48 protein-coding genes, 2 tRNA genes and 1 pseudogene (1 of these 51 cut by a window edge) are annotated in these 48,440 nt (G+C 63.8%); 31 read left to right on the top strand and 20 right to left on the bottom strand.

From position 1 onward, the window contains the following. Nucleotides 1-140: pseudogene (locus JKG68_RS33240) on the bottom strand (GTP 3',8-cyclase MoaA); the annotation flags it as partial. Nucleotides 141-234: 94 nt separating this feature from the next. Between JKG68_RS33240 and JKG68_RS02830 the strand changes: the two are divergent. Further along, nucleotides 235-603 (top strand): gamma-butyrobetaine hydroxylase family protein, encoded by a 369-nt coding sequence (locus JKG68_RS02830; RefSeq protein WP_202055647.1) that lies wholly within the window; start codon nt 235-237, stop codon nt 601-603. 225 nt (nt 604-828) lie between these two features. Here the strand turns inward: JKG68_RS02830 and JKG68_RS02825 are convergent, their stop codons facing one another. Continuing rightward, nucleotides 829-1,413 (bottom strand): L,D-transpeptidase, encoded by a 585-nt coding sequence (locus JKG68_RS02825; RefSeq protein WP_202055645.1) that lies wholly within the window; start codon nt 1,411-1,413, stop codon nt 829-831. Nucleotides 1,414-1,659: 246 nt separating this feature from the next. Here JKG68_RS02825 and JKG68_RS02820 point away from each other — a divergent pair. Next, nucleotides 1,660-1,734, top strand: a tRNA-Val gene (locus JKG68_RS02820). A gap of 81 nt (nt 1,735-1,815) precedes the next feature. Here JKG68_RS02820 and JKG68_RS02815 read toward each other — a convergent pair. Next, entirely contained in the window at nt 1,816-2,517 is a 702-nt protein-coding gene (locus JKG68_RS02815; protein WP_202055643.1) for an HAD family hydrolase, read from the bottom strand. A 91-nt stretch (nt 2,518-2,608) separates the two neighbouring features. On the opposite strand from JKG68_RS02815, the gene JKG68_RS02810 reads away from it, so the two are divergent. The 5 genes from JKG68_RS02810 (at nt 2,609) to JKG68_RS02790 (ending at nt 7,128) form a co-directional block, all read left to right on the top strand. Continuing rightward, the gene (locus JKG68_RS02810) at nt 2,609-3,064 is read left to right on the top strand and encodes a hypothetical protein (RefSeq protein ID WP_202055641.1); all 456 of its coding nucleotides are present in this window, start codon (nt 2,609-2,611) and stop codon (nt 3,062-3,064) included. A gap of 142 nt (nt 3,065-3,206) precedes the next feature. After that, nucleotides 3,207-3,902 (top strand): ribose-5-phosphate isomerase RpiA, encoded by a 696-nt coding sequence (gene rpiA, locus JKG68_RS02805; RefSeq protein WP_202055639.1) that lies wholly within the window; start codon nt 3,207-3,209, stop codon nt 3,900-3,902. Between the two features lie 29 nt (nt 3,903-3,931). Next, nucleotides 3,932-4,432, top strand: coding sequence for a DUF2059 domain-containing protein (locus tag JKG68_RS02800; RefSeq protein WP_202055638.1), 501 nt, complete (start codon nt 3,932-3,934; stop codon nt 4,430-4,432). A gap of 209 nt (nt 4,433-4,641) precedes the next feature. Then, complete coding sequence (locus tag JKG68_RS02795; protein ID WP_202055637.1) at nt 4,642-5,448, top strand: GAF domain-containing protein; 807 nt, start codon at nt 4,642-4,644, stop codon at nt 5,446-5,448. Between the two features lie 198 nt (nt 5,449-5,646). Beyond that, nucleotides 5,647-7,128: a methyl-accepting chemotaxis protein gene (locus tag JKG68_RS02790; RefSeq protein ID WP_246515025.1), complete on the top strand. Its 1,482-nt coding sequence runs from the start codon at nt 5,647-5,649 to the stop codon at nt 7,126-7,128. 98 nt (nt 7,129-7,226) lie between these two features. Here JKG68_RS02790 and JKG68_RS02785 read toward each other — a convergent pair whose 3' ends face one another. From JKG68_RS02785 to JKG68_RS02775, 3 genes are all read right to left on the bottom strand, one after another. Next, nucleotides 7,227-8,726 carry a tripartite tricarboxylate transporter permease gene (locus tag JKG68_RS02785; protein WP_202055629.1) on the bottom strand — a complete coding sequence of 500 codons (1,500 nt, stop codon included), beginning with the start codon at nt 8,724-8,726 and terminating at the stop codon, nt 7,227-7,229. Nucleotides 8,727-8,734: 8 nt separating this feature from the next. After that, nucleotides 8,735-9,208, bottom strand: a complete 474-nt coding sequence (locus JKG68_RS02780) for a tripartite tricarboxylate transporter TctB family protein (protein WP_202055627.1) — start codon at nt 9,206-9,208, stop codon at nt 8,735-8,737. A gap of 67 nt (nt 9,209-9,275) precedes the next feature. Further along, a complete protein-coding gene (locus tag JKG68_RS02775; protein WP_202055625.1) occupies nt 9,276-10,247 on the bottom strand; it encodes a Bug family tripartite tricarboxylate transporter substrate binding protein in 972 nt (323 codons plus the stop codon). 224 nt (nt 10,248-10,471) lie between these two features. On the opposite strand from JKG68_RS02775, the gene gor reads away from it, so the two are divergent. The 5 genes from gor to gltX all read left to right on the top strand — a co-directional run bounded on the left by gor (nt 10,472) and on the right by gltX (nt 18,325). Further along, nucleotides 10,472-11,857 carry a glutathione-disulfide reductase gene (gene gor, locus JKG68_RS02770; RefSeq protein ID WP_202055623.1) on the top strand — a complete coding sequence of 462 codons (1,386 nt, stop codon included), beginning with the start codon at nt 10,472-10,474 and terminating at the stop codon, nt 11,855-11,857. Between the two features lie 150 nt (nt 11,858-12,007). Next, nucleotides 12,008-13,030 (top strand): GSU2403 family nucleotidyltransferase fold protein, encoded by a 1,023-nt coding sequence (locus JKG68_RS02765; protein ID WP_202055622.1) that lies wholly within the window; start codon nt 12,008-12,010, stop codon nt 13,028-13,030. A gap of 207 nt (nt 13,031-13,237) precedes the next feature. Next, the gene (locus JKG68_RS02760) at nt 13,238-14,623 is read left to right on the top strand and encodes a class II 3-deoxy-7-phosphoheptulonate synthase (RefSeq protein ID WP_202055615.1); all 1,386 of its coding nucleotides are present in this window, start codon (nt 13,238-13,240) and stop codon (nt 14,621-14,623) included. Nucleotides 14,624-14,990: 367 nt separating this feature from the next. Then, nucleotides 14,991-16,724, top strand: coding sequence for an NAD+ synthase (locus JKG68_RS02755; protein WP_202055613.1), 1,734 nt, complete (start codon nt 14,991-14,993; stop codon nt 16,722-16,724). 245 nt (nt 16,725-16,969) lie between these two features. Then, nucleotides 16,970-18,325 (top strand): glutamate--tRNA ligase, encoded by a 1,356-nt coding sequence (gltX, locus tag JKG68_RS02750; RefSeq protein ID WP_210346195.1) that lies wholly within the window; start codon nt 16,970-16,972, stop codon nt 18,323-18,325. A 65-nt stretch (nt 18,326-18,390) separates the two neighbouring features. Here the strand turns inward: gltX and JKG68_RS02745 are convergent, their stop codons facing one another. The 3 genes from JKG68_RS02745 to JKG68_RS02735 form a co-directional block, all read right to left on the bottom strand. Continuing rightward, nucleotides 18,391-19,152 carry an ABC transporter permease gene (locus tag JKG68_RS02745; RefSeq protein WP_202055612.1) on the bottom strand — a complete coding sequence of 254 codons (762 nt, stop codon included), beginning with the start codon at nt 19,150-19,152 and terminating at the stop codon, nt 18,391-18,393. After that, nucleotides 19,149-20,120, bottom strand: coding sequence for an ABC transporter ATP-binding protein (locus JKG68_RS02740; RefSeq protein WP_202055611.1), 972 nt, complete (start codon nt 20,118-20,120; stop codon nt 19,149-19,151). The genes JKG68_RS02745 and JKG68_RS02740 overlap by 4 nt, the downstream gene beginning before the upstream one ends. Before the next feature lie 605 nt (nt 20,121-20,725). Beyond that, entirely contained in the window at nt 20,726-21,856 is a 1,131-nt protein-coding gene (locus JKG68_RS02735) for a DUF2865 domain-containing protein (RefSeq protein WP_202055610.1), read from the bottom strand. 155 nt (nt 21,857-22,011) lie between these two features. On the opposite strand from JKG68_RS02735, the gene JKG68_RS02730 reads away from it, so the two are divergent. Next, on the top strand, nt 22,012-22,395 hold the full coding sequence (locus JKG68_RS02730) for a VOC family protein (RefSeq protein ID WP_202055609.1): 384 nt from the start codon (nt 22,012-22,014) through the stop codon (nt 22,393-22,395). 63 nt (nt 22,396-22,458) lie between these two features. After that, the gene (locus JKG68_RS02725) at nt 22,459-22,965 is read left to right on the top strand and encodes a CreA family protein (protein ID WP_202055608.1); all 507 of its coding nucleotides are present in this window, start codon (nt 22,459-22,461) and stop codon (nt 22,963-22,965) included. A 174-nt stretch (nt 22,966-23,139) separates the two neighbouring features. Here the strand turns inward: JKG68_RS02725 and JKG68_RS02720 are convergent, their stop codons facing one another. After that, on the bottom strand, nt 23,140-23,754 hold the full coding sequence (locus JKG68_RS02720) for a LysE/ArgO family amino acid transporter (protein WP_202055606.1): 615 nt from the start codon (nt 23,752-23,754) through the stop codon (nt 23,140-23,142). Nucleotides 23,755-23,851: 97 nt separating this feature from the next. On the opposite strand from JKG68_RS02720, the gene JKG68_RS02715 reads away from it, so the two are divergent. Then, nucleotides 23,852-24,733: a LysR family transcriptional regulator ArgP gene (locus tag JKG68_RS02715; RefSeq protein WP_202055604.1), complete on the top strand. Its 882-nt coding sequence runs from the start codon at nt 23,852-23,854 to the stop codon at nt 24,731-24,733. A gap of 12 nt (nt 24,734-24,745) precedes the next feature. Here JKG68_RS02715 and JKG68_RS02710 read toward each other — a convergent pair whose 3' ends face one another. After that, nucleotides 24,746-25,069 (bottom strand): hypothetical protein, encoded by a 324-nt coding sequence (locus JKG68_RS02710; RefSeq protein WP_202055602.1) that lies wholly within the window; start codon nt 25,067-25,069, stop codon nt 24,746-24,748. 293 nt (nt 25,070-25,362) lie between these two features. Here JKG68_RS02710 and cysS point away from each other — a divergent pair, with 293 nt between their 5' ends. The 6 genes from cysS to JKG68_RS02680 all read left to right on the top strand — a co-directional run bounded on the left by cysS (nt 25,363) and on the right by JKG68_RS02680 (nt 29,889). Further along, a complete protein-coding gene (gene cysS / locus JKG68_RS02705) occupies nt 25,363-26,832 on the top strand; it encodes a cysteine--tRNA ligase (RefSeq protein WP_202055600.1) in 1,470 nt (489 codons plus the stop codon). Next, nucleotides 26,829-26,984 carry a hypothetical protein gene (locus tag JKG68_RS02700; RefSeq protein ID WP_202055598.1) on the top strand — a complete coding sequence of 52 codons (156 nt, stop codon included), beginning with the start codon at nt 26,829-26,831 and terminating at the stop codon, nt 26,982-26,984. The genes cysS and JKG68_RS02700 overlap by 4 nt, the downstream gene beginning before the upstream one ends. Continuing rightward, nucleotides 26,984-27,493 (top strand): GNAT family N-acetyltransferase, encoded by a 510-nt coding sequence (locus tag JKG68_RS02695; RefSeq protein WP_202055596.1) that lies wholly within the window; start codon nt 26,984-26,986, stop codon nt 27,491-27,493. Before JKG68_RS02700 ends, JKG68_RS02695 begins: the two co-directional genes overlap by 1 nt. Beyond that, the gene (gene cimA, locus JKG68_RS02690) at nt 27,490-29,085 is read left to right on the top strand and encodes a citramalate synthase (protein ID WP_202055594.1); all 1,596 of its coding nucleotides are present in this window, start codon (nt 27,490-27,492) and stop codon (nt 29,083-29,085) included. Before JKG68_RS02695 ends, cimA begins: the two co-directional genes overlap by 4 nt. A gap of 37 nt (nt 29,086-29,122) precedes the next feature. Then, nucleotides 29,123-29,572, top strand: a complete 450-nt coding sequence (locus JKG68_RS02685) for a DMT family transporter (protein WP_202055592.1) — start codon at nt 29,123-29,125, stop codon at nt 29,570-29,572. A gap of 77 nt (nt 29,573-29,649) precedes the next feature. Further along, on the top strand, nt 29,650-29,889 hold the full coding sequence (locus JKG68_RS02680) for a hypothetical protein (protein ID WP_202055590.1): 240 nt from the start codon (nt 29,650-29,652) through the stop codon (nt 29,887-29,889). A gap of 22 nt (nt 29,890-29,911) precedes the next feature. On the opposite strand, the gene JKG68_RS02675 is transcribed toward JKG68_RS02680, so the two are convergent. Then, nucleotides 29,912-30,520: an LOG family protein gene (locus tag JKG68_RS02675; protein ID WP_210346199.1), complete on the bottom strand. Its 609-nt coding sequence runs from the start codon at nt 30,518-30,520 to the stop codon at nt 29,912-29,914. 127 nt (nt 30,521-30,647) lie between these two features. Here JKG68_RS02675 and JKG68_RS02670 point away from each other — a divergent pair, with 127 nt between their 5' ends. From JKG68_RS02670 to JKG68_RS02640, 7 genes are all read left to right on the top strand, one after another. Next, complete coding sequence (locus tag JKG68_RS02670) at nt 30,648-31,955, top strand: LysM peptidoglycan-binding domain-containing protein (protein WP_202055588.1); 1,308 nt, start codon at nt 30,648-30,650, stop codon at nt 31,953-31,955. 105 nt (nt 31,956-32,060) lie between these two features. Further along, a complete protein-coding gene (locus JKG68_RS02665) occupies nt 32,061-33,980 on the top strand; it encodes an ABCB family ABC transporter ATP-binding protein/permease (protein ID WP_202055583.1) in 1,920 nt (639 codons plus the stop codon). 167 nt (nt 33,981-34,147) lie between these two features. Next, entirely contained in the window at nt 34,148-34,849 is a 702-nt protein-coding gene (locus tag JKG68_RS02660; RefSeq protein WP_202055581.1) for a phosphatidylserine decarboxylase, read from the top strand. Between the two features lie 135 nt (nt 34,850-34,984). After that, nucleotides 34,985-35,833 carry a CDP-diacylglycerol--serine O-phosphatidyltransferase gene (gene pssA, locus JKG68_RS02655; RefSeq protein WP_202055579.1) on the top strand — a complete coding sequence of 283 codons (849 nt, stop codon included), beginning with the start codon at nt 34,985-34,987 and terminating at the stop codon, nt 35,831-35,833. A gap of 99 nt (nt 35,834-35,932) precedes the next feature. Further along, complete coding sequence (locus JKG68_RS02650; RefSeq protein WP_202055578.1) at nt 35,933-36,583, top strand: Maf-like protein; 651 nt, start codon at nt 35,933-35,935, stop codon at nt 36,581-36,583. A gap of 97 nt (nt 36,584-36,680) precedes the next feature. Next, a complete protein-coding gene (yacG, locus tag JKG68_RS02645; protein WP_202055577.1) occupies nt 36,681-36,881 on the top strand; it encodes a DNA gyrase inhibitor YacG in 201 nt (66 codons plus the stop codon). A gap of 102 nt (nt 36,882-36,983) precedes the next feature. Continuing rightward, nucleotides 36,984-37,059: transfer RNA gene (locus JKG68_RS02640), tRNA-Phe, on the top strand. Between the two features lie 784 nt (nt 37,060-37,843). On the opposite strand, the gene JKG68_RS02635 is transcribed toward JKG68_RS02640, so the two are convergent. Continuing rightward, nucleotides 37,844-39,148: a polysaccharide lyase family 7 protein gene (locus JKG68_RS02635; RefSeq protein ID WP_202055576.1), complete on the bottom strand. Its 1,305-nt coding sequence runs from the start codon at nt 39,146-39,148 to the stop codon at nt 37,844-37,846. 1,293 nt (nt 39,149-40,441) lie between these two features. Here JKG68_RS02635 and JKG68_RS34180 point away from each other — a divergent pair. Beyond that, nucleotides 40,442-41,254, top strand: a complete 813-nt coding sequence (locus JKG68_RS34180) for a calcium-binding protein (protein WP_202055575.1) — start codon at nt 40,442-40,444, stop codon at nt 41,252-41,254. A gap of 570 nt (nt 41,255-41,824) precedes the next feature. Here JKG68_RS34180 and JKG68_RS02625 read toward each other — a convergent pair. Further along, the gene (locus JKG68_RS02625; RefSeq protein ID WP_202055574.1) at nt 41,825-42,091 is read right to left on the bottom strand and encodes a DUF7696 family protein; all 267 of its coding nucleotides are present in this window, start codon (nt 42,089-42,091) and stop codon (nt 41,825-41,827) included. Nucleotides 42,092-42,693: 602 nt separating this feature from the next. Between JKG68_RS02625 and JKG68_RS02620 the strand changes: the two genes are divergently transcribed. Further along, complete coding sequence (locus JKG68_RS02620) at nt 42,694-43,059, top strand: cupin domain-containing protein (RefSeq protein ID WP_202055573.1); 366 nt, start codon at nt 42,694-42,696, stop codon at nt 43,057-43,059. A gap of 196 nt (nt 43,060-43,255) precedes the next feature. Here the strand turns inward: JKG68_RS02620 and JKG68_RS33225 are convergent, their stop codons facing one another. Beyond that, nucleotides 43,256-43,747, bottom strand: coding sequence for a cupin domain-containing protein (locus JKG68_RS33225; RefSeq protein ID WP_210346194.1), 492 nt, complete (start codon nt 43,745-43,747; stop codon nt 43,256-43,258). A gap of 466 nt (nt 43,748-44,213) precedes the next feature. On the opposite strand from JKG68_RS33225, the gene JKG68_RS02610 reads away from it, so the two are divergent. Beyond that, the gene (locus JKG68_RS02610) at nt 44,214-44,519 is read left to right on the top strand and encodes a hypothetical protein (RefSeq protein WP_202055567.1); all 306 of its coding nucleotides are present in this window, start codon (nt 44,214-44,216) and stop codon (nt 44,517-44,519) included. Nucleotides 44,520-44,843: 324 nt separating this feature from the next. On the opposite strand, the gene JKG68_RS02605 is transcribed toward JKG68_RS02610, so the two are convergent. The 5 genes from JKG68_RS02605 to JKG68_RS02585 all read right to left on the bottom strand — a co-directional run. Next, nucleotides 44,844-45,128, bottom strand: a complete 285-nt coding sequence (locus JKG68_RS02605) for a hypothetical protein (protein WP_202055566.1) — start codon at nt 45,126-45,128, stop codon at nt 44,844-44,846. 300 nt (nt 45,129-45,428) lie between these two features. Continuing rightward, nucleotides 45,429-46,538 (bottom strand): collagen-like domain-containing protein, encoded by a 1,110-nt coding sequence (locus JKG68_RS34175; protein ID WP_202055565.1) that lies wholly within the window; start codon nt 46,536-46,538, stop codon nt 45,429-45,431. A 111-nt stretch (nt 46,539-46,649) separates the two neighbouring features. Continuing rightward, on the bottom strand, nt 46,650-47,441 hold the full coding sequence (locus tag JKG68_RS02595) for an ABC transporter ATP-binding protein (RefSeq protein WP_202055564.1): 792 nt from the start codon (nt 47,439-47,441) through the stop codon (nt 46,650-46,652). Continuing rightward, on the bottom strand, nt 47,438-48,214 hold the full coding sequence (locus JKG68_RS02590) for an ABC transporter permease (RefSeq protein ID WP_202055562.1): 777 nt from the start codon (nt 48,212-48,214) through the stop codon (nt 47,438-47,440). Before JKG68_RS02590 ends, JKG68_RS02595 begins: the two co-directional genes overlap by 4 nt. Nucleotides 48,215-48,320: 106 nt before the next feature. Further along, nucleotides 48,321-48,440 carry the 3' end of an ABC transporter substrate-binding protein gene (locus JKG68_RS02585; protein ID WP_202055560.1) on the bottom strand. The gene runs 822 nt beyond the window's last position, so the window shows 120 of its 942 coding nt (coding positions 823-942); the start codon falls outside the window, past its right edge — the gene reads right to left on this strand; its stop codon occupies nt 48,321-48,323.

Below are 48,440 nucleotides of genomic sequence, written 5' to 3'. Positions count from 1 at the left end.
TCCTCGGACATGCAATAGACGCAGCGGAAGTCGCAGCGGTCCGTCACCGAGACGCGCAGATAGGTGATCGCCCGGCCGAAGGGGTCCAGGAGGGACCGGCCGGAGCTGGAATTCTCGAGATGAGCCGGGAAGGCTCCCATGGCGGAGAAATCCTCAATATGCGTGAACGCTTGCCTTCAACCTGACGATCAAGCAGTTAGCGTGAAATCGAAGAGCAGGGAAGGGGTGAGGCCTATGACATCAGAGCGCTGGCCGACGGAGCTTCGCCTGGCCAAGGACAGGCGCAGCCTGCGGGTTGCCTTCGACGACGGAACGGCCTTCGATCTTCCGGCCGAGTACTTGCGCGTGACGAGCCCCTCGGCCGAGGTTCAGGGGCACAGCCCCGCAGAGCGCAAGACGGTGCCGGGCAAGCGGGATGTTGCCATCATCGCCGTGGAGCCCGTGGGCAACTATGCGGTGAAGCTCGTCTTCGACGACCTGCACGATACCGGGATCTATGGGTGGGACTACCTTTACCGCCTCGGAGCCGAGCAGGCGGAGAAGTGGCAGGCCTATCTCGATGAGCTTGCGGCCAAGGGGTTGTCGCGGGATCGGACGCGCTGAGCGGGCGCTACTGGCATTCCGGGGCGAGCGTTAACGAGAGCCCGGAGGCCGTCACCGCTCACGGTACAGGATAGGATGCAACGGCTTGCGAAGCATCGCATCCGATAAAAGTCGTGTTCATGGATTCCGGGCTCGGCCCCTCCGGACCGACAGTGGGCGGTGGTGCTGCCAATGGAAAAGGCCGGCATGAAGCCGGCCTTTCCAGACGACCCATCCCGGCCGCCATCACCGCTGGACGATGACCCGGGCGCCGACCTTGGCGCGGCTGTAGAGGTCCGTCACATCCTCGTTGGTCATGCGGATGCAGCCCGACGACACCGCCTCGCCGATGGTCTCCGGCTCGTTGGAGCCGTGGATGCGGTAGATCGTGCTGCCGATGTACAGAGCGCGGGCGCCGAGGGGGTTGTCCGGGCCGCCCTTCATGTAGCGCGGCAGATCGGGGCGGCGCTTCAGCATGGCTGCCGGGGGACGCCAATCCGGCCACTCGCGCTTCATGGTAACGGAGTGGGTGCCGGCCCAGGTGAAGCCGGGACGGCCCACGCCGACGCCGTATCGGATGGCCTGGCCGTTGCCGAGAACGAAGTAAAGGCGACGCTCGCTCGTCGAGACGACGATGGTGCCGGGAGCATAGCGGCCGCCGAAGGAGACGATCTCGCGCTGGGTGGGCGCAGCCTGGGCCTTGAAGGCTTCCTCCGCAGGGTAGAGCGGCTGGCGGGTGAGCGGATCGATGGCCGTAAATGCCGCAGTCGGCGTCGCAAGGGCGACGAAAGAGCAGGCGAGCCCTAAGAGAGCAGCGCGAGTGCGTCCCATAATTGCCTCAGAATGAACATGTTTATGGCGGGTTCTACCATTGCTCAACGCGAACGGCCCCGCTTGGGATCCCATGCTTATCAGGATTCCGATATAAAATCCTAGACAAGATCCGCCACATTTCGGCCACGTCGTAAGCAAGCCGTTAAAGCCAAGGCGCCACAATTGGTGGGTCAAAATAGTCGCCGTCCCGGCGCTTCTTTGGCTTGACGCCGGGGGTTCGGCGCCAGTAGAAGGCCCTTGTCAGGGCGCGTAGCTCAGCGGGAGAGCATTCGCTTCACACGCGAAGGGTCACAGGTTCAATCCCTGTCGCGCCCACCATTTCCTTCCTGACAGACAAGCTTCACACTTTCGTGTTCGCCGGACGCTCGTCCTCTGGGCGAGCGCGGCCGTTGCCGCGCGTCAGGCCGCCATCGGTCGCAGGACGGCCTGGACGGCGGCGAACAGCTCGTCGAAATGATCGATGACCGCATCCGGGTTCAGGCTCTGGACCGGCACGTCCGTGTAGCCGAAGGGCACGGCCACGACCGGAATGCCCGCGTTCTGGGCCGTCACGATATCGGTGCGCGAATCCCCGATCATCACCGCCCGTGCCGGGCTGCCGCCCGCCCGCTCGATCGTCAGGGTCAGGTGGCGCGGGTCCGGCTTGAAGTAGGCGAAGGTGTCGCGGCCGCAATTGGCCGCGAAGCGGTGGCCGACGCCGAGCTCGTCCAGCAGCTTCACCGAGTGCTCCTCGACCTTGTTCGTGCAAACGGCCAGGATGAAGCCCGCCTGCTCCAGCCGGTCGAGGGCTTGCGCCACGCCCGGGTAGAGCCGTGTCCGAACACAGATATTCTGTCCGTAATGGACCATGAACTGGCGGAAGAGCTCGTCCAGATGATCCGGCGTCAGTTCCTTGCCGGCGGCCTCGAAGCCCCGTTCGATCAGGGCCCTGGCGCCCGCGCCGATCATGTCGCGCGCTTTCTCCACCGGCAGGGGGGAGAGTCCCTCCCGCTCGAGGATCACGTTCAAGGTCCCGACGAGATCGCCGGCCGTGTCTGCGAGGGTCCCGTCCAGGTCGAAGACGGCGATGGGCGGGACGATGTGCGCGGTATCAATGGCCATGAAGGTCGGCTACCTGCTGGAGGCAAGGGAATCAAGCATCGGGATGATATGGTGCCTATGGTTGATTCGTTCTTACCGGATGGAGTGTTGAATGCGGCCCTTTGGTCCCGCGGCGTTTATTTCTGCAGCTTTGGCGCTGGGAGGCCTCTCGGGTCCCGTCCTGGCTGCGTCTTATGACTTCGTGCCCGCGCCACAAACCGATCTGAACCGGATCTACCGGATCGACCGGATCACGGGCGAGGTGAGTTCCTGCCAGTATGGACTACAAGAAGGCACGATTGGGGTCACCCTCTGCTTCAGCGCTGGCGAGGGGGCTGGAGCCCAGACGCCTGGCGAATACGGCCTCGTTGCGTCCCGCCACGAGCGGGAAGGGGGCGTTTTCCGGGTGAATTTCCGCACCGGCCAGATGAGCATATGCTACGTGTTCGACGAGCGCGTGGTGTGCACGCCCCAGACCACCCCGTCGCCTGCGGCCTCGAGCGCGGCGCCGCCGGCAGCCACCCCCAGCGTCAGCCCTGGCACGGGAGCCTCGCCGCAGCGTCCTTGAGGCACGTTCTCGGCGAGCCCCTCGCAAGGCATCCTGGGCGCGGTCCAATCATGAAACCTTCTTTCTTCCAGGCGGCCCGCCATGCTAGAGGCAGGCCGAAGAGCCCTCCTCAGCCGGGACGGCGATCATTTAGAGGTCCCTATTGAGCGACAATCTCAAGCGCGCTGCAGCCGAACGGGCTGCCGAGCTGGTAACGGACGGCATGAGGCTCGGGCTCGGCACCGGCTCGACGGCGGCGCATTTCGTGGCCGCCATCGGCGAGCGCGTTCGCGGCGGCCTCAAGGTGGTGGGCGTTCCCACCTCCGAGGCAACCCGCGACCAGGCGCAGCGCGAGGGCATTCCCCTGTCGACCCTGGATGAAACGCCTGACCTCGACCTCACCGTGGATGGGGCCGACGAGCTCGACGACGACCTGCGCCTCATCAAGGGCGGCGGCGGCGCGCTCCTGCGCGAAAAGATCGTGGCCTCCGCCAGCCGGCGCATGATCGTGATTGCCGACAGCTCCAAGCACGTGGCGAAGCTCGGCCGCTTTCCGCTGCCGATCGAGGTGGTGCCCTTCGGGCTCACCGCGGTCGAGAGCGGCATCGTGAGGCTGCTGGACAGCCTGGGAGCCGCCGGCGAGCTGCGCCTCCGGCGAGCCGCCGACGGTGCGCCCTACGTCACGGATGGCGGACATTTCATTTTCGATGCGCATCTCGGGCGCATCGACAAGCCGAACGTGCTTGCCTCGACGCTGAACAACATTCCCGGCGTCGTCGAGCACGGTCTTTTCCTGGGCCTCGCCACCGGCGCGATCCTCGCGAGCGGCGACGGACTTGTCGAACTCGGTCAGCTCTGACCCCCTACCTTCATGATTGGAGCCCTTCTATGATCCGCACCGCTTCCCGTCTGGCTGTGACCTCCGTCGCGCTGTTCATGCTGGCCAGCCCGGTTTTCGCGCAGGCTCAGCCCAGCGCCGGCCACCTTGCCCTTGCCCGCGAGGTCGCCATCACCTCCGGCATGACGCGCTCGTTCGACGCCATGGTCGAGCCGTTCCTGGACCAGCTGGAGCAGATGAACGTGACCCGTCCTGAGATCAAGCAGGACCTGCAGCAGGTGGTCGCGCAGCTTCGGCCCGAGCTCGAGCAGCAGAAGCAGAAGATGGTCGACAACGCGGCGCGCGCCTTCGCGAGCCGCTTGTCCGAAGCCGAGCTGAAGGAGATTTCCGCCTTCTACAAGTCGGCGGCCGGCGTGAAATACGTGCAGATCCAGCCCGGCGTTCTCGACGACGTGGTGAGGGACCTCGCGGTGTGGACGCAGCAGACCGGACAGTTCGTCATGACCCGCGCCCGCGAAGAGATGGGCAAGCGCGGTCACCAGCTGCAGTAAGGCGGCCGTAGAACCGCATTCGCGACCAGAAGGGACCCGGGACGCCGGGTCCTTCTTTCGGCATTTCACCTCGAGCCCGGAACTTGCCCTCTTGCTGGCGAGCGGCCCGCGTGCAAAACGGCGAATAACATATGTTATTTGCTTGAATCTGAAGGTGCGGGACTCCTGCGCCATTTTGCTGCCACAGGGCACGATCAGAGGCCGTTTTCATGTTGACCCTGACCCCTCCGAACGAATTCGAGCGCCTCGCCGCACTCCAACGGCTCTCCATTCTCGATGCGCCGGTTTCGCCTTTCCTCGACCGGATCTGCCGTGTCGCCCAGCAGATTTTCAAAGTGCCGATCAGCGCCGTCACCTTCCTGGACGCCACGCAGCAGTTCTTCAAAGCACATGTCGGCCTCGACGGCATCGCCGGCACGGCCCGAAGCGACTCGTTCTGCCAGTACACGATCATGCACGATGAGGTGTTCGTGATCTCGGATGCCAGGGCCGATCGAGCCTTTGCGGCCAATCCCTATGTGACCGGAGACCCGCATATCCGCTTCTATGCGGGTGTGCCGTTGACGACGGAACCGGGGATCCGTCTCGGGTCCCTGTGCGTCATCGATACCCGGCCGCGTGAGTTCAGTCTGGAGGAAACCGCCATCCTGGCCGGGCTCGGTCGTCTGGTCGTCGACGAACTCTGGCTGCACCATCTTGAGCAGGCGGGCCGGGCCCAGACAGCCCTTGATCCTGCTCCCAAGCTTCGCGCTCCCCTCGCGTTCAACCTTGCTGCGCCCCTCACGAGTTCTCAGGTCCGCGCCGGCCGGGCGCTACTCAACTGGTCGGTTCGGGAGCTGTCGGAAGCCTCCGGCGTTTCCGCCACGACGATCAAACGCATCGAGGCCAACGGAAGCGGTTCCGTTCGCCGCTCGAATGTCGATGCCATCAGGCGCGCCCTGGAAGAGCAGGGGATCGACTTCACCGCCTCGGCCCCTGGAAGGGTCGGGGCGAGCATCGGCCCTGAACTGCAGTGAGCCGTTCACATTTCCGGCAGGAATGCCCGTGTGACCAAGGCTTGCAACCGAGGGCATTAAGCCTCCGTTAGGGAATGTAGACCAAATTGGCGCCAGTCGGGCCAGAGCGTCGCCTCTCGCCTGCAACAAAGCGCCTTCGGGTTTCTTCGGAAAGTGTCCCAGGGCCGCAGCAAAAGCAGCCTGGGGGGCTTTCCTAAGATGTTCATGTTTCGACGGGGCGGAGAGAAATCGGAGAAGCTCGACGCCCTGAACCGGTCCCAGGCCATAATCGAGTTCAAACTCGACGGCACCATCATCTCGGCCAACAGGCTCTTTCTCGACACGATGGGGTATGGGCTGGAGGAAATCCAGGGCCGGCATCACAGCATGTTCATCGATCCCGCGGATCGGAACAGCGCGGTCTATCGGGATTTCTGGGCTTCGCTCAACCGCGGCGAATTCCAGAGCGCCGAGTACCGGCGCGTCGGCAAGAACGGAAGAGAGATCTGGATTCAGGCGAGTTACAATCCTGTCCTCGGCCGCACGGGAAGACCGTACAAGATCGTCAAGTTCGCCACCGACATCACGCGGCAGAAGCTGCAGGCCGCCGAGTACGAAGGTCAGATCAAGGCCATCAACAGGTCCCAGGCCATCATCGAGTTCGCGCTGGATGGCACCATCGTGACGGCCAACGAGAACTTTCTCGCTACCCTGGGATACAGCCTGGAGGAGATCCGGGGCAAGCACCACAGCATGTTCGTCGAGCCGGCCGAACGGGGCACCCATGAGTACCGCGCATTTTGGCATGCTCTCGCGCAGGGCGAGTACCAGACGGCGGAATACAAGCGCATCGGCAAGAGCGGTCGGGAGGTCTGGATCCAGGCTTCCTACAACCCGATCCTGGATATGGCCGGGCGCCCGTACAAGGTAGTCAAGTTCGCAACCGACATCACCGCGCAGGTGCATGAACGCCAGCGGCGCGCGGAAATCCAGCGATCGATCGCAGCCGATCTCGGCGAGATCATGAAGGCTGTTGCGGGCGTGACGGACCAGGCGGAAGGGGCCGCCAGCGCCTCGAGCGAGACATCGGGCAATGTTCAGGCCGTTGCCACCGGGGCTGAGGAGTTGGCCACGTCGGTCAACGAGATCAGCCAGCAGGTGAACTATGCTCTAGCGATCTCCACCGAGGCCGTCGAGCAGGGCAGGCAGACGAACGCCATCGTGTCCAGCCTTTCCACATCGGCCCAGAAGATCGGGGAGATCGTCACGCTCATCGACAAGATCGCGTCGCAGACGAATCTTCTGGCCCTGAACGCCACCATCGAAGCGGCCCGGGCCGGCGAGGCCGGACGGGGCTTTGCGGTCGTTGCTTCGGAGGTCAAGGATCTGGCGACGCAAACAGCCAGGGCGACCGAGGAGATCGGCGAACAGATCGCCCAGACGCAGGCTTCCACCCAGCAGGTCGTGGCCGCTATCGAGACGATTACCGCCACGGTCTCGAAGATCAACGAAATCGCCGTTGGGATTTCAGCCGCGGTCGAGGAGCAGTCGGCCGTCACGCGAGAAATGTCGTCCAACATGCAGGGCGCCTCGCGGAGCGTGTCGTCCATCAGCGGCAGCATGAACGAAATCGCCCGCTCGGCCGAACGGGTCAGCACGGCAACCTTGAAGGTACGCGAAGCATCCTCTGCAATGGGTTGACCGGACCGCTCCCCACCCCTGTCCAGTCGCTCCAAATGCAGCAAAGGCGCCTCGTGCTGCGAGGCGCCTTTGCCATGTTCATGCTCGTGTAAGGAGACTTAGTCCTCGACCGCCTTGAAGCGTCCCATGCCTTTGAGGACGAAGGGGGCAACGAGGGCAAACAGCGCGATGACCAGGAGCGTCGCCGAGATCGGGCTCTGCAGCAGGACCATCGGGTCGCCGAGGCTGATCGAAAGAGCCCGCCGCAGCTGGCTTTCGGCGATGGGGCCAAGGATCAGGCCGACCACCACCGGGGCGATGGGGAAGTCGAAGCGGCGCATCAGGAAGCCGAGCACGCCGAAGACCCCCAGCATGACGAGCTCCACCGGGGACGGGTTGGCCGCGATCGTGCCCATGGTGGCGAAGACCAGGATGCCCGCATAGAGCCACGGCTGAGGGATCGCCAGAAGGCGGACCCACAGGCCCACCAGCGGCAGGTTCAGCACCAGCAGCATGCCGTTGGCGATGAACAGGCTTGCGATCAGGCCCCAGACGAGATCCGGTCTCTCCGCAAACAGCAGGGGACCGGGGTTCAGGCCATATTGCTGGAACCCCGCCAGAAGCATGGCCGCCGTAGCGGAGGTGGGAAGGCCCAGCGTCAGCAGGGGCACGAGGGTGCCGGCGGCGGCCGCGTTGTTGGCGGCCTCGGGCCCGGCTACGCCCTCGATGGCGCCCCGGCCGAACTCCTCGGGATGCTTCGTGAGGCGCTTCTCCGTGGAATAGGACAGAAAGGTTGGAATCTCCGCGCCGCCTGCCGGGAGGGCTCCGATGGGGAAGCCGAAGGCCGTTCCGCGCAGCCAGGGCTTCCAGGAGCGCTTCCAGTCGTCCTTGGTCATCCAGAGCGACCCGCGCACGGCCTCGAGCTTTTCCTCGTGAACGTGGCGGCGGGAGGCGACATAAAGCGCCTCGCCGACCGCGAAAAGTCCGACCGCCAGGGTCGTGACCTCGATGTTGTCGTAGAGCTCCGGAATGCCGAAGCTCAGGCGGGATTGGCCGGACAGGATGTCGATGCCCACGAGGCCGAGGGTCAGGCCGATGAACAGGCTTGTCAGGCCCCGGACCGGTGAGTCGCCGAAGGTGGCCGAGACGGTGACGAACGCCACGACCATGAGGGCGAAGTAATCCTCGGGCCCGAAGCTCACCGCGATGTCGACGAGATAGGGCGAGAGAAGGGTGAGGCCGAGGGTGGCGATGGTTCCCGCCACGAAGGAGCCGATGGCCGAGGTGGCGAGCGCAGGGCCGCCGCGGCCGGATTTCGCCATCAGGTTGCCCTCGAGCGCCGTGGCCATGGAGGCGCTCTCGCCCGGCGTGTTGATCAGGATCGCGGTGGTCGAGCCGCCATACATGCCGCCGTAGTAGATGCCGGCGAACATGATGATCGATCCCGCGGGATCGAGCTTGAAGGTGATCGGCAGCAGCAGCGCCACGGTGAGCGCCGGGCCGATGCCCGGCAGCACGCCGACTGCGGTGCCGAGCAGGACGCCGATGAGCGCGAACAGCATGTTCATCGGCTGGATGGCGACGGCGAGGCCGCTGGCGAGAGACGTGAAGGCTTCCATGGCGGGCCTCAGAACAGGCGTTCAAGCGGCCCTGCCGGAAGGGACAGGGTCAGGAGCTTGGCAAAGAGCACATAGACGAACACGGCGATGACCGCGCCGATGATGAAGTCGGTCACGAAGGCCCGGCGTCCGAACGCCGTGGACGTGGCCGCGAACAGCAGGGCCGTGCCGATCATGAACCCGCCGCCGAAGGCGATGAGGGCGATGAGGCAGGCAAGTCCGCCGAGGATCAGGACGATGGGCTTCCAGTCGAGGCTGTCGCGGGCCGGGAGGTCGCCGCGAAAGGCGCCGATGCCGTTGCCGATGGCCAGGAGCGTCAGGCACCCTGAGACGACGATCGGCATGACCTTCGGCCCCAGGTCGTAGGGGGACAGGATCTGGAGCTTGGTCATGTCCCACCAGACCACGCCGGCCAGGACAAGAAGAAGGAGAGCGATGACGAGGCCTGCCACGTCGACGCGCCGCTGCGGGGATGGGGTCATGGGGCGCTCCAAAAAGAGAGCGCCGCGCTCGAAGACGCGGCGCTCCCTACGGCATTTAGCTTGAGAATCAGGACTTCACCAGTCCCACGGCGGTGAGCACGTCCTTGGTGCGGGCCTGCTCTTCCGCCAGGATCTTGGCGAAGGCGTCGCCCGACACGTAGGCGTTCTCCCAGCCCTTGGTCTTGAGGATCTCCTGCCACTCCTTGGACTGGGCCAGCTTGTCCATGGCGTCCGTCAGGGCCTTCTTCTGGTCGGCGGAGATGCCGGGAGGAGCCACGACCGCGCGCCAGTTGGCGATCTCCAGGTCCACGCCCTGCTCCTTGATGGAGGGCACGTCAACGTTTGGCGTCTTCGTTGCCGAGGTCAGGCCGATGAGGCGCAGCTTGCCCGCCTTCACCTGGCTTTCGAACTCGCCGTAGCCGGAGATGCCGGCCGTGACCTTGCCGCCGAGGATGGCCGCCAGGGCCTCGCCGCCGCCCGAGAAGGGGATGTAGTTGATCTTGGTCGGATCGGCGCCCGCAGCCTTGGCGAAGAGGGCCGCCGCGATGTGATCGACGCCGCCCGCCGAGCCGCCGGCCCAGGTGACCTTGGCCGGATCGGCCTTGATGGCCTCGGCCAGTTCCTTGGCGTTCTTGATCGGCGAGTTGGCCGGCACCACGATCGCCTCGTATTCCGTCGTCAGGCGGGCGATGGGCGTGGTCTGCTCGAGGGTGATGGGCGACTTGTTGGTGAGCAGGGCGCCGACCATCACATAGCCCATGACCATGAGCTGGTTGCCGTCGCCCTTGGAGTTGTTCACGAGCTGCGCGATGCCGATGGAGCCGCCGGCGCCCGGAACGTTGGTGACCTGCGCGCTCTTGGCGATGCCGGACTGGGTCAGGGCCTGCTGCATGGAGCGGGCCGTCTGGTCCCAGCCGCCGCCCGGCGCCGCCGGGGCCATGATCTTGAGTTCCATCTGGGCCGCAGCCGATGTGACGAATCCCGCAACAGCGGCCGCAGCCAGAGCGCTGCGCCAAAGCCCCTTACGATATTGGCTCATAGTATCCTCCTTGACGCTTCCCTGACGTCAGAGCGTCCTGCGGCAGACCCTAAAGAGGGATTTGAGGAGCGGCAAGCGCTTGCTTCTTTATCGCTGTTGAACCTTGGCGTAAGAGCGTCGCCATGCGGCGGTCAGCCATGAGCCCGGAGCAGGGCTGACGGAAGACTTCGCCTGACGCTGCCCCTATATGAATGCATAAGCAGAGTTTGACCGGAGACCAGACCATGAGCCAGTTCGATGTTGACCTCTTCGTCATCGGAGGCGGGTCCGGTGGCGTCCGCGCCGCGCGCATCGCTGCGGGCTACGGCGCAAGGGTCATGCTGGCCGAGGAGTACCGGGTCGGGGGAACCTGCGTCATCCGCGGCTGCGTGCCCAAGAAGCTCATGGTCTATGCAAGCCGCTTCGGCGACGAGTTCCACGAGGCGGCGGGCTTCGGCTGGAACGTCGGCAGCCCGAGCTTCGACTGGGCGACCCTGATCCGCAACAAGGACAAGGAGATCGACCGGCTCGAGGGCATCTACCGGACGAACCTGGAAAAGGCCGGGGTGGAGATCATCGACAGCCGCGCGGTGCTCGAGGACGCCCATACCGTTCACGTGCTCAAGACCGGCGCCCGCATCCGCGCCCGCACCATCCTGGTGGCGGTGGGAGCCCATCCGACCCTGGAACCCGTGATTCCCGGCGGCGAGCTCGGCATCACGTCGAACGAGGTGTTCCACCTGGAAACCCTGCCGAAGCGCATCCTGATCATCGGCGGCGGCTATATTGCGGTTGAATTCGCAGGCGTTTTCGCCGGCCTCGGCAGCGAGGTCACGCTCCTGCATCGCGGCGACAAGCTCCTGCGCGGCTTCGACGACGACATCCGCGACGCCCTCGCGCAGGCCTATGCCCAGCGCGGCGTCAACCTTGCCCTGGGCAAGACCGTGACGCGCCTGGACAAGACGGCCGACGGCATCGCCGCGACCCTGTCGGACGGCTCGGTGCTCCCTGTCGATCAGGTTCTCGTCGCCACGGGGCGGCGGCCGAACACGGCAGGGCTCGGGCTGGAACAGGCCGGGATCACCGTCGACGAGGTGGGGGCGATCCCGGTGGATTCGTACTCCCAGACGCTCATTCCCTCGGTCTATGCGGTGGGCGACGTCACCAACCGGGCCAATCTGACCCCCATCGCCATCCGCGAGGGCCATGCCTTCGCCGACACGGTGTTCGGCAACAAGCCCACCATCGTTGACCACGACCTGATCCCCACGGCGGTCTTCTCGACGCCGGAGATCGGCGTGATCGGCTGCGGCGAGGCGGCGGCGCGGGCGATCTACGGCGACATCGACGTCTACAAGACCGCCTTCCGGCCCATGAAGGCGACCCTTTCGGGCGGGACCGACCGGGTGCTCATGAAGCTCATCATCGACAAGGCCACCGACAAGGTGGTGGGCGTGCACATCATGGGGCACGATGCGGGAGAGATGATCCAGCTTGCAGGCATCGCCGTCACCATGGGGGCCACCAAGGCCGATTTCGACCGCACCGTCGCGGTGCACCCGACGGCCGCCGAAGAACTGGTGACCATGCGCACGCCGGTCGTGGTCAAGCATCCGGTGGCGGTGGGGTGAATCTGTGGAAGCGCTCATGTCGATGCGGCTCCTGTCCAGGTCGTTTCAACACTAAAAGGCGCTTTCAAGCATAAGTGTTGAAACCTCAGCTTTGCCGGCCTATGGTCTGTCTCAGCAGTAGCTAGCGAGCATCTCGATCTTGCTGAAGTCATGATATTTCAAGAGCTTAACAACGATCAGAGGCGGGAGAAAGTCAACTCGGACCAGCGTTACGCCGCCTGGCGCGAGGCTAAGTTACGGGCAGAAGGCTATCGCGGCTCGCTTGTTTGGCAGGAGGCCAAGGGGGAGAAGTATCTGGCCCGCAGCTATTACGATGCCGCGGGAGTTCGGCGCCAGAAGTCGGAAGGCAGGCGCACCCCCGAGACGGAGAAAAAGAAGGCCGACTGGGAGCGGGCCCGCGAAGAGGCTGCGGATCGCCTCAAGTCGATGCGTGAGGTGATGGTCCGGCAGGCTGCCATAAACCGGGCCGTCAAGCTTGGCCGCGTGCCGCTCGTCGGGGCCAAGATCATTCGGGTCCTCGACGATGCCGGGCTGCTGGGGAACGGCATCCGCATCGTCGGCACGAACGCAGTCTATGCTTATGAGGCCGCTGCCGGGGTCATGGTCGATCCCGACATCACGGCGACGCTCGATATCGACCTGCTGCTCGACGCCAGGATGTCACTCAGGATCGTCACGAACGACGATGCCACGGAACCTGCGCTGATCGAACTGCTGCGAAAGGCGGACAAGTCCTTTCAAAGGACAAGCCAGACGTTCCGCGCCGTCAACAGAGAGGGATACATCGTCGACCTGATCACGCCTCAGCGAAACCCGCCTTGGCTGAACGAGCGCGTGCAGATTGGAGTGGCGGCGGACGAGCTTGCGGCAGTTCCAATCGGCGGCCTGGCATGGCACGAGAGCGCCCCTTCCTTCGAGGCGGTTGCCATCGATGAAAAAGGCGGGCCTGTCCGGATCGTCGCCAGCGATCCGAGGGTCTTTGCCGCTCACAAGCTTTGGATGTCGCGGCAACCGGACCGGGAGCCGATCAAGCGACGGCGCGACGCCGCGCAGGCGATGGCTGTTGCCCAGCTCGTTTCGCGTTACCTGCTGCACCTGCCCTTCGACAGCAACGAGATGCGCATGCTCCCACGGGAATTGTTCGAGCAGGCAAAGCCGTTGTTCGAGGTATAGGACGCTCGGACCACTTGAACTCCCTCGACAAGATCGCTTCGCATCCGAAGCGGGCGGCGGCCGTAACGGCATGGATTGCAGCCCGGGCGCGTCCAGGTCGCAGGCTTTGGCACTCGCCTTTTTGTTTATGTCGTGTATAGGTGCCCTTTCGTGCCGCTTATTGCGGTGTGAGACTAGATTTTGGGAAAGGACACGGGGGTAAGTGTCATGACTGAGCGTTGGACGCCCGACAGCTGGAGAAACAAGCCGATCCAGCAGGTTCCGGCCTATCCGGACCTTGAGGCGCTTGAAGGGGTCGAGCAGCAGCTCGCCGGCTTTCCTCCGCTCGTTTTTGCAGGCGAGGCCCGCAAGCTGAAGAAGACCTTGGCCAAGGTCGCCAAGGGCGAGGCCTTCCTGCTCCAGGGCGGCGACTGCGCCGAGAGCTTCGCCGAGCATTCGGCCGACAACATCCGCGATTTCTTCCGCCTGTTCCTCCAGATGGCCGTGGTGCTCACCTATGCGGGCGGCTCGCCCGTGGTGAAGGTGGGCCGCGTGGCCGGCCAGTTCGCCAAGCCGCGTTCGGCTTCGACCGAGACCATCGACGGCGTCGAGCTGCCGAGCTACCGGGGCGACATCATCAGCGACATCGCCTTCACGCCGGAGGCTCGCACCCCCGATCCGCGCCGCCAGCTCATGGCCTACCGCCAGTCCGCCGCGACCCTCAACCTGATCCGCGCCTTCGCCACCGGCGGCTATGCGAATCTCGAGAACGCCCATCGCTGGATGCTGGGCTTCGTGAAGGATTCGCCTCAGTCCTCGCGCTACAGCGAGCTCGCCGAGCGCATCACCGAGAGCATCAACTTCATGCGGGCCATCGGGATCGATCCCGAGACCCATCCCGAGATGCGCTCGACGGATTTCTACACCAGCCACGAGGCGCTGCTGCTCGGATACGAGGAGGCCATGACCCGGGTCGATTCCACGACCGGCGACTGGTACGCCACCTCCGGCCACATGCTCTGGATCGGCGACCGCACCCGTCAGCTCGACCATGCCCATGTGGAATACATGCGCGGCGTCCAGAACCCGATCGGCCTCAAATGCGGCCCGTCGCTCTCGCCGGATGGGCTGCTCAAGCTCATCGACACCCTCAACCCCAAGGACGAGGCCGGCCGCCTCACCCTGATCTGCCGCTTCGGCGCCGACAAGGTGGGCGATCACCTGCCGGGCCTGATCCGGGCGGTCGAGCGGGAAGGGCGCACGGTGGTGTGGTCCTGCGACCCGATGCACGGCAACACCATCAAGGCGGGCTCCGGCTACAAGACCCGGCCGTTCGAGCGGGTCATGGGCGAGGTGCAGGACTTCTTCGCCATCCATCAGGCGGAAGGGACGCACGCGGGCGGCATCCACCTGGAGATGACCGGCAAGAACGTGACGGAATGCACGGGCGGCGCCCGCGCGCTCACCGACGCGGACCTGCGCGACCGCTACCACACCTATTGCGACCCGCGCCTCAATGCGGAGCAGGCGCTCGAAATCGCCTTCCTGACCTCGGAGCTGATCAAGCGCGAGCGTCAGTCGCGGGAGCAGCCGGCAGCGCTTGCGGCCGAGTAAGCCAAAAGAAAACATGCCAAGAAAAAGGGGCGCCGCAAGCGCCCCTTTTTCTTTACGCAAACGCTACTCTACCGGTATTCGGGCTCAGCTGAGCCAGCCCATGAAGAAGAGGATAAGAATGATCGGCAGCGGAATGCCGATGAGCCAAAGAAGGCCACCTTTCAACATGTCAGTCTCCCATTGTTTCGTATGAAAACAACGAACTGGGCTGTTTTGGGTTCCAGTAAAGCTTGGGCTGTGCAGCGGGGTCGATCATCCAGGAGGCAGAGCACGGATCGGCTTGGTCCCGTCGGCGTTGAAGACTCACGGGAAAGCTTTACCCTTTGCATTGCTGCGCACCCGGCAGCGCGCTAAATCCGTTCTTGCCATGGCTCAGAACACGCTCAAGATCGCTCTCGCGCAGCTCAACCCCATCGTCGGCGACGTGGCCGGAAACGAGCAGAAGGCTCGTGACGCCCGCGCGGAGGCCGCCCGCCTCGGCGCCGACATTGTCATGTTCGCCGAGCAGTTCCTGGCGGGCTATCCTGCCGAGGACCTGGTGCTGAAGCCTGCTTTCCAGGATGCCTGCCGCGAGGCGCTCGAGCGCCTTGCCCGCGAGACGACGGACGGAGGTCCGGGCATGCTGATCGGCCTGCCCTGGCGGGAGGACGACGCCCTCTACAACGCCTATGCGCTCCTCGACAACGGCGCCATCGCCCTGCGCTACAAGGTCGATTTGCCCAATTACGGCGTCTTCGACGAGAAGCGCAATTTCGATCCCGGCCCTCTTCCGGGGCCGGTCAACTTTCGCGGCATCCGCTTGGGCCTTCCGATCTGCGAGGACATCTGGAGCGGGGATGTGGTCGAATGCCTTGCCGAGACCGGAGCCGAGATGCTTCTGGTCCCGAACGGCTCGCCCTATTGGCGCGGCAAGACGGATGAGCGATTCAACATTGCAAGTTCGCGGGTGACGGAGAGCGGCCTGCCGCTGGTTTATCTCAATCAGGTGGGCGGGCAGGATGAGCTGGTGTTCGACGGCGCGTCCTTCGTGCTGAATGCCGATTGCTCGCTCGCCTGCCAGCTGCCCGCCTATGAGGAGCTAGTTGCCCTCACCACTTGGGAAAAGGGCGAGGACGGCTGGATCTGCCGCGACGCCCCCGTCGCAACGGTGGAGGAGGGCGAGGAGGCCGATTACGCGGCCTGCGTCCTGGGCCTGCGCGACTATGTGGAGAAGAACCGCTTTCCCGGCGTCGTGCTCGGCCTGTCCGGCGGCATCGACTCGGCCATCTGCGCCGCCATGGCGGTCGATGCGCTCGGCCCAAGCCGGGTGCATTGCGTGATGCTGCCCTACCGCTACACGTCCGGCGAATCCCTCAAGGATGCGGAGGATTGCGCCAAGGCCCTTGGCGTTCGTTACGACATTCTGCCCATCGCAGAACCGGTGGAGGGCTTCGAGGCGGCGCTGCAGCCCCTGTTCAAGGACAGGGGGCGGGACATCACCGAGGAGAACCTCCAGAGCCGTGCCCGCGGCACGATCCTCATGGCGATCTCGAACAAGTTCGGCTCCATGGTGGTGACCACCGGCAACAAGTCCGAGATGTCCGTGGGCTACGCCACGATCTACGGCGACATGAACGGCGGCTACAATCCGATCAAGGATCTCTACAAGATGGAGGTCTACAGCCTGTCCGCCCTGCGCAACCGCTGGAAGCCGACCGGCGCACTCGGGCCCGACGGCATCGTGATCCCTGAAAACATCCTCACCAAGGCGCCCACTGCCGAGTTGCGCGAGGGCCAGAAGGATCAGGATTCGCTGCCTCCTTACGAGGATCTCGACGAGATCCTGCGCGGCCTCGTGGAGCAGGAGCTTCGCGTGTCGGAGATCGTCGCCAAGGGACAGGACTTCGAGACGGTCAGGAAGGTGGAGCGCCTGCTGCACATCGCCGAATACAAGCGGCGCCAGGCGGCGCCCGGCGTGAAGGTGACGCGCAAGAACTTCGGCCGCGACCGCCGCTATCCCATCGTCAACCGCTTCCGCGATCAGGGGATGGCGGTGCAAGGAAAAGACGAGGCCCTGGAGCGCGCCATCGGCAAGCCACGGGTAGGGCCGACGGACGTATAGGCTTTTGCCTCCTCCTCGCGGGGAGGGACCGGTGCGGGGTCGCAAGGTCAGAACTCCACACGCCAATCAGAAAGCACACCGCGGATGCTGTGCATCCCCTCTCCCAAACGGGAGAGGGAGAAATGCTCGCGGGCTTCAGGTCTCCCTCAGCCGCACCACCCAACCCGGCGCTCCCCCGCAAGGGGGAGGGGGAAATAGCCTCCACCCCTTGCGCGCCTTCGCGGCCTTCGCCATAGGTTTGGCCCATGTCCAAGCCCATCGTTTCCAAGCCCATCGTTCGCTTCGCCCCGTCCCCGACCGGGCATATCCATATCGGCAACACCCGCGTCGCCCTCCTCAACGCGCTCTATGCGCGACGGGAAGGCGGCACCTTCATCCTGCGCTTCGACGATACGGATCTGGCGCGGTCGAAGCAGGAATATGCGGATTCCATTGAAACCGATCTGCGGTGGCTCGGGATTGCGCCCGATGTGATCGTGCGTCAGTCGGAGCGGTTCGGCCTCTATGACGCTGCGGCCGAGCGGCTGAAGGCCGTGGGCCGGCTCTATCCCTGCTACGAGACGCAGGAGGAGCTGGAGTTCCGCCGCAAGCGCCAGCTCGCCCGCGGCCTGCCGCCGATCTACGACCGGGCCGCCCTGAAACTCACCGACGAGGATCGGGCCAAGTTGGAGAACGAAGGACGCAAGCCCCATTGGCGCTTCCGCCTCGAGCCCATTCAAGTGGCCTGGAACGATCTCGTGCGCGGCGACTGCCATGTGGATTGCAGCTCGCTGTCCGATCCGGTGCTGGTGCGCGAGGACGGCACCTATCTGTATACCTTGCCGTCCGTGGTGGACGACATCGACCTTAAGATCACCCATGTGATCCGGGGCGAGGACCACGTCACCAACACGGCGGTGCAGATCCAGATCTTCGAGGCGCTCGGGGCGGCGATCCCGGCCTTCGCCCACCACAGCCTACTGATCACCGCAAGCGGGGAGGGGCTGTCCAAGCGCCTCGGCCACCTGTCGGTGAAGGGTTTGCGCGACGGTGGGCTGGAGCCGCAGGCGGTGGCGTCGCTCGCCGTGCTCGTGGGCTCGGCGGAGGCCGTGCGGCCCATCGCGAGCCTGAACGAGCTCGCCCGCCTCATCGATTTCTCCCACATCTCCCGCGCCCCCGCCAAGTTCGACGAGAGCGAGCTGGAGCACCTCAACGCCCGCCTCATCCACGAAATGCCGTATGAGGTGGCGCGCGAGCGCCTTGCGGCGATGGACGCGGATGCCGGTGAGGCGTTCTGGAACGCGGTGCGCAGCAACCTGACCAAGGTTCAGGATGCGGCCGAGTGGGCCAGGGTGGTGCGCGGTCCGGTGACGCCGGTCATCGAGGACAGGGCCTTCATCGAGGCCGCCACCGGGGTTCTGCCGGAGGCGCCGTGGGATGCCGCCACCTGGAAGGCGTGGACCGAAGCCGTGAAGGCCGCCACCGGCCTGAAAGGCAAGGCGCTCTTCATGCCCCTGCGCCTCGCGCTCACCGGGCTCGATCACGGGCCGGAACTGGCGGCGCTTCTTCCGCTGATCGGGCCTGAGCGGGCGAGGGCGCGCCTGTCCGGGCAGGCGGCTTAAACTGGGAGCGCCCCATTCTTCATGGTCATGGCCGGAACGAGCCCGGCCATGGCGGATGCGCGGGTTTACGCCTTGATCTTGTAGCCCGTCCTGAAGATCCACCAGACGCCAGCGAGACACATCAGCATGAACACGAGGGTCATGCCGAGGCTGATCCCCACGCCCACATCGGCGACGCCGTAGAAGCTCCAGCGGAAGCCGCTCACCAGGTAGACCACCGGGTTGAACAGGGCGACCGTCTGCCAGAACGGCGGCAGCATGTTGATGGAGTAGAAGCTGCCGCCCAGAAACGCCAGCGGCGTCACGATCATCAGGGGCACGATCTGAAGCTTCTGGAAGCTGTCCGCCCAGATGCCGATGATGAAGCCGAAGAGGCTGAAGGTGATGGATGTCAGCACCAGGAAGGCGATCATCCACAACGGGTGCTCGATGGAGAAGTCCACGAAGAGCCGGGCGGTGATCAGGATGATGGTGCCGATGATCACCGACTTGGTGGCCGCCGCCCCCACATAGCCGATCAGGGTCTCGATGGCCGAGATCGGAGCGGACAGAAGCTCGTAGATGGTGCCGGCGAATTTCGGCATGTAGATGCCGAAGGAGGCGTTCGAGATGCTTTCCGTCAGGATCGACAGCATGATCAGCCCCGGCACGATGAAGGCGCCGTAGCTCACCCCCTCGATATTGGCCATGCGCGAGCCGATGGCCGAGCCGAACACGATGAAATAAAGCGATGTCGACAGCACGGGCGAGGCGATGCTCTGCATGATCGTGCGCCAGGTGCGCGCCATCTCGAAGAGATAGATGGCCTTGATGGCATAGACGTTCATGCGCGCCCCCTGACGAGACTGACGAAGATTTCCTCGAGCGAAGACTCGGAGGTCTGCAGATCCTTGAAGTCGATGCCGTGCTCGCTGAGGCGGCGCAGGAGGCCCGCGATGCCCGTCTCCTCGGTCTGCGTGTCGAAGGTGTAGACGAGCTCGGTGCCGTCCGACGAGAGCTGCAGGTTCTCGGATTGCAGGTCGGCCGGGAGGGCGGCGAGCGGGTTCTGCAGGTGCAGGGTCAGCTGCTTCTTGCCGAGCTTCTGCATCAGGACGGTCTTGTCCTCCACCAGGATGATCTCGCCCTTGCGGATCACCCCGATCCGGTCGGCCATCTCCTCGGCCTCCTCGATATAGTGGGTGGTCAGGATGATCGTGACGCCGCTCTCGCGCAGCTTCCTGACCATTTCCCACATGTCCCGCCGCAGCTCCACGTCGACGCCGGCGGTGGGCTCGTCGAGGAACAGGATCTTGGGCTCGTGCGACAGGGCCTTGGCGATCATCACCCGGCGCTTCATGCCGCCGGAAAGCGTCATGATCTTGCTGTCGCGTTTCTCCCACAGGGAGAGGTCCTTCAGGATCTTTTCGAGATAGGCCGGATTGGGCGGCTTGCCGAAGAGCCCGCGGCTGAACTTCACCGTCGCCCACACGCTCTCGAAGGCATCCGTGGTCAGCTCCTGCGGGACGAGGCCGATCTTCGCGCGGGCGGCCCGGTAATCACGGACGATGTCGTGGCCGTCGGCCGTGACGGTGCCGGTGCTCGGGTTGACGATCCCGCAGATGATGCTGATGAGCGTCGTCTTGCCGGCCCCGTTGGGGCCAAGCAGCGCGAAGATCTCGCCCCGGCGGATCTCCAGGTCGACCGTCTTCAGGGCCTGGAAGCCGGACGCATAGGTCTTGCTTAAGTCCGAGACGGCGATGATCGGTTCCCGGGAGCCGACGGGCCCGGGCATCTGAAGGGAATCGAGCGGTTTCATGCCCGCCTGATAGCATGACGGGAAGCGGTGCGGAATGCGCACGTGCTCTCCGGCCCAACAGGATTCGGGAAAGCCCCGAGAGCTGCTTTCCGCCGGGACTGTTAAGGCACTGAAGCCCTCCTTCCCCTTGTGGGGAGGAGTTGGAGGTGGGGGTGTGGGCGATCGCCTATCCACGTGTGGCGCTGGCACCCCCACCCTGGCCCTCCCCGTCGCATGTCGGGTGTTCCCGACATGCGCCTGCAAAGAGCAGGTCTCGGGCAAGCCCGAGGCCTGCGGGGGAGGGAAACACGCGCTCTACTCGTTCAACGATCCCGGATCGGCTCCGCCGTCCGGGATGACACTGAGGCTGTCATCCCCGGCGAACGAAGTGAGGGAGGGGGATCCACTCACATCCTTAGCATGTGGATTCCCTTCCCCTCCGCTTCGCTCCGGCCGGGAATGACACTGAGGTTAGCGCTCCGCTGTCATCCCCGGCGAGCCGCAGGCGAGGGAAGGGGATCCACGATCAGGCGCGCCGATGGATCCCCTTCCCGGTCCTGACGGACCGCAGGGGACGACAAGGGCGAGCGCCGAATCCGCGTCCCGGACGACCCCGATTATGTCGGTCAGTTCTGCGCGTGCGGAACCGGGATCAGATCCGGTGCGATCACGCGCACGGTTTTCTTCTGGCCGGCCGTGACCACCTCGCGGGTCGCGCCCTCGCCCTGGCCCACGACGGTGTTGTTCTCGATGGACTGCGGGCCGATGCCGGAGGATTCCTTGCTGGCGGTCGGCGCGGCTTCGGCGGCCTCGGCCGCTTCCTTCTCCTCGTCGTCGGCCTTCTTCTCCGCCGCCTTGCGGGCCTGCACGGCCTTCGGGCGGGACAATTCCTCCGCCTTCTCGGCGGTAACGATCATGTCGCCCTTGCGCTGCGAGAGCATGCTCTCGGCCTTACGCAGAACCACGGCCCAGCTCTCGCCCTGCTTCTTGCAGGCGCAGGCCTCGTCGAAGGTCTTGCGGAACTTGAAGGCGTTTGCCAGCGACGTGTAGGGCTGGTTGCCCGACAGGGAGGCCGCCCGGTTGAGTCCGTTGTCGCCGCCCGGATAGGCGAAGGCGAGGGTTTCCGTGCCGGGGCAGAGGGCCTGGCACATTTCGTTGGCGCTCTGCCCGCCGCCCGGCGGGGTGGTGAGCGGGAAGTAGGAGCCGTCGCAGGTTCTCACGCAGATGAGGCGTCCCCCGCCGAGGGAGGGCGGTCCGTCGTCGGCGATGATGGGCTGCCCCTCGGGCATGATTTCCTGCCGCTGCTGCTGCTGCGGCTGGCGCGGTGCGCCGAAGATGGATTCGAAGAAGCCGCGGGGCTCGGCGGAGCAAGTCTGCTGGACCGCAGCCTGGAGCTGCCGGCGCCGGGCGTCGATCTCGCCCGGATCGACTGCCTGCGAGGCGAGGCGGGCGTAGCCTGCCTCGAGCTGGCGGATCTGCTGGGCGATGGAGCCGCACTCGGCGGGCGCAGGTCCTGCCAGGAAGCCGAGGGGTCCGCGCTCGCAGCCGATGTTGCGGTAATAGCCGACGAGGCGGTTGATCTCCGCGCGCTGGGCCCGCATCTGGCCCGTCGGCGCTCCGCCGCCGCCCCCGCGGTCGAGATTGGCCAGCTCCGCCCGGAAGCGCTGGCATTCCGGCGATTGGGCAAGGGCGGCCTGGCCTGCGGCCAGGAAGGCCGCCGCGGCGAGAAGGGAGCGGAAGAAGGATGTCTTTGTCATGAAGCTGATCGCAGAACTCAGGTCCGTTGCGGCGCTGTCGGCCCAGGGAGGCCCATCATGTGACGCCGGAATTTGACCCTATTGTGATTAACGCCTTGCCCGCTTCGTGGAAAGCCACCTAGCTTCCCAAAACCGCGACCGCTGGAGAAGCCTGCATGTACTCCCATACGACCATCGGGGCAAATGACTTGGGCCGCGCAAGAGAGTTCTATGACGCCGTGCTCGCTCCCCTTGGGCTCGAGGTGCGCTTCTCGGGCGGCGGCATCGTCGGCTGGGGCCTGCCCGGAGGGCGGCCGCAGTTTCTGGTCGTGCGGCCCTTCGACGGCGGGGAGCCCAGCGCCGGCAACGGCTCCATGATCGCCTTGCTGGCCCATGAGCGCCGCCTCGTGGATGCCTGCCACGCCGCCGCCCTGGAGCGGGGCGGGGCCGACGAGGGTGCGCCGGGCCTGCGCCCTCAGTACCATCGGAACTACTATGGCGCTTATTTTCGTGACCTCGACGGCAACAAGGTCTGCATCGTCAGCCATCACGCTGAGTAGGCTCTCGTCAAAGCCCTCCACCATCCCCACATGACAGCAAGACGGTGGAGATGGATGAAAGAGATGCTCGCTCGAATCGCTTTGGCCCTGGCCCTGACGGCAGGCGCGGCAACCGGTGCCGCTGCCCAGGAGCCCGACCTGATCTTCAAGAAGTCGACCGTGTGGCGGGCGCTGACCCCGGACGACAAGCTCGCGGTCTACGGCCTCGACGATCCGGTGGTGGAAGGGGTGGCCTGCCACTACACGACCCCTGAGCGGGGCGGCATTTCCGGCACCCTCGGCATGGCCGAGGAGGTGTCCGACATCTCGCTCGCCTGCCGGCAGGTCGGCCCGGTGAAGTTCAAGCAGAAATTCGGCCAGGGCGACGTGGTGTTCAGCGAGCGCCGGTCCCTGATCTTCAAGAAGATGCAGATCGTCCGCGGCTGCGACGTGAAGCGCAACACCCTGGTCTACATGGTCTACTCGGACAGGGTCATCGAGGGCTCGCCCAAGAACTCCACCTCGAGTGTTCCCCTGATGCCCTGGGGCACGGAAGTCCCGCCGAAATGCGCCGAGTGGATGAATTCGTAAAGGTCGGCTTCTCCATAGCGGGCAGGCGCGGGATCGTTCGACGGGGTGAGCCCTGAAACCGGCAGGACGCTCCTCCCTCTCCCACACGGGAGAGGGGCGCTGTAGCGGCCTCGTGCTCTTGCGGTGAATTCCCGTGCTCCGGCTTTGCAGCCCTCACAAGGTTGAAAACCGCCCCTAAACAGTGCTGTCGTGGATCAGAAGCCTCGCGGCGGTCGCCCACATGACGAGGCCGATGGCGATGTCGAGGATGCGCCAGGTGACCGGGCGGGCGAAGAGCGGCTTCAGCAGCCTGGCTCCGAAGCCGAGGGAAAAGAAGAACGTGAAGGAGGCCAGCATGGCCCCGGCGGCAAACCACCTCTTGCCTTCGTCGAACTGCGTCGAGATCGAGCCGATCAGGACCACGGTGTCCAGGTAGACGTGCGGATTGAGCCAGGTGAGGGCAAGGGACGTGAGGACCACGCGGCCGAGCGCTGCCGGCGCCGAGTCCGACGGCCGCAGGGAGTCACTTGGCCGGAGCGCCGCCATGAAGCTCCGCGCTCCGTAGACGACCAGAAAGGCTACCCCGGCATAGCGCATGGCCATCTCGGCCCAGGGCAGCCGCGCCGCGATCTGGGCGAAGCCCGACACACCCGCCAGGATCAGCACCGCATCCGAAAGCGCGCAGGCGAGGCAGACGGCGAACACGTGCTCGCCGCGCAATCCGATTCTCAGCACGAAGGCATTCTGGGCGCCGATGGGCAGGATCAGGCTGAGGCCGAGCAGGAAGCCGGCAAGGAGAGGGGCGGTCACGTCGGTGCTCCAGAAACGGGTCGACGCGTGGTAGGCGAGCGCCTAGGATTAGAAAAGTTAAACCCCATAAGGCAGATTTAGAATTTCTAATCCGAAGTTGGATTATGCCCTTTTGTCGGCCCTTGCGGCCGTGGTCCGAACCGGCAGCTTCGAGCGTGCCGCCCATCGGCTGAACGTCACCCCGCCGGCCGTCTCCCAGCGGGTGAAGCTCCTGGAGGAGCGGATCGGCACGGTTCTGGTCCTGCGGGGGCAGCCCTGCCTGGCAACCGAGGCCGGGCAGCGCCTGTGCCAGCATGTGGAGCAGGTGGCCCTGCTCGAAAGCTCGCTGCGAGGGGGTCTTCCGGGCCTGGAGCCCGAAGCCGGGCCCGTGACCCTGCGCATCGCCGTGAATGCGGACAGCCTCGCCACCTGGTTCATTCCCGCCATGGCGGGCACGGAAGGTTTCCTGTTCGACCTCGTTCTGGACGATCAGGACTACAGCACCGACTGGCTCAGGCGCGGGGAGGTCGTGGCGGCCGTCACCTCGTATGGGAAGCCGATTCAGGGCTGCAACTGCTATTCCCTGGGATCCTTAAGGTATGTGGCGACGGCGAGCCCCGCATTCATGGAGCGGTGGTTTGCCGAAGGGTTGGATGCGCCCTCGGTTGCCCGCGCGCCCTGCCTGATCTTCAACCAGAAGGATCGGCTGCAGGCGCTCTGGGTGCAACAGGCCCTGGGCCTCGATGTCAGACCGCCGGTCCATTGGCTGCCCTCGTCGCAAGCCTTCGTGGATGGGGCTCTTGCGGGCTTGGGTTGGGGGATGAACCCGGAAGCGCTGGTTCAGGAGCATCTCCGGGCTGGAAGGCTGGTGGCCCTGAAGCCGTCCGAACCCCTGGAGGTGCCGCTGTTTTGGCAGCAGAGCCGGATCGTCGGTCCTCTGCTGGGGGATGTGACCCGGGCCGTGCGGGAGACGGCCCGTAGCCTCTTGGCGCAGGCTTGAACGCCTGGACGCTCAGTTCGAGCAGGTGATCGAGACCGGGCGCTCCTGAATGTTCAGGGATGCCTTCTGGATCGTTCCCGTGATCTCGTCGGGGGAGATCTGCCGGAAGGAAGTAGCCTTGGAATAACCGTGAGCCTCGCACCAGCTGTCCGCCACAACTTGGCCACAACTCTGGTTTCCAATAAGACACTCCGCGACGCCATAGCCGTCCGCGGCAGGCACCATGAAGCTGGCTTCGGTCGAAGAGGCCTGGGTGCCATTGGGGAGCAGCGTCAGGGACGCGGCAGCAAAGAACACAGCAGTACCCATTCCGAGCATGGCGAATGCGCGGCGCATCGTAGACCTCTTTGTTTGAACTCGGGCTATTATGCCACGAGCGTGCGTGAACAAAGCTCTAACGCGCTTGGGCAGAACGCGTTTCATGCAGCTGTGCAAATTAAACATGCTTACCGAATCGGAAACCTTGACGCCGTTGGGCCGAAAAGGCATTGATGGCTGTATGAACACGGCAACGATCCTCATTTCCGGGATTATTTGCGGCTAGCGCACTTCGCTGGCTGGAGCCGTCTCGTTCTCATTCCAAGATCGAAACCGCCTTCCGGCCTGCGGCCTGACAGGGACTTGGTTTCATGGCGACCAGCTTGAGGCTCTACAACACGCTGACCCGGTCGAAGGACGCTTTCGTCCCGATCGACCCCCTAAACGTGCGCCTCTACGTCTGCGGACCCACCGTTTACGACTACGCCCACATCGGCAACGCCCGCCCGATCATCGTCTTCGACCTTCTCTTCCGTCTGCTGAGACATGTGTACGGCACGAAAGCCGTGACGTATGTGCGCAACATCACGGATGTGGACGACAAGATTAACGCCCGCGCCGCCCGGGATTACCCGGAGCTGCCGCACAACGAGGCGATCCGCGTCGTGACGGCTAAGACCGAGGAGCAGTTCCACGCCGACATCAGGGCGCTGGGGGTGCTCATGCCGGAGGACGTGAACGAGGAAGGCCAGCCCCCGCGCTTCGTCGAGCCGCGCGCCACCGAGCATATCGACGAGATGCGCATGATCATCGAGCGGCTGATCGCGCGGGGCGCGGCCTATGTGGCCGAGGACCACGTGCTCTTCTCGGTCTCGGCCATGGGGAGGCTGCCCAACGTTCCCCAATACGGCGCCTTCTCGAAGCGCTCCCTCGACGAGCTGCTCTCCGGCGCCCGGGTGGACGTGGCGCCCTACAAGCGCGACCCCATGGATTTCGTGCTCTGGAAACCGTCCGGCCCGCAGGATCCCGCCTGGGCCTCGCCTGCGGGCATCGCGACGCCGGGCCGCCCGGGCTGGCACATCGAGTGCTCCGCCATGGCGTGGCGGCACCTGGTGCAGGCCTTCGAGACGCGGCTCACCTGCGCCGATCCGGCGGAGCGTGAGGTGTTCGACATCCACGGCGGCGGCATCGACCTCGTCTTCCCGCACCACGAGAACGAGATCGCCCAGAGCTGCTGCGCCTTCGACACCACGCGCATGGCCAATGTGTGGATGCACAACGGCTTCCTGCAGGTGGAAGGCGAGAAGATGTCGAAGTCGCTGGGCAACTTCTTCACCATCCATGACCTGTTGCAGGATTGGCCCGGCGAGGTGCTGCGCTTCAACATGCTGCGCACCCATTACCGCCAGCCCATCGACTGGACGGTGAAGGGGCTCGAGGAAAGCGAGAGGACCCTCGACCGCTGGTACGAGCTGGTCGGAAGGGCTGAGGCCGCCTTCCTCTCGGATCTGGTCGTCGAGGCGCTTGCGGACGACCTCAACACGCCGAAGATGCTGGCGGAGCTTCATGCTCTCGACGGGCGGGGCGCGCACGAGGAACTCGGCGCGAATCTTCGCGCGCTGGGCTTCCTGCTCGAAGGAGCGGACGCCTGGAAGGCGCGCAGGCAGGCCGCCCTCAGCGTCGACCCTGCCCAGGTCGAAGCCCTGATCGTCGCCCGCAAGGAGGCGCGTGCGTCCAAGAACTGGCCCGAGTCCGACCGCATTCGCGACCAGCTCGCCGCGATGAACGTCGTGGTGAAGGACAACAAGGACGGCACCACAACCTGGGAGGTGGCGCGATGAACGCCCGCACATCCTCCACCGTCATCGCCGGCCTCGCGGCGGTGAACCCGATCCCGAAGGCGTGGCGTTCCTCAAACAGAGATGGCCGGGACAAGTCCGGCCAAGACATGCGGCATATGGGCCGCACAGGCAGCGATGGGAGAGCACGCTGATGGGACAGGCAATGCCGCAACCGGGGTTGCGCCCCTTTCTGCCGGCCGATCTGCCGGTGCTCGTCGAGATCTACGAGGAGAGCATCGCGGAGCTGACGGGCGAGGATTACAGCGAGAGCCAGCAGGAAGCCTGGATGGCCCTCTCCGGGGACGAATCCTTCGCCCAGAAGCTCACCCAGGGCCTGACCCTGATCGCCTCCGTCGAAGGCTCGCCCGTGGGCTTCATTTGCCTCAAGGACAACGAGCTGATCGAGCTGTTCCACGTGCATCCGGCCGTGGCCGGACAGGGGATCGGCACGATGCTCTACGCCGCTGTCGAGAAGCTGGCCGGCGCCCGCGGGGCGACCCGGCTCGTGGCGGAGGTGAGCGACAACGCCCAGCCATTTTTCCAGAAACACGGCTTCCAGCCCCAGCGCCGCACCACGCTCTCCCTAGGCGATGAATGGCTGGCCAACACCACCATGGAAAAGCGCCTCGCGCCGCAAGAAGACCGGAAACTGTCCTCATGAGCCGCGAGCGGATCTATCTCTTCGACACCACCCTGCGCGACGGGGCGCAGACCACGGGGGTCGACTTCTCGCTGGACGACAAGCGGGCGGTCGCCACGCTTCTCGATAGGCTCGGCATCGATTACGTGGAAGGCGGCTATCCGGGCGCGAATCCGCTCGACACCGCCTTCTTCTCCGAGAAGCGCACGAAGAACGCCAAATTCACGGCTTTCGGCATGACCAAGCGGGCAGGGCGCTCCGTGTCGAACGATCCTGGCGTCGCGGCGCTCCTCGAAGCGCAGGCCGATGCGATCTGCTTCGTCGCCAAGGCCTGGGACTATCATGTCCATGTGGCTCTCGAGACGACGCTCGAGGACAACCTCGCCGGCATCCAGGACAGCGTCGAGGCCGCCGTTGCCCGAGGCCGCGAGGTGATCGTCGACTGCGAGCACTTCTTCGACGGCTACAAGGCCAATCCGGATTTCGCGCTCTCCTGCGTCAGGGCCGCCTATGAGGCCGGCGCGCGCTGGGTCGTGCTCTGCGACACCAATGGCGGCACGCTGCCCCATGAGGTGTCAGAGATTGTGACAACTGTTACCAGAGATGTACCAGGCGCGCATATCGGCATCCACGCCCATGACGATTGCGGCTGCGCGGTCGCCAACTCGCTTGCTGCCGTTGAGGCAGGCGCCCGGCACATCCAGGGCACGCTCAACGGCCTCGGCGAACGCTGCGGCAACGCCAACCTGATCACGCTGATCGGCGCCCTGAAGCTCAAGGACGGTTATGCCGCCCGCTTCGATCTCGGCGTCACCGACGAGAGCTTAAGCCAGCTCACCCATGTGTCCCGGCAGGTGGACGAGATCCTCAACCGCCAGCCGAACCGCCACGCGCCCTTCGTGGGCTCCAGCGCCTTTGCCACCAAGGCCGGCATCCATGCCTCGGCCGTGCTGAAGGACCCGCGCACCTACGAGCATGTGGAGCCGGAAATCGTCGGCAACGCGCGCAAGGTCCTGGTGTCCGACCAAGGCGGGCAATCCAACATTCTGGCCGAGCTGAAGCGCTGCGGCTTCGCGCTCGAAAAGGGCGACCCGCGCATCGGTCGCGTGCTCGACGAGGTGAAGCGCAAGGAAGCCGAGGGTTTTGCGTTCGAAGGCGCGGACGCCTCCTTCTACGTGCTTGTCAAGCGCATGCTGGGGGAGGTGCCGGCTTTCTTCGACGTGGAGCGCTTCTCGGTCAACGTGGAGCGCCGCTTCAACGCGGTCGGCGAACTCGTCACCGCCTCGGAAGCCATCGTGAAGGTGCGCGTAGGCGACGAGGTGCTGATCTCGGCGGCCGAAGGCAACGGCCCGGTAAACGCGCTGGACGTGGCCCTGCGCAAGGATCTCGGCAAGTATCAGAACCTGATCCAGGATCTGGAGCTGGTGGACTACAAGGTGCGCATCTACCAGGGCGGCTCGGACGCCGTGACGCGCGTCCTGATCGAGTTCACCGATGGATCGGGAGAGCGCTGGACCACCATCGGCGTTTCGCCCAACATCATCGACGCCTCGTTCCAGGCGCTCACCGACTCCATGATCTACAAGCTTTTGAAGGGCGGAGCGGCGCTCTAGATCAGGCGCCACCACGATCTCCGGCGCAGGCCAACCCATGACCCTTTCGATTCTGCTGCCTCTCCTGGGCATCGTGCTCGGCGGCATCTTTCTCGCTGCCCAAGCGCCCATCAATGCGGCGCTGGCACGGACGCTTGGCGACCCGGTGCTGGCGGCCTGCATCTCGTTCGGGATCGGCTTTGTCGTTCTGGGGGTGATCAGCGCCTTCAGGGGCGCTTGGCCATCGGGCGGCGCAATGGCCTCGGCCCCCTGGTGGTCCTGGCTCGGTGGCTTTCTGGGAGCGTTCTATGTCGCGGTCGTGATCTGGGGCGTTCCGCAGCTCGGCGTGGTCAGCACCGTGGCGGCCCTGATCTTTGGGCAGGTGGCGGCGGCGCTGGTCCTGGACGCGGTGGGAGCCTTCGGGATCCCCGTCCAAGCGATCACGTGGCAGCGGCTTGTCGCGGCAGGCATGATCCTGGGCGGCCTCGTCCTGTCCCGGGCAGGGTAGAACCACATCGCGCACCGGCGCCGGGGCGAGGCAACAATCGGCTACCTTTACGTTATAATAGAAACGTAAAGGAGGTCATGATGCATCTTCTCAATTCCCCTGTAGCAAAGGCCAGATTGATTTTGCTGCTTGTCGGTCTGGCGCTGCCTTCAGTCGTCGTGGGGGCGGAGTTCGCTGGCCTTCTCGATATGGACTGGGGATTTGAGATCACTTTCGCAGTCTGCCTAGCCGTTATCTTGCTGGCCTTTAGGGTGCTGGACCGTATCCTCGATAAAGGCCGAGACGGAGCTGCCTGCAAAGAACAGCTCCGCCGGTAAGGCATCAAGATCGCCTTTGCGCTTAAAACTGGCTCTCAATAGCCTCTTCGTTGCTCACGATGCCCACCCGTCGGGCGGCGGCTTCCATCATCGGGATCACCTCTTCGACCCGTTCCGCCACGAGATAGTTCAGCTCCAGGCCGGGCCGGATGAAGCCCTGCTCGCGCATATGGGCGATCAGGGTGAGAAGCGGCTTCCAGAAACCTTTGGTGCTGAGCATCAGGATCGGCTTGGTGTGCCGGCCGAGCTGCGACCAGGTCATCTGCTCGACGAGTTCTTCCAGGGTGCCGATCCCGCCCGGCAGGGCCACGAAGGCGTCGGCCTTCTCGAACATCAGGCGCTTGCGGGTGTGCATGTCGGGAACCACGATGGTTTCCTGCACATCGTCCAAAAGCTTCTCGCGTGACTTCAGGAAATCCGGGATGATTCCTGTGACATAACCGCCGTGGTCGAGGACCGATTGAGCGACGGTGCCCATGAGGCCGACATTGCCGCCTCCATAGACAAGGTTGATCCCCTGCTCGGCCATGGAACGGCCCAGTGCCGCCGCATTTTCGGTGAAAATGGGATCGCCGCCGAAGCCGGAGCCGCAATAGACGCAGATGGATTTGATGGGTTTGATGGCTGCCATGGAAATTTCGGGGGAGCGGGGAGCTTCCCGCGCTGAGTCGTAGAGCATATTTTGTCCTTTATGGCCGTAGCCTTTTGAAAGATAAACGGTTTAAATGGCGGAAAGTGCCCGGTTGAGAAAAAGCGTCATGGCGCACCCAAAAGAGATCAAAGGAACGATCGCGCTTCTCGGGGCTGCCGCCGCAGCCGTCGTGGCGGTTCTCCTTGGCGTATTCTACTGGTCCTGGTCGGATCAGCCGGCATCTTCCCAGGCCTCGGCTCCGGTTCAGCCGGCCCAGCCATCAGCCCCAGTGTCCAGTGCGCCGGGTCAGCAGGCGGCCCTGCCGGCGCCTCCCGCGCCGAATGCACCGCCGGCTCCACCGCGCGACGCTCCCATCATCCCCACCTTCGACCTGGTGCGCGTCGAGCCGGACGGCGAGAGCGTGATCGCCGGCCGTGCGGCGCCGGGGGCAACCATCGAGCTTCTCAGGGGCGATCAGGTTCACGCCCGTGCGGTCGCCGATGCCTCTGGCCTCTTCGCGATCGTACCGCCGCCCCTGCCACCGGGATCCCATCAGGTGGCGCTGCAATCCATTGCTCCTGACGGAGCCCGCCAGCGCTCCGAACAGAACGTGACGGTGGTCATCACCGATGCCAAGACGCGGCCTCTCGTGACCCTGACGTCCCCCGACAAGCCCACCGTGATCCTGTCCAACCCCGAGCCGCCGGAGCCCAAGGTGGCCGAGGCGCCCGTCCCGGACGCCAAGACTGCGGAAGACAAGCCTGCCGCGCCTCCGGCCCAGCAGCAGGCCGGCGCCGCGCCGCCGGTTTCTCCCCCGGCTCCTCCCGCGCAGCCGACCGCCCGTCCGGAAATCAAGATCGTGACCGTCGAGGCGGAGGAGGGCAGGCTGTTCGTGTCCGGCCTGTCGGCGCCTGGTGCCACCGTCCGCCTGTATCTGAACGAAAGCTTCATCGCTCCCGGCGGCTCCGGCGGGGACGGCAAGGTGTCCTTCTCCATCGGCACAGGGGTGAAGCCTGGCGACTACCGGATCCGCCTCGACGACGTGGATCCGGTTTCGGGACAGGTGAAGTCCCGGGCCGAGGTCGGCTTCAACGTGCCCGCGCAGGTGGCGGCAGTGCAGCCACAGCCGCAGGTGGCCGGTCGCTCGACCGCGCCTAGCCCCGCAGCCGCCCAGCCGCAGGCCCGCCGCGAAGTGGCCTCGGCCCTGCCCAGCGGGCAGGTCGCCGATGCCGGAACGGTTGTGATCCCCAGCATCAATACGGCTCTTGTGTCCCGCGGCGACAATCTTTGGCGCATCAGCCAGCGGATATACGGCAAGGGTTTCCGGTACACGATGATCTACGGCGCGAACCAGGAGCAGATCCGCAATCCCAACCTGATCTATCCGGGGCAGGTCTTCGTCCTGCCCGGCGATCAGGAGCCCAAGAGCAACTAATCTGCCGTCACGGGCCTATCGCCGTCGAACAAATGCGGATGCGGGGTGAATTCACCTCGCCGATCGACTATATCGAGGTCCAACCTTTCAACCGGATTCTCGCGTATGCCTCCCTCCACCGCCGTCCCGTCGACGAGCGCCGCCGCGCCGAAGCCAAACGGCTTGGCTGCTACCTGGAAGAAGCTGTGGCCCTATCTATGGCCTCACGGGCGCCCGGATCTCCAGCGGCGCGTCTTCCTGGCCTTCGGCCTGCTCCTCGTGGCGAAGGGGGTAACCATGGTGACGCCGTTCGCCTTCAAATGGGCGACGGACGCGCTCGTGGCCGTCACGAGCAACGGCAATCAGCCGACCGAGGCAGCGGCGACCGCCGGCTCCTGGCTCTGGCGGGCGCCGATCCTCCTCACCCTGGTTTACGGCGTCACCCGCATCCTCATGGCCGTGCTCACGCAGGTTCGTGACGGCCTGTTCGCCAAGGTTGCCATGCATGCGGTGCGCAAGCTGGCGCTGCAGACCTTCGAGCACATGCACCGCCTCTCCCTGCGCTTCCACCTGGAACGCAAGACCGGCGGCCTGACCCGCGTGCTGGAGCGCGGCCGGGAGGGGATCGAGGAGCTGTCGCGTCTGGTGGTGCTCACCCTCCTGCCGACGATCCTGGAGTTCCTGCTCGTCCTGGGCATCCTGGCCTGGGAATTCGACTGGATCTATTCCCTGGTCGTTCTCGTGATGGTGGTCGTCTACCTCGCCTATACCTACAAGGCCACCCAGTGGCGGATCTCGATCCGCAAGCAGATGAACGATTCCGACACGGACGCCAACACCAAGGCAGTCGACTCGCTCCTGAACTACGAGACCGTGAAATATTTCGGCGCCGAGCAGCGGGAAACCGCCCGCTACGACCGCTCCATGGAGAAGTTCGAGAGGGCCTCGACCCAGACCTATACGTCGCTTGCCGTTCTCAACGCGGGCCAGGCGGTGATCTTCTCCATCGGCATGGCCATCGTGATGGTCCTGGCGGCGCGGGACATCATGGCGGGGCGGGTTTCCATCGGCAGCTTCGTGCTCGTCAATGCCATGCTGGTGCAGCTTTATATCCCGCTGAACTTCATGGGAATGCTTTATCGCGAGATCAAGCAGGCCCTCATCGACATCGACGACATGTTCGCCGTGATCGACCGCAACCCCGAGATCCAGGACAAGCCGGGCGCCAAGCCGCTCCAGGCGGCGCAAGGCGTGGTGCGCTTCGAGGACGTGCATTTCGCCTATATTCCCGAGCGTCCCATCCTGAAAGGCGTAAGCTTCGAGGTTCCGGCAGGGCACACGGTGGCTATCGTCGGCCCTTCGGGCGCCGGCAAGTCCACCATCTCCCGCCTGCTGTTCCGCTTCTACGAGCCCACCAGCGGCCGCATCCTCATCGATGGCCAGAACATCGCCGATGTGCAGCAGGCATCCCTGCGCAAGGTCATCGGCATGGTGCCGCAGGACACGGTGCTCTTCAACGACACCATCGGCTACAACATCCAGTACGGTCGATGGGATGCGACTCCTGAAGAAATGAAGGAGGCGGCCCGCCTCGCCCAGATCGACCGCTTCATCGCCCAGTTGCCTGAGGGCTACGACACGCCCGTGGGCGAGCGCGGCCTCAAGCTCTCCGGCGGCGAGAAGCAGCGCGTCGCCATTGCCCGGACGATCCTCAAAAGCCCCCCGATCCTGGTGCTCGACGAGGCGACCTCTGCCCTGGACACCTTCACCGAGAAGGAAATCCAGGACGCTCTCGATCGGGTCAGCCGCGGGCGCACCACCCTGGTGATCGCCCATCGCCTGTCCACAGTGATCGGAGCCGACGAGATCATCGTGCTCGATCAGGGCCGCGTCGTCGAGCGGGGCAACCATGCGAGCCTGCTGAGCCTCGGCGGGGTCTATGCCGCCATGTGGAACCGCCAGCGCGAGGCCGATCAGGCTCGCGAAGCCCTCAAGCGAGCGGAAGAGGCGGAGCAGGTGGAGGAAAGCGAAGGCGTGGCAGGTTGACGGAAACCCTTCCGCCTGCCATCCCCACCTTGAGGTATCGGTCCCATAAGCGGTTTCCACTTTTGAGACCCCTCCGACACTTATTTTTAGCTTGGCGCATCGTTGCTGCGGGAAACCGGATCCACTTTCCCGCACGATGCGCTGGCGCTCTGAAGGCTTGAGATAATATGACCGATATCCTGGAATCGATGCGCCGCATCTTCGTGCCGATCCACAAGGAGGGTTATCCCTTCATCCTGATCGCGCTGTTTGCGACGATCGTCCTGGCGTGGCTGTGGTCGCCCCTGGGCTGGATCGGCACGATCCTGACTGTGTGGGTCTGCTACTTCTTCCGCGATCCCCCGCGGGTGACGCCGATCCGCGAAGGCCTCGTGGTGTCGCCGGCCGATGGCCGGGTGAACCTGATCACCACCGCGGTCCCCCCGGCCGAGCTCGATCTGCCGGCCGAGCCGATGACCCGCATCTCGGTCTTCATGAACGTGTTCGACTGCCACGTGAACCGTGCGCCGGTCACCGGACGGATCACCCAGATTCTCTACACGCCAGGCCTCTTCCTCAACGCCGAGCTCGACAAGGCAAGCGAGGACAACGAGCGCAATGCCCTCGTCATCGAGACGGCAAGCACCAAGATCGGCGTCGTCCAGATCGCCGGTCTGGTGGCGCGCCGGATCGTGTCCTTCGTCAAGGTGGGCGAAGCGTTGAGCACCGGCGAGCGCTTCGGCCTGATCCGTTTCGGATCGCGGCTCGACATCTACGTGCCCATGAGCGCCCAGGTGCTCGTCGGTCTCGGCCAGACCGCGGTTGCGGGCGAGACGGTGCTGGCCGACCTCACGGCGAACGAGCCTGCCCGGCAGTACCGGGTTGGATAAAGCACTTTCCGGCGAAGCGGCCCCGGCTCGTCGCCAAAAAACGTGGTGCAACAAAGCGAAGAGGTGTTTCCATGCACAGGGAAACACCTCCGAGCAAACTTGCCTGTCAAGCTGGCAAACCCTAGATTTCACGCCATGAGCGATCTTTTCCCCCCCTTCGCCCCGGACCCGGACGAGCCGCGCAAGCGGCTCTTCAAGCCCGTCCCGTTCCGCGTCATCGTTCCCAACATCATCACCCTGATCGCCCTCTGCCTGGGGCTCACGGCGATCAGGCTCGCCTTCGAGGGGCGCTACGAGCCGGCGGTCATCGCCATCGTGGCGGCGGCTTTCCTGGACGGCGTCGACGGCCGGGTCGCCCGTCTCCTGAAGGGCACATCGCGTTTCGGCGCGGAACTCGACTCCCTCGCCGACTTCGTCAATTTCGGCGTGACGCCGGCCCTTATCCTCTACAGCTTCCTGCTGAACGAGTTGAAGGCCCTCGGCTGGATCGCGGTTCTGGTCTTCGCCATCGCCATGGCCCTGCGCCTGGCGCGCTTCAACGTGATGCTGGACGATCCTCATCGCCCGGAGTGGAAGAAAAACTTCTTTACCGGCATGCCGGCGCCCGCAGGCGCTCTGACCTCGATGCTGCCGCTCTACCTGTCCTTCCTCGGGGTTTCCGTGGGGGCGGCGGCGGCACCCATCGCGCTGGTCTATCTGCTGGGCCTTGCGTTCCTGATGGTGTCCACGATCCCTGTCTACTCGGGCAAGACCATCGGCCTGAAGGTTCCCCGCCAGTGGGTTCTGCCGATTTTCGTTCTGTCGGTTGCGGCCTTCGGCCTGCTGGTAAGCTTTCCGTTCGAGATGCTGACCGTGATCACGGTCTGCTTCCTGGGCTCCATCCCGTTCAGCGTCATGCGCTATCGGCAGCTCGCGCGTGCCGATGCCATGCAGGCCGCAGAGGCCCGCCAAGCTCCGTCCGAGCAGGAGACGCCTCTTGCTTGATTCGTTCGCGTCCGGTGCCATGTTGTGACCGGGCGTAGCCCTATGCCCCTGTGAGTGTTCTCGAAGGATCCGGCGGGATCCTGGAGTGTGGAGAGAAAAGTGGCGTCTTCTTCCGAGGTGTCGAATTCCGGCTGGCGTCCGAAGCTCATTCTCGCGTCCGCTTCGCCCCGTCGCTTGGCTCTCCTGCAGCAGGCCGGAATCGAGCCGGATGCGCTCCTGCCCGCCGATGTGGATGAGACGCCCCTGAAGAACGAGAGCGCCAAGGAACTTGCCAAGCGCCTCGCCCGCTCGAAGGCCGAGGTAGCCCGCAAGGCCGCCCGCAGCCGCGACGACCTCAAGGATTCCTACATTCTCTCCGCCGATACCGTGGTGGTGGTCGGCAAGCGCGTTCTCCCCAAGGCCGAAGTGGTGGACGAGGCAGCCGGCTGCCTGCGCCTGCTCTCAGGCCGCGCCCACCGGGTCTACACCTCCGTTTGCCTGATCACCCCCAAGGACACGATCCGCGAGCGCCTTGTGGAAACGCGGGTGCGCTTCAAGCGCCTGTCCCGGGACGAGTTCGAGCGGTATCTCGCCTCGGGCGAATGGCGAGGAAAGGCCGGCGGCTATGCCATTCAGGGGCTGGCCGGAACCTTCGTGGTGAAGCTCGTCGGCTCCTATTCCAACGTCGTGGGGCTGCCCCTTTACGAGGCAGCCGCGCTGCTCGACGGAGAGGGCTATCCGGTCCGCTTCACGTGGCTCGATGCGGCCTGAACTGCTGCTGCCTGAACTGGGCCTCGGCCCGGACGCTGCCTTGCGCAACCGCCTGCCTGTGCCCACCTTGCCGCCTGAAACCATGACGAGGTGAAGGATGAATGCTGCCAACGAGAACAAGCCCCTCGCTTCCCTGGGCAAATGCCCGATCTGCGGCAAGCCCACTCAGCTCGAGTACAAGCCTTTCTGCTCCAAGCGCTGCGCCGATGTGGACCTGAACCGCTGGCTTTCCGGCACCTATGCGATCCCGGCCGTCGAGGACGACGAAGACCGGGACGAAGACGATCGGGAGGCCTGATCGACAATTCCTCGAATTTTGTCGGCTGAACCGCTGGACATGCGCCGCGGGTCTGACTATACACCCCTCCACGACGCGCACGGCACCAGCCGCGCATCGGATGCCCAGGTAGCTCAGTTGGTAGAGCATGCGACTGAAAATCGCAGTGTCGGTGGTTCGATTCCGCCCCTGGGCACCACTCCAATTCACTCGGTTCAATAAAGATTTACGCAAGCACCCCCATTGGGGCGCTTAGTGTTTCACTCTCTGGGAGCACGCCAGGGGCACAGACCGAGCGGATGCCTAAGTCTCCTAGTTATCCACAAGCAACGCCACAACCCGATTTGCTCCAGATCGTAAGAAGCCGCGCTTTGAGCAAGTCTGGGAAGAGATCCTCTACAAGGCTGACTGCCGGCGAGGCCGAGGCGGTTTAGGGTAGGGAGGCGCGAAGCGGGATTCTCAAGCGAAAGCCTTATGGTGTAGGAACTACCGCTCACCGTCCTCGACATACAGGACGGGACACCTTTGCCAATGTTCTCGTGGAAGTCCTCGATGGCCACGACTTTGAACCTGGGCCGAAGCTTCAGAGGGCTATGGATACAGCCCGCTCAGATGTTCTGCGCTCTTCGAAGCGTTTAGGGGTCCGAAACGCGGATAATGAGGCAGACACGGTTATATCTGATTTCTCTCAGGCCCTCGGCCAAACGATATTCAAGGTCGCCAACGACCGACTGCACTAAGGCAGAGTCGATGGACTAACCCGAAGTTATAGGACCGCGACTGAAAGGCCTTCGGCTTGCTCTTGGCTTCGATTAAGCCCGAGCCTTTTGCACTTTCATTGGGACTCACGAGCCGAACTGGCACAGTTTTGAGCGTGGGCACCGCCGGATCTCACTGGATGAGGCAGGTGCATTCCCTAAAGAGTTCACAGCTCAGCAGCAGCCTCAGCCTGAACTGAGGCTGCTGCTGAGTCATACTCGTGTTTAGATCACCATGAAGTGGCTTGCAGCGAGCTTCGCGAGGTTGTCGATCACGCTAAACTGCACCGCCGCATCGGAGCCGTTGCCGTCCGCATCGTAGGACAGAGCACCTGTCTCGTTGTTGTAGATGATGTAATCGTCAGAGTCCTTAGCGGCAGCGCCGATCACAAAGTTGTCCGCCGAGAGCTTGCCTTCTTCAAGTTCAGCGAACACGGAGTCATTGAGGCGGATGGTGTCATCCTCCGGATTGAAGTCCAGAATGGTATCAATGTTGGTGCTGCCGGGCTTGGTGTCGAAGATGAACGCATCCTCGCCTGAACCGCCACTCAGAACGTCGCTGCCGTTCTTGGCCCAGATCTTGTCGTCGCCGCCCTTGCCGTCGATCCGGTCGCTACCGGACGAGCCTCTGAGGCTGTTGGCATCGTCGTCGTCGATAAAGGTTTTCGTGGTCGTCGGTAGGTCGGACTGAATTGGATCCGGTGTGGATGGTGGAGTTGGCGTGGTATCCTCCGAACGCTCCTGAACCGGCTCATCCGGAGCAGGCGTTGGCGCCGGATCAAAGGAGGTCTTGGGCGGCGTCACCTTGCCATCGTGGTTGACATGCAGGTCATAGAAGGAGGCCTGGCCAGCACCGGAGCCATTGGCCTCGTTCGCGCCGAGATAAGCCCCGGCCTTGAAGTAGAAGGTATCGCTCTGCCAGACCGGGTTGATCTTGGTGCTGGACTCGTACACCTTGCCATCGGCGTAGACGTCGACTTCAAGAGAAGAACCCTTGGCATTGATCGTATAGGAGAACTTCTCGTTCAGTGAGACGTCCGGCGTGGCACCCTTGCTGTCCTTGAGCGTGAACTTGGTCTCGGAGTTGCCTGAGCCGGCCCGATCGTTGACAAAGTAGACCGTGCCGTTTTCCCAGTAGAGGCGCACCAGTTCGTGGTCCTGTCCGTGGATCTGACCAACAACCAGCTTGCCGCCAACACCCTCGCGGTTAGGAGCCGCATCAACCTCCAGGGTGGCGCTCATGAAACCACCTTTCGACAGGTTCCAGGCAGCCTTCTCGCTTGCACTCATTTCGCGCAGCTCAGACCGCGCGTAGGACGAGCCCTTGGTGGTTGCGCCGTCGACAGGAGCGTAGAAGACCATCGCTCCGTCGGAACCGGTGTAGAAGTACTTCGTATTCTTATAGCCGCTGAGGTTCTGCACCTCGACGGCGGTGCCGCTGGTGCTGCCATTCTGATCGACTGGGAGGGTGATCTTCCAATTGGACAAGTTAAAGTTGCCGCTGGGCGCGGTGGAAGCATTCAGAGCCATATGGTTGTCCCCATAGATGAGCGTGCCCCAACGATGTGAGGCCTCAAGACTTCGATGTATCGTATGATGAATAAGCAGTAGCCAGAACGGCCGCTGTACTGAGAAGAAACGCTGAACTTCGCCACAAATCGACCGTCTCTCATCGGTTGTTCGATGAATGACGTTCGTACTTCAGAACTCTACGGTCAGGGTTGTGGTAGCTGAATAGGGCGAGAACGTGGCCACGCTTCATTTTTCTGAAGCGGTGCAGCACGGCAGCTCACAGGGGCTACAGCCTCCTCCGGCCCACCCGCTTCGGCCAGCGGGCATTCTCTATGTAAGAGGCTGGTCCTTCGCAGAGCGGTTTCCGCTTGCCGCCATGGTTTGTATCGAGGCGGAGCTGTTCGAAGAGCTTGGGGAGTCGATGGAGCCTGATTTGGAAAGTTGGACCGTGGGCATGAACAATCCAGCGGGAACCGGGACATGCCTTGTATCTGGCGTAGAGCCGACTCTGGAGAAAAAAGAAGCGCCCTCTCGAGGAGAGGGCGCTTAGTTGCGATCGTAGGGGCAGCCTAGATCGGGTCGCACGAGATATCCTCTCGCAACTGCCGATGCTAGGAGTAGGGGCGAACGAATGGGGAGTAGACCTCTCCCGAAAGAGGGTACCGGTCGCTCAACCGTGCTCCGGGCCAAGCCCATAGACCTCAACCTCTCCCATCCTTGCACTTGGCCGGGTCCTGCCTCTTGGTTGCTCGTGCCCCTTCAAGGTTTCCATCGAGCAGGCGTCCATTTGACAAAGAAAAAGCCGCGCCCAGCTTTTGCTGTGTTCGCGGCTTATGTCCGTCTGTGCCCCTACGGAGGTCTAGAAAATTTTTGTTGTGCTTGGATGAATGTCTCAATGAACGAGGCGAGTTATTAACTACGTTAGGATGAGGGGCAATTCAGCTTGATGGCCTAAGCCAGGGTCAGCCAACTGACCTAAGTAGAAGTCCTTAGCCTATTAGGCTAGTTCGCGCTCTTTGGATTATGTAACGCCCCAACTTACCGTTTGCCATCCGCGCATGCGCGTGAACATTGATCAGGCGGCCAAAGGCTGCCGCACTTGCACGGGTGCGCAAAACGCGCCGCCATTCCCCGTATGGGAAGCCCTCAAGGCTGGGAACGCAGCCACTGGCGGCGTTAGGACGTTTTCCCGAACGGCGCGCCAGCACGCGCGGTGGATCGCTGAGAAGCATTGCGATCAGAGAGACCTCGAAGGTATATGGTCACTGCAGCATCTGCGACAGCGCCCCGCCCTCCATCAGGACCTAAGCCATGGCCACCTTCATCGTTCCGGTCCACGGAACCCCAACGGCCGACTACGTCCTTGGCGATGATGCTCTGGATTTCATCTACGGCGAAGGCGGCAATGATACGATCTATGGGCATGGAGGACGTGACCGGCTCTTCGGGGGTGACGGAAACGACAGATTATGGGGTGGGGGCGACAAGGACGTGCTCTCTGGCGGCATCGGGAACGACATCCTGAGAGGCGGCGATGGGGCCGATCAGCTTCGCGGGGGAGAGGGAAACGACGTTCTGTACGGCGATGCCGGCAAGGATGTTCTGTATGGCGAGGCTGGCGATGACATCCTCTATGGAGGCAACGAGAACGGCATCCTCCATGGGGGCTCTGGACGGGATAAGCTCTACGGAAGCTGGAACGAGGATCGTCTCAACGGCGGGTCCGGGGATGATCTGCTTTTCGGACATACTGGTAACGACACCTTGTCGGGCGGAGAGGGGAACGACAGGCTGTCCAGCGGGGAAGGGTATGACAACTTCATCTTCAGCACCGCGCTGGATGGCAAGACAAACGTCGACAGGCTCGCCGACTTCAACCCGTGGGCAGACCGCATCAGCCTCAAGTCCACCATCTTCAAGAGCACGGGCGGACGCGGCGCACTCAAGGACAATGCGTTCTGGATCGGCTCGAAGGCACATGACGCCTCGGATCGGATTATCTACAACAAAGCGACTGGAGCATTGTACTTCGACCAAGACGGGAGCGGGTCTGCCCATCAGCAGATAAAGTTCGCTGTTGTGGGAAAGCTGGATCTTAGTGCGGCCGCATTCTGGATCATTTGAGTGCTGGTATTCGTCAGCTTCCCCTAATCCAGGGGGCCTGTCGCCTCTACTTTCGCAGGACAAGCTCAGCAATTGCTGCTAGGACTGGCTGATCGAAAACCGACCCGAGGAAGAGATGCTCCGCCGTCCTGTGTCGATCATTGCCATAGCAGCGCTTGCAGCATCCCTCTCAGCTTGCGCGTCAAGCCGGTCGACCCCTCTGGGCGGTTCCTTGTCCGACTATGTTGGAGTGAGCTACGTCAATGTGACGACCACCTGTGGTGGCGGGTACCAGATTTATCGACAGCCCATTAACGGGCGAATGCTCGTTGCCGCATATGCAGCCTCTGAAGTGCGCCAGTCCATCTGCCAGTCATGGCGAGGTGAGTTGTCAGTCTCGCCAGTTACGGGCGTAAGGCACGAAGAGGCGGTCACGGAGTATATCGCTGCGACCCCAGCTCTGAAGGGATGTACGGTAGTAAGCGGTGTCGCGATCACCCGCTTGCACTCCGAGTTCACGATCGCTTGCCCAGCTGCTCCTGGGGCGGCCACAATCAGCGCGAAGGGCTGAGGAGCCAGAACCGGTGCTAACTAGGACCGGTTGCTTCGAACTTCCTGCAGCCTCTCCATGAGCGCCTTCAGGTCCTCGGCAGCCTTAGCCCCCCGGATGGCGACTACCCCACGGTCAACTGTCTTTCCGTTCTCGTCCTTCCTGCCGTTGAAGAAGGTGTTTCGCTGCTCCTTGGACATAGCCAGGACAGCTTTTGCCTCACATTCGTGCTGCCATTCCTCGGACCAGGTGCTGACGGGTCGGCCGGTGATCTCGGAGATGGCGGTGGTGTCGCGGGAGTAGGTCATGCCACGGCTTATGGCATGAAGGGGTGAAGAGAGGGTTGCTGTCTTGCGGGCTCCAGCCTTATACCCCTCGCGGATGAACGCTCCAGCTGTGCTTCAGCTCCGCCGATGAGTAACGATGCCCTGCCTGTGGCGCGCGATACTCATCTCTTCATGCATCTGAGCTGAAGGTGGGGCATCGCTTCCACTTGCGGCCCAAAAGACGACGGCGCCAATCAGGAGAACTGCTGCGCAGAAATATGGGAACCAGGTTGGGTATGGGCGGTCGTACCCACTGTAGTCGCTCATCATGAGCCCCTTTGCAGTCTTGTCGTACGGCGCTCTGGCCACTCATCATGAGTGCGCTCACGGCGCCGTTTGCAGCGTAGAGCTTAAGGCCATCGGCAGCGGTTGCCAGCGGAAGGATGCCGCAGGGTTAAGGTAAGGTATCGACAGGTTGGCCGGTGATCTCAGTGAGGGCGCTCGCATCCAGGGACTAGGTCATGAGGGGGGTGGCGGATGTGGGTGAAGAAACCCTCATCCCAGAGGATTGCTTGTTCCGCTATGTGAAGTGCCCGATACTGCTCCCTTGGGCGCATTGACCAGCCAGAACGGAGGGTTCTTCCATGACCTCTGCAATTGAGATCAGGCGGTTCGACACTCCCGACCAACTTCTCGATATGAAGGACCACGGCCGAATTGCCATCATCAAGATGGCTGACGGAACGGCCGGCATGCACGCGATCTTCGAACCAGGGTGGACCTGGGAGGCGGATGAGAAGCCGCTGCTTGGTTTCCCCAACTCTTGCCCAATGCGCCACACCGGCTACTGCATCGGCGGGAAGCTCGTGGTTCGCATGGTCGATACAGGCATCGAGACCCACATTGGCGCGGGCGACTTCTTCGAGATCCCACCAGGGCATGATGCTTACGTTGAAGGCAACGAGCGGGCCGAATTGATTCTGTTCGCGCCGCCCGATCACCAGCACTGACCCGCCCATTATGGCCGGCTATTCTTTTTGAACGGCTCGCCTTCGAGCGTCTGTCGAGGATCCCCTTCTCCCCAGGCGAGTGGTGGGTCACGTTTGTGCGGTTGTGTTGCGGGAGCAGGTCATGCCGAGCGCTTGGCATGAACGGGTGAATAAGTCTTTCCGAGGCAGCGTGGAATGCCCTTCTTTTGTCTCTACCTCAAGCAGGTGGCGGCCCGACGAATTCAAGGCCGTAGCGGCCTGCAATTTCCACAATCTGAGGCATATCCCGCGACGGATTTAGACCTCGTTTCTCGACGTCGATGAAGAAGCCGTCTCCATCTCCAGGGGTCAAGGTGATCAGCAGTTGCCCCTCGTTGGAGCCGATGTTCTTGAAGGTGTGCGGAGCACCCTTGGGGATCAGGACGGTGTCGCCATCGGTCAGGTCCTGAGCCTCTCCCGTGCACCAGAACCGGAATTGACCATTAAGGACACGGAACAGCTCCTGCTCCTTGTGATGCACATGCATCGGCGGACCAGCCCCAGCCGGGACCTTTTCAATCCAATGGGAAAAGGCCCCCTTAACCTCATCAGAGCGAACCAGGAAGATGCGGGGCAGATCGAAGGCTTGGTTGTTGGTACCTTCACCAGATCGCCGGACGAGTGCTCTTTCTGCTGAACCTTGATCCATCATCTCGCCTTTAGCTTCCACGGTATCTGATGCCGAGAAAGCAAGGCTAACACGCGAGCTTTGCGATTTGAGAGGGGAATTTCGGGCGATAGAAGGCCGTTAAACTAGGAAATGACGGTGGTGTCGCAGAAGCAGATCACAGGAAGGGTATGGCAGGAGAAGTGTAAAAGTTACCTTGCTGTCTTCTGGCCGAACTGCACACCGACATAGAACTTCCCTATAGAGTCCCTAGTTTTTCCGGTAGATCTGCTTCGGGCCATACGTAGTCAACCAGACGAATTCGAGCGTTATCAACATTATCTCTAATGCGATCGTTCTCCATCATTGCTCCAGTGAGGCCCTAACTCACAGGGATACCGGTGCCATCCCTCTTTTGGCGTATGCATCGGGAAACTCGTCTTATGCGTTTCCTGAACTAGAAAGCCTGACCCAGCTGGGAGCGTGATGCCTCCAGCCCCCCTTGTCAGCCACACGAAAGGTACCAACCATGAGAAGCCTGGTTCTCCTCTTGGCTCTTGCCGCCACTCCCGCAGCCGCACAGGCCGAGCGCGTTACACTGCAAAGCCTTCACGTCCTTTGCTCAACACCTGCCACGGCAAACTACCTGAACGAGCTGCGCAGCAACAGGAGCGCCTGGACGGCACAGGTCAAATCGGAAACCGCCCAGAAGCGCTGCACGATCCTGCCAGCAGCCACGAACGTGTGGGTGGAGAGCCGCTCCGGGGCGCTGACATGTGTTAAAGGCGATGACCTACCCAACTGCGGATGGACCGTGCTCGATGCGGCCGGATAGCTCCGCAGGCCGAAGAGGGCACCTCTAGACTCCCTCCCCGGTTCATAGCGTCCCTAAAGCCCGTTTCTCTGGACGAGGAGCAGGGGAGACGGGAGCCTGTGCAGACGGCGAACCTTCCATCATGGGAAGGTCAAGCGGGTTTGCAAACGGTTTTGGATGTAGGGATGAAACCCGTGCGGAAGCCTCGCAACCAGTACCGCTTATGAGGAGAACCAATTCCGTCATCGGGAGCTTGGAACGTCCGGATGGCATGTTGCTTGGCACGCTCCACGCTCGATGCTGGCGATACAACTCAGTTTATCGGCTGATCGCTATAGGCTCCTGTCAGGCAGGGTTGCGGCCGAATTGCTTTTGAAAGCGCAGGAGGGTCTCGGCGTCGGGAAACCGAATGCGATGGCGTAGAGCGGATGTGGGCTCGCCTTCCGATCCCACGTGGTCGCAGCCGTTCACGGTGCACCACTGGAGCATGTCAGGGGCAGGGCCGGGGATCATGTCGGCGTTTCGGTAGGCATTCGCCCCCGGGGTCAAAAGGATGAAGCCGCCCGTTGCGAAGGACGGATGCGCAACGCTGGCGTACCTTTCGACGACGATGATCTCAGGTTTATCCATCAGCCCCTTCCTCTGAAGCAGGAGTTTGGCCGCGTCCGCTTCGGTCGCAGCCTTAGAACATGAATATTCTCGGGGCTATCGGGTTTCGTCCATGATCGGCAAGCCGCGCCATTTTCCTGCCTCGACGAAGAATCGGCGCTCGATCTCTCGCCATTGCTGAGCCTATCAGGGCGTCGGACCGATGAGAGAATCCGGTCAGCCCAGCAGGGCTCATGGGACGGTCTCGCGACGAGCCTTCCGTCGTTGCGGTCAACCGACGGACGTTCGGCCAAGTGGTACTTGAGCGAAAGGTTCTTCCTCTTACTTCCTGGCGCAGATCGCCCGGGCTACCATGCCCTTGGGGGTCTCGCTGGTGGAGAAGCAGTATACCCCAACCTCATCCATGTCGAAGCGGTCGCCGCGGTTGCAGGTGCCGTTGACGGGGTACTCGTTCTCGTCGCAACGCGCCGTGCACCGGGCTTCGGAGGCGCATTCCTGCACGAAGACCCGCAGAAGCGTTCCCGCCAGTCCTGGCTTGCCCTCCGGTCCGGCAGGGCCGGGTGGGCCGATGGGGCCCGTCAGGCCTGCTGGGCCGATTTGTCCGGCGGGACCTGGAGGTCCGATGGGGCCGATCTCTCCGGCTATGCCCTGTGGGCCGGAGGGGCCGGCTGGCCCCATCGGGCCCGTTGCTCCAACAGGCCCGGTCTCTCCGCGCGGCCCAGGGGCACCTTGGGGCCCCTGAGGGCCCTGGTGCCCGGCAAGACCCTGCGGTCCCTGCGGGCCAGGGGGCCCGGGCGGTCCCTCGGGACCTGCAGGGCCGGCGGGTCCCGGTTTCGCTTCGGCAGCCGCCTGGGTGCCTGCCTGTCCTGGAGGTCTGGGAGGGCCTTGCGGGCCCACTGGCCCGGCGGGACCCGGAGGCCCATCACGCCCAGGCTCACCTTGAGGCCCCGGCGGACCAGCAAGACCCTGTGGGCCGGCGATGCCCTGTGGGCCGGGAGGTCCCTCAGGCCCGGCAGGTCCCTCAGGTCCGGCTGGTCCCTGCGGGCCTGGTGCTCCGTCCCGCCCGGGCTCGCCTTGAGGGCCGGCCGGGCCGGGCTGCGCCGGCGCAAGGGCGGCGGCCTCTGCGGCCGGCGCTTCCGGACCTCGCTGGCCGCAGAAGCCGATCACCACCTGCCGCTGCTCGTTGTCGGCCTGGAGGTTTACCAGGCAGGAGGCCGGATGATAGGCAAGCCGGAAGGTGAAGCGGCCGTTGGCGTCGGTTCTCGTCTCGTGCCGTTCGTCGAGGGTGACGGAGGCTTGGCGCGGCTTGCTCAACCGGCCGGTCACGCGCAACTCCCCGCCCGTGATCATGGCTTGATCGATGACGATGTCGGCGAGCGCGGGTGCGCCGCTGCAGAGGAGGATGGATCCGGCTAACAGGTGCTTGAACATCGTGCCCCTCACATCAGAGGCATGAAGCGTCTCTTGGATCCTGTTGCTCCGTCAATTCATCCTGAAGGATACGCGGCGCGGATTGCAGGCTGAGAACAATCGGCAGGATTGCTAATGCACGCCCTCGGCCTGCAGGGCTTCCACGCGGATTTCCTCCGTCAACTGTGCCTTCAGGCCGGAAAATTCCGGGGTCGTCTTCATGGTGTAGTGGCGCGGATGCGGCAAGTCGACGGGGATGTCGGCCTTGATGCGTCCGGGGCGCGCCGACATGACCACAACGCGCGAGGCGAGGAAGATCGCCTCCTCGATGTCGTGGGTGACGAAGAGCACCGTCTTGCGCTCGCGCTCCCAGATGCCCAGCAGCAGCTCCTGCATCAGGCCGCGGGTCTGGTTGTCGAGGGCGCCGAAGGGCTCATCCAGGAGCAGGATCTCGGGATCGTTGGCGAGCGCGCGGGCAATGGCGGTCCGCTGCTGCATGCCGCCGGACAGCTGCTTCGGGTAATGGTTCTCGAACCCGCGCAGGCCCACCTTCTCGGTGTAGGACGCGACGATGTCCTGGCGCTGCGATTTGGGAACGCCCTTCTCGCGCAGACCGTAGGCGATGTTCTCGGCAATCGTGAGCCAGGGAAACAGGGTGTAGGACTGGAACACCATGCCGCGATCCGCGCCGGGCCCTTTGATCTCGCGGCCGTTGAGCAGCACGCGCCCGCCGCTCGGGCGGTCGAGGCCTGCCACGATGCGCAGGAGCGTGGATTTCCCGCAGCCGGAGGGGCCGAGAATCGTGATGAAGTCGTTCTGAGCCACCTGAAGGTTGGTGGGCTCGAGCGCCCGCACGGGCGCGCCGCCGCGCACCCCGGGAAACACGCGCGAGACGTTCTCGATCTGAAGGATCGTGCCGGTCATGCGAGCCTCCAGGCGAAGAGCGAGCGGTTGACGGCCTTGAACAGGAAATCCGAGATCAGGCCGATGATGCCGATGATGATGATGCCGAAGATCATCTGGCCCGTGGCGAGCAGCGCCTGGCTGTCGATGATCATGTGCCCGATGCCGGAGGACGAGCCGATGAGCTCCGCCACGATCACATAGGTCCAGGCCCAGCCGAGCACGAGCCGCAGGATCTCGGCGATCTCCGGCGCATTGGCCGGAATGAGCACGCGCTTCACCACGCCACCGTCGCTGGAGCCCAGCGTATAGGCGGCCTCGACCAGATCGCGGCGCGTGTTGCCCACGGCCACCGCCACCATGAGGATGATCTGGAACACCGAGCCGATGAAGATGACGAGGAGCTTCTGCATCTCGCCGATGCCCGCCCACAGGATCAGCAGCGGCACGAAGGCGGAGGCCGGCAGGTAGCGGGCGAAGGACACGAACGGCTCGAGGAAGGCCTCGAAGGATTTGTACGCGCCCATCAGGATGCCGATGGGCACGGCGATGAGCGCCGCAAGGACGAAGCCGCCCACCACGCGCCAGACCGTCACGCCGATATCGCTCAAGAAACCGAATCGGGTGAGCAGCAGCCAGCCGTCCTGCACCATGGTGATGGGGTCGGCCAGGAAGGTGCGCGAGACGAACCCGCCCAGGGTGGCAAAGGCCCAGGCCGCGACGAACAGCACGAAGAAGGAGATGCCGAGTGTGACGCGGGTGCCCTGGCTGACGGGTTCGAGAGGACGAGGCATGAGGGATCTGTTCCGTCATCCGGCCGGGAGCATGGATGACTTGAGGGAATGAAGGATGACGCCACGGCCCGCGTGAATCGGGCCATGGCCGCTTTGGTCCGCCGTGCTACTGGATGAAGCTGGTATCCGCCAGAGCGTTCATGTCCGGCTTCTGCTTGATGATGCCGGTTTCCAGAAGCAGGTCGGCGGCTTCTGCCGAGAAGGTCTTGAACTCGTCCGCGAAGAA

Source organism: Microvirga aerilata, assembly GCF_016743775.1.
Taxonomy (GTDB): domain Bacteria; phylum Pseudomonadota; class Alphaproteobacteria; order Rhizobiales; family Beijerinckiaceae; genus Microvirga; species Microvirga aerilata.
Note: the sequence above shows the minus strand (reverse complement) of the source record. Positions and strands in the feature narration are given on the sequence as shown.

Coding starts and splice junctions, on each gene's coding strand:
- JKG68_RS34180 (WP_202055575.1), top strand. CDS start 40,442: ATGGCCACCTTCATCGTTCCGGTCCACGGAACCCCAACGGCCGACTAC.
- JKG68_RS02830 (WP_202055647.1), top strand. CDS start 235: ATGACATCAGAGCGCTGGCCGACGGAGCTTCGCCTGGCCAAGGACAGG.
- JKG68_RS02710 (WP_202055602.1), bottom strand. CDS start 25,069: ATGCGCCGCGCATTCGCCATGCTCGGAATGGGTACTGCTGTGTTCTTT.
- JKG68_RS02815 (WP_202055643.1), bottom strand. CDS start 2,517: ATGGCCATTGATACCGCGCACATCGTCCCGCCCATCGCCGTCTTCGAC.
- JKG68_RS02785 (WP_202055629.1), bottom strand. CDS start 8,726: ATGGAAGCCTTCACGTCTCTCGCCAGCGGCCTCGCCGTCGCCATCCAG.
- JKG68_RS02790 (WP_246515025.1), top strand. CDS start 5,647: ATGTTCATGTTTCGACGGGGCGGAGAGAAATCGGAGAAGCTCGACGCC.
- cysS (WP_202055600.1), top strand. CDS start 25,363: ATGGCGACCAGCTTGAGGCTCTACAACACGCTGACCCGGTCGAAGGAC.
- JKG68_RS02755 (WP_202055613.1), top strand. CDS start 14,991: ATGGCTCAGAACACGCTCAAGATCGCTCTCGCGCAGCTCAACCCCATC.
- JKG68_RS02685 (WP_202055592.1), top strand. CDS start 29,123: ATGACCCTTTCGATTCTGCTGCCTCTCCTGGGCATCGTGCTCGGCGGC.
- JKG68_RS02795 (WP_202055637.1), top strand. CDS start 4,642: ATGTTGACCCTGACCCCTCCGAACGAATTCGAGCGCCTCGCCGCACTC.
- JKG68_RS02675 (WP_210346199.1), bottom strand. CDS start 30,520: ATGGCAGCCATCAAACCCATCAAATCCATCTGCGTCTATTGCGGCTCC.
- JKG68_RS02740 (WP_202055611.1), bottom strand. CDS start 20,120: ATGAAACCGCTCGATTCCCTTCAGATGCCCGGGCCCGTCGGCTCCCGG.
- JKG68_RS02625 (WP_202055574.1), bottom strand. CDS start 42,091: ATGACCTACTCCCGCGACACCACCGCCATCTCCGAGATCACCGGCCGA.
- JKG68_RS02635 (WP_202055576.1), bottom strand. CDS start 39,148: ATGGCTCTGAATGCTTCCACCGCGCCCAGCGGCAACTTTAACTTGTCC.
- JKG68_RS02665 (WP_202055583.1), top strand. CDS start 32,061: ATGCCTCCCTCCACCGCCGTCCCGTCGACGAGCGCCGCCGCGCCGAAG.
- JKG68_RS02700 (WP_202055598.1), top strand. CDS start 26,829: ATGAACGCCCGCACATCCTCCACCGTCATCGCCGGCCTCGCGGCGGTG.
- JKG68_RS02680 (WP_202055590.1), top strand. CDS start 29,650: ATGATGCATCTTCTCAATTCCCCTGTAGCAAAGGCCAGATTGATTTTG.
- JKG68_RS02610 (WP_202055567.1), top strand. CDS start 44,214: ATGAGAAGCCTGGTTCTCCTCTTGGCTCTTGCCGCCACTCCCGCAGCC.
- JKG68_RS02735 (WP_202055610.1), bottom strand. CDS start 21,856: ATGACAAAGACATCCTTCTTCCGCTCCCTTCTCGCCGCGGCGGCCTTC.
- JKG68_RS02775 (WP_202055625.1), bottom strand. CDS start 10,247: ATGAGCCAATATCGTAAGGGGCTTTGGCGCAGCGCTCTGGCTGCGGCC.
- JKG68_RS02745 (WP_202055612.1), bottom strand. CDS start 19,152: ATGAACGTCTATGCCATCAAGGCCATCTATCTCTTCGAGATGGCGCGC.
- JKG68_RS34175 (WP_202055565.1), bottom strand. CDS start 46,538: ATGTTCAAGCACCTGTTAGCCGGATCCATCCTCCTCTGCAGCGGCGCA.
- JKG68_RS02620 (WP_202055573.1), top strand. CDS start 42,694: ATGACCTCTGCAATTGAGATCAGGCGGTTCGACACTCCCGACCAACTT.
- JKG68_RS02725 (WP_202055608.1), top strand. CDS start 22,459: ATGCTCGCTCGAATCGCTTTGGCCCTGGCCCTGACGGCAGGCGCGGCA.
- JKG68_RS02590 (WP_202055562.1), bottom strand. CDS start 48,214: ATGCCTCGTCCTCTCGAACCCGTCAGCCAGGGCACCCGCGTCACACTC.
- gltX (WP_210346195.1), top strand. CDS start 16,970: ATGTCCAAGCCCATCGTTTCCAAGCCCATCGTTCGCTTCGCCCCGTCC.
- JKG68_RS02670 (WP_202055588.1), top strand. CDS start 30,648: ATGGCGCACCCAAAAGAGATCAAAGGAACGATCGCGCTTCTCGGGGCT.
- JKG68_RS02810 (WP_202055641.1), top strand. CDS start 2,609: ATGCGGCCCTTTGGTCCCGCGGCGTTTATTTCTGCAGCTTTGGCGCTG.
- JKG68_RS02730 (WP_202055609.1), top strand. CDS start 22,012: ATGTACTCCCATACGACCATCGGGGCAAATGACTTGGGCCGCGCAAGA.
- pssA (WP_202055579.1), top strand. CDS start 34,985: ATGAGCGATCTTTTCCCCCCCTTCGCCCCGGACCCGGACGAGCCGCGC.
- JKG68_RS02660 (WP_202055581.1), top strand. CDS start 34,148: ATGACCGATATCCTGGAATCGATGCGCCGCATCTTCGTGCCGATCCAC.
- JKG68_RS02800 (WP_202055638.1), top strand. CDS start 3,932: ATGATCCGCACCGCTTCCCGTCTGGCTGTGACCTCCGTCGCGCTGTTC.
- cimA (WP_202055594.1), top strand. CDS start 27,490: ATGAGCCGCGAGCGGATCTATCTCTTCGACACCACCCTGCGCGACGGG.
- JKG68_RS02695 (WP_202055596.1), top strand. CDS start 26,984: ATGGGACAGGCAATGCCGCAACCGGGGTTGCGCCCCTTTCTGCCGGCC.
- yacG (WP_202055577.1), top strand. CDS start 36,681: ATGAATGCTGCCAACGAGAACAAGCCCCTCGCTTCCCTGGGCAAATGC.
- JKG68_RS02760 (WP_202055615.1), top strand. CDS start 13,238: ATGACTGAGCGTTGGACGCCCGACAGCTGGAGAAACAAGCCGATCCAG.
- JKG68_RS02780 (WP_202055627.1), bottom strand. CDS start 9,208: ATGACCCCATCCCCGCAGCGGCGCGTCGACGTGGCAGGCCTCGTCATC.
- JKG68_RS02605 (WP_202055566.1), bottom strand. CDS start 45,128: ATGGATAAACCTGAGATCATCGTCGTCGAAAGGTACGCCAGCGTTGCG.
- JKG68_RS02765 (WP_202055622.1), top strand. CDS start 12,008: ATGATATTTCAAGAGCTTAACAACGATCAGAGGCGGGAGAAAGTCAAC.
- JKG68_RS02825 (WP_202055645.1), bottom strand. CDS start 1,413: ATGGGACGCACTCGCGCTGCTCTCTTAGGGCTCGCCTGCTCTTTCGTC.
- JKG68_RS02595 (WP_202055564.1), bottom strand. CDS start 47,441: ATGACCGGCACGATCCTTCAGATCGAGAACGTCTCGCGCGTGTTTCCC.
- gor (WP_202055623.1), top strand. CDS start 10,472: ATGAGCCAGTTCGATGTTGACCTCTTCGTCATCGGAGGCGGGTCCGGT.